The organism is Moorena sp. SIO3I6 (assembly GCF_010672095.1).
In genome coordinates this window covers 1-49,582 of record NZ_JAAHHU010000041.1, presented here as the reverse complement: position 1 = coordinate 49,582, position 49,582 = coordinate 1, and the positions used below count along the sequence as shown (strand labels likewise).

The 49,582-nt window shown below is 42.9% G+C and carries 50 protein-coding genes and 3 pseudogenes; 20 read left to right on the top strand and 33 right to left on the bottom strand.

Annotation, left to right across the window (positions count from 1 at the left end; genetic code table 11):
• Positions 1 to 246: 246 nt before the first annotated feature.
• The 10 genes from F6K49_RS14585 (at position 247) to F6K49_RS14540 (ending at position 9,497) form a co-directional block, all read left to right on the top strand.
• Positions 247 to 3,480, top strand: a complete 3,234-nt coding sequence (locus F6K49_RS14585; RefSeq protein ID WP_293097701.1) for a DUF3987 domain-containing protein — start codon at positions 247 to 249, stop codon at positions 3,478 to 3,480.
• A gap of 1,673 nt (positions 3,481 to 5,153) precedes the next feature.
• On the top strand, positions 5,154 to 5,501 hold the full coding sequence (locus F6K49_RS14580; RefSeq protein ID WP_293097699.1) for a MerR family DNA-binding transcriptional regulator: 348 nt from the start codon (positions 5,154 to 5,156) through the stop codon (positions 5,499 to 5,501).
• Between the two features lie 208 nt (positions 5,502 to 5,709).
• A complete protein-coding gene (locus F6K49_RS14575) occupies positions 5,710 to 6,165 on the top strand; it encodes a hypothetical protein (RefSeq protein ID WP_293097697.1) in 456 nt (151 codons plus the stop codon).
• On the top strand, positions 6,165 to 6,458 hold the full coding sequence (locus tag F6K49_RS14570; protein WP_293097695.1) for a hypothetical protein: 294 nt from the start codon (positions 6,165 to 6,167) through the stop codon (positions 6,456 to 6,458). Before F6K49_RS14575 ends, F6K49_RS14570 begins: the two co-directional genes overlap by 1 nt.
• 9 nt (positions 6,459 to 6,467) lie before the next feature.
• Entirely contained in the window at positions 6,468 to 6,644 is a 177-nt protein-coding gene (locus F6K49_RS14565; protein WP_293097693.1) for a hypothetical protein, read from the top strand.
• A gap of 92 nt (positions 6,645 to 6,736) precedes the next feature.
• Entirely contained in the window at positions 6,737 to 7,321 is a 585-nt protein-coding gene (locus F6K49_RS14560; RefSeq protein WP_293097691.1) for a hypothetical protein, read from the top strand.
• Positions 7,322 to 7,325: 4 nt separating this feature from the next.
• Positions 7,326 to 7,508: a hypothetical protein gene (locus F6K49_RS14555; RefSeq protein ID WP_293097688.1), complete on the top strand. Its 183-nt coding sequence runs from the start codon at positions 7,326 to 7,328 to the stop codon at positions 7,506 to 7,508.
• Positions 7,509 to 7,552: 44 nt separating this feature from the next.
• Entirely contained in the window at positions 7,553 to 8,419 is an 867-nt protein-coding gene (locus F6K49_RS14550) for an exonuclease domain-containing protein (protein ID WP_293097686.1), read from the top strand.
• A 71-nt stretch (positions 8,420 to 8,490) separates the two neighbouring features.
• A complete protein-coding gene (locus F6K49_RS14545; protein ID WP_293097684.1) occupies positions 8,491 to 9,102 on the top strand; it encodes a hypothetical protein in 612 nt (203 codons plus the stop codon).
• Positions 9,103 to 9,182: 80 nt separating this feature from the next.
• Positions 9,183 to 9,497 (top strand): hypothetical protein, encoded by a 315-nt coding sequence (locus F6K49_RS14540; protein WP_293097682.1) that lies wholly within the window; start codon positions 9,183 to 9,185, stop codon positions 9,495 to 9,497.
• Here the strand turns inward: F6K49_RS14540 and F6K49_RS14535 are convergent, their stop codons facing one another.
• The 22 genes and pseudogenes from F6K49_RS14535 to F6K49_RS14430 form a co-directional block, all read right to left on the bottom strand.
• Complete coding sequence (locus tag F6K49_RS14535; protein ID WP_293097666.1) at positions 9,498 to 10,289, bottom strand: IS5 family transposase; 792 nt, start codon at positions 10,287 to 10,289, stop codon at positions 9,498 to 9,500.
• Positions 10,290 to 11,030: 741 nt separating this feature from the next.
• Positions 11,031 to 12,060 (bottom strand): annotated as a pseudogene (locus tag F6K49_RS14530) (IS630 family transposase).
• A 288-nt stretch (positions 12,061 to 12,348) separates the two neighbouring features.
• Positions 12,349 to 12,513 carry a hypothetical protein gene (locus F6K49_RS14525; RefSeq protein ID WP_293097663.1) on the bottom strand — a complete coding sequence of 55 codons (165 nt, stop codon included), beginning with the start codon at positions 12,511 to 12,513 and terminating at the stop codon, positions 12,349 to 12,351.
• A 52-nt stretch (positions 12,514 to 12,565) separates the two neighbouring features.
• Positions 12,566 to 13,594 (bottom strand): sulfite exporter TauE/SafE family protein, encoded by a 1,029-nt coding sequence (locus F6K49_RS14520; protein ID WP_293097660.1) that lies wholly within the window; start codon positions 13,592 to 13,594, stop codon positions 12,566 to 12,568.
• Between the two features lie 364 nt (positions 13,595 to 13,958).
• Positions 13,959 to 14,195, bottom strand: coding sequence for a hypothetical protein (locus F6K49_RS14515; protein ID WP_293097657.1), 237 nt, complete (start codon positions 14,193 to 14,195; stop codon positions 13,959 to 13,961).
• Positions 14,196 to 14,250: 55 nt separating this feature from the next.
• Positions 14,251 to 15,117: a DNA alkylation repair protein gene (locus F6K49_RS14510; protein ID WP_293097654.1), complete on the bottom strand. Its 867-nt coding sequence runs from the start codon at positions 15,115 to 15,117 to the stop codon at positions 14,251 to 14,253.
• Between the two features lie 177 nt (positions 15,118 to 15,294).
• Positions 15,295 to 16,320, bottom strand: a complete 1,026-nt coding sequence (locus F6K49_RS14505) for a hypothetical protein (protein ID WP_293097651.1) — start codon at positions 16,318 to 16,320, stop codon at positions 15,295 to 15,297.
• The gene (locus F6K49_RS14500) at positions 16,307 to 17,317 is read right to left on the bottom strand and encodes a methyltransferase (protein ID WP_293097648.1); all 1,011 of its coding nucleotides are present in this window, start codon (positions 17,315 to 17,317) and stop codon (positions 16,307 to 16,309) included. The genes F6K49_RS14505 and F6K49_RS14500 overlap by 14 nt, the downstream gene beginning before the upstream one ends.
• Positions 17,318 to 17,337: 20 nt before the next feature.
• Positions 17,338 to 18,807 (bottom strand): aminotransferase class V-fold PLP-dependent enzyme, encoded by a 1,470-nt coding sequence (locus F6K49_RS14495; protein WP_293097645.1) that lies wholly within the window; start codon positions 18,805 to 18,807, stop codon positions 17,338 to 17,340.
• 1 nt (position 18,808) lies between these two features.
• Positions 18,809 to 20,113, bottom strand: coding sequence for an ATP-grasp domain-containing protein (locus F6K49_RS14490; RefSeq protein ID WP_293097642.1), 1,305 nt, complete (start codon positions 20,111 to 20,113; stop codon positions 18,809 to 18,811).
• A 24-nt stretch (positions 20,114 to 20,137) separates the two neighbouring features.
• A complete protein-coding gene (locus tag F6K49_RS14485) occupies positions 20,138 to 21,481 on the bottom strand; it encodes a radical SAM protein (protein WP_293097639.1) in 1,344 nt (447 codons plus the stop codon).
• A gap of 86 nt (positions 21,482 to 21,567) precedes the next feature.
• On the bottom strand, positions 21,568 to 22,437 hold the full coding sequence (locus F6K49_RS14480; protein WP_293097636.1) for an amidohydrolase family protein: 870 nt from the start codon (positions 22,435 to 22,437) through the stop codon (positions 21,568 to 21,570).
• 40 nt (positions 22,438 to 22,477) lie between these two features.
• The gene (locus F6K49_RS14475; RefSeq protein ID WP_293097633.1) at positions 22,478 to 24,091 is read right to left on the bottom strand and encodes an NAD(P)-binding domain-containing protein; all 1,614 of its coding nucleotides are present in this window, start codon (positions 24,089 to 24,091) and stop codon (positions 22,478 to 22,480) included.
• A 2,033-nt stretch (positions 24,092 to 26,124) separates the two neighbouring features.
• Positions 26,125 to 26,376, bottom strand: a complete 252-nt coding sequence (locus F6K49_RS14470) for a hypothetical protein (protein ID WP_293025654.1) — start codon at positions 26,374 to 26,376, stop codon at positions 26,125 to 26,127.
• Between the two features lie 58 nt (positions 26,377 to 26,434).
• Positions 26,435 to 26,575, bottom strand: a complete 141-nt coding sequence (locus tag F6K49_RS14465) for a hypothetical protein (RefSeq protein ID WP_293097630.1) — start codon at positions 26,573 to 26,575, stop codon at positions 26,435 to 26,437.
• Positions 26,576 to 26,580: 5 nt separating this feature from the next.
• On the bottom strand, positions 26,581 to 26,946 hold the full coding sequence (locus F6K49_RS14460; protein ID WP_293025658.1) for a hypothetical protein: 366 nt from the start codon (positions 26,944 to 26,946) through the stop codon (positions 26,581 to 26,583).
• Positions 26,947 to 27,082: 136 nt separating this feature from the next.
• Entirely contained in the window at positions 27,083 to 27,313 is a 231-nt protein-coding gene (locus F6K49_RS14455; protein ID WP_293025660.1) for a hypothetical protein, read from the bottom strand.
• A gap of 482 nt (positions 27,314 to 27,795) precedes the next feature.
• Positions 27,796 to 30,012 (bottom strand): hypothetical protein, encoded by a 2,217-nt coding sequence (locus F6K49_RS14450; RefSeq protein WP_293097627.1) that lies wholly within the window; start codon positions 30,010 to 30,012, stop codon positions 27,796 to 27,798.
• Between the two features lie 41 nt (positions 30,013 to 30,053).
• Positions 30,054 to 30,689: a hypothetical protein gene (locus F6K49_RS14445; RefSeq protein WP_293097624.1), complete on the bottom strand. Its 636-nt coding sequence runs from the start codon at positions 30,687 to 30,689 to the stop codon at positions 30,054 to 30,056.
• The gene (locus tag F6K49_RS14440) at positions 30,670 to 31,044 is read right to left on the bottom strand and encodes a hypothetical protein (protein WP_293025665.1); all 375 of its coding nucleotides are present in this window, start codon (positions 31,042 to 31,044) and stop codon (positions 30,670 to 30,672) included. Before F6K49_RS14440 ends, F6K49_RS14445 begins: the two co-directional genes overlap by 20 nt.
• A gap of 147 nt (positions 31,045 to 31,191) precedes the next feature.
• Positions 31,192 to 31,914: a hypothetical protein gene (locus F6K49_RS14435; protein ID WP_293097621.1), complete on the bottom strand. Its 723-nt coding sequence runs from the start codon at positions 31,912 to 31,914 to the stop codon at positions 31,192 to 31,194.
• Positions 31,893 to 32,384, bottom strand: coding sequence for a hypothetical protein (locus F6K49_RS14430; RefSeq protein WP_293097618.1), 492 nt, complete (start codon positions 32,382 to 32,384; stop codon positions 31,893 to 31,895). Before F6K49_RS14430 ends, F6K49_RS14435 begins: the two co-directional genes overlap by 22 nt.
• A gap of 815 nt (positions 32,385 to 33,199) precedes the next feature.
• Between F6K49_RS14430 and F6K49_RS14425 the strand changes: the two genes are divergently transcribed.
• Together F6K49_RS14425 and F6K49_RS14420 are read left to right on the top strand one after the other, a co-directional pair.
• Positions 33,200 to 33,526, top strand: coding sequence for a helix-turn-helix transcriptional regulator (locus tag F6K49_RS14425; protein WP_293083323.1), 327 nt, complete (start codon positions 33,200 to 33,202; stop codon positions 33,524 to 33,526).
• Positions 33,527 to 33,883: 357 nt separating this feature from the next.
• A complete protein-coding gene (locus tag F6K49_RS14420; protein WP_293083326.1) occupies positions 33,884 to 35,050 on the top strand; it encodes a hypothetical protein in 1,167 nt (388 codons plus the stop codon).
• 404 nt (positions 35,051 to 35,454) lie between these two features.
• Here F6K49_RS14420 and F6K49_RS14415 read toward each other — a convergent pair whose 3' ends face one another.
• A complete protein-coding gene (locus F6K49_RS14415; protein WP_293083329.1) occupies positions 35,455 to 35,628 on the bottom strand; it encodes a hypothetical protein in 174 nt (57 codons plus the stop codon).
• Here F6K49_RS14415 and F6K49_RS53370 point away from each other — a divergent pair.
• Both F6K49_RS53370 and F6K49_RS53365 read left to right on the top strand, forming a co-directional pair.
• Entirely contained in the window at positions 35,551 to 36,264 is a 714-nt protein-coding gene (locus F6K49_RS53370) for a DNA cytosine methyltransferase (RefSeq protein ID WP_366511377.1), read from the top strand. The genes F6K49_RS14415 and F6K49_RS53370 overlap by 78 nt on opposite strands.
• Positions 36,265 to 36,400: 136 nt before the next feature.
• The gene (locus tag F6K49_RS53365) at positions 36,401 to 36,859 is read left to right on the top strand and encodes a hypothetical protein (protein WP_365940212.1); all 459 of its coding nucleotides are present in this window, start codon (positions 36,401 to 36,403) and stop codon (positions 36,857 to 36,859) included.
• Positions 36,860 to 36,897: 38 nt separating this feature from the next.
• Here F6K49_RS53365 and F6K49_RS14405 read toward each other — a convergent pair whose 3' ends face one another.
• From F6K49_RS14405 to F6K49_RS14400, 3 genes and pseudogenes are all read right to left on the bottom strand, one after another.
• The gene (locus tag F6K49_RS14405) at positions 36,898 to 37,149 is read right to left on the bottom strand and encodes a hypothetical protein (RefSeq protein WP_293083332.1); all 252 of its coding nucleotides are present in this window, start codon (positions 37,147 to 37,149) and stop codon (positions 36,898 to 36,900) included.
• Between the two features lie 267 nt (positions 37,150 to 37,416).
• A pseudogene (locus F6K49_RS53360) lies at positions 37,417 to 37,539 on the bottom strand (pentapeptide repeat-containing protein); the annotation flags it as partial.
• Positions 37,521 to 38,492: pseudogene (locus F6K49_RS14400) on the bottom strand (pentapeptide repeat-containing protein); the annotation flags it as partial. The pseudogenes F6K49_RS14400 and F6K49_RS53360, both read right to left, overlap by 19 nt.
• Positions 38,493 to 38,637: 145 nt before the next feature.
• Between F6K49_RS14400 and F6K49_RS14395 the strand changes: the two are divergent.
• From F6K49_RS14395 to F6K49_RS14385, 3 genes are all read left to right on the top strand, one after another.
• Positions 38,638 to 38,829 carry a hypothetical protein gene (locus tag F6K49_RS14395; protein WP_293025681.1) on the top strand — a complete coding sequence of 64 codons (192 nt, stop codon included), beginning with the start codon at positions 38,638 to 38,640 and terminating at the stop codon, positions 38,827 to 38,829.
• Positions 38,814 to 39,437 carry a hypothetical protein gene (locus F6K49_RS14390; protein ID WP_293083338.1) on the top strand — a complete coding sequence of 208 codons (624 nt, stop codon included), beginning with the start codon at positions 38,814 to 38,816 and terminating at the stop codon, positions 39,435 to 39,437. The genes F6K49_RS14395 and F6K49_RS14390 overlap by 16 nt, the downstream gene beginning before the upstream one ends.
• A gap of 243 nt (positions 39,438 to 39,680) precedes the next feature.
• Entirely contained in the window at positions 39,681 to 39,863 is a 183-nt protein-coding gene (locus tag F6K49_RS14385) for a hypothetical protein (protein WP_293097605.1), read from the top strand.
• Between the two features lie 450 nt (positions 39,864 to 40,313).
• Here the strand turns inward: F6K49_RS14385 and F6K49_RS14380 are convergent, their stop codons facing one another.
• The 4 genes from F6K49_RS14380 to F6K49_RS14365 form a co-directional block, all read right to left on the bottom strand.
• On the bottom strand, positions 40,314 to 40,535 hold the full coding sequence (locus F6K49_RS14380) for a hypothetical protein (protein WP_293083344.1): 222 nt from the start codon (positions 40,533 to 40,535) through the stop codon (positions 40,314 to 40,316).
• Positions 40,536 to 40,773: 238 nt separating this feature from the next.
• A complete protein-coding gene (locus tag F6K49_RS14375; protein ID WP_293097601.1) occupies positions 40,774 to 41,019 on the bottom strand; it encodes a hypothetical protein in 246 nt (81 codons plus the stop codon).
• A gap of 140 nt (positions 41,020 to 41,159) precedes the next feature.
• Positions 41,160 to 41,732: a hypothetical protein gene (locus tag F6K49_RS14370; protein ID WP_293083350.1), complete on the bottom strand. Its 573-nt coding sequence runs from the start codon at positions 41,730 to 41,732 to the stop codon at positions 41,160 to 41,162.
• Between the two features lie 4 nt (positions 41,733 to 41,736).
• The gene (locus F6K49_RS14365; protein ID WP_293097598.1) at positions 41,737 to 42,027 is read right to left on the bottom strand and encodes a hypothetical protein; all 291 of its coding nucleotides are present in this window, start codon (positions 42,025 to 42,027) and stop codon (positions 41,737 to 41,739) included.
• 293 nt (positions 42,028 to 42,320) lie between these two features.
• Between F6K49_RS14365 and F6K49_RS14360 the strand changes: the two genes are divergently transcribed.
• Together F6K49_RS14360 and F6K49_RS14355 are read left to right on the top strand one after the other, a co-directional pair.
• Complete coding sequence (locus F6K49_RS14360; RefSeq protein ID WP_293025695.1) at positions 42,321 to 42,635, top strand: hypothetical protein; 315 nt, start codon at positions 42,321 to 42,323, stop codon at positions 42,633 to 42,635.
• 18 nt (positions 42,636 to 42,653) lie between these two features.
• Positions 42,654 to 42,842 (top strand): hypothetical protein, encoded by a 189-nt coding sequence (locus tag F6K49_RS14355; RefSeq protein WP_293097595.1) that lies wholly within the window; start codon positions 42,654 to 42,656, stop codon positions 42,840 to 42,842.
• A gap of 54 nt (positions 42,843 to 42,896) precedes the next feature.
• Here the strand turns inward: F6K49_RS14355 and F6K49_RS14350 are convergent, their stop codons facing one another.
• The gene (locus tag F6K49_RS14350) at positions 42,897 to 43,421 is read right to left on the bottom strand and encodes a hypothetical protein (protein ID WP_293097593.1); all 525 of its coding nucleotides are present in this window, start codon (positions 43,419 to 43,421) and stop codon (positions 42,897 to 42,899) included.
• A gap of 602 nt (positions 43,422 to 44,023) precedes the next feature.
• On the opposite strand from F6K49_RS14350, the gene F6K49_RS14345 reads away from it, so the two are divergent.
• The gene (locus F6K49_RS14345; protein WP_366514182.1) at positions 44,024 to 44,185 is read left to right on the top strand and encodes a hypothetical protein; all 162 of its coding nucleotides are present in this window, start codon (positions 44,024 to 44,026) and stop codon (positions 44,183 to 44,185) included.
• Between the two features lie 18 nt (positions 44,186 to 44,203).
• On the opposite strand, the gene fxsT is transcribed toward F6K49_RS14345, so the two are convergent.
• Positions 44,204 to 46,927, bottom strand: coding sequence for an FxSxx-COOH system tetratricopeptide repeat protein (gene fxsT / locus F6K49_RS14340; protein WP_293097703.1), 2,724 nt, complete (start codon positions 46,925 to 46,927; stop codon positions 44,204 to 44,206).
• Positions 46,928 to 47,343: 416 nt separating this feature from the next.
• On the bottom strand, positions 47,344 to 48,534 hold the full coding sequence (locus F6K49_RS14335) for an ISAs1 family transposase (protein ID WP_293097590.1): 1,191 nt from the start codon (positions 48,532 to 48,534) through the stop codon (positions 47,344 to 47,346).
• Positions 48,535 to 49,582 lie beyond the last annotated feature (1,048 nt).

Genomic DNA, 49,582 nt, shown 5'->3' with positions numbered 1-49,582 from the left:
AGCAGATAATTTGCGCTCGCTGTTGTGTTTTACTCAAGCAGTGCGACTTCATTCGTGGTCTGACCCATTTTCATTGGTGGCAGGCAGCCAAGGCTTAACGATAACTATTTAACCGGATTTGATATAAAACCCTACAAACAACAGTGGCAAAGGTCTGAATCTCTTCCCAAATGGGATGTTATGATTGAGCCTATCTAATGGTACCTTATTTATTTGCAAGCCCCTTAGCTCTGAGGAGGTGGCGTAATGACTACTAATAACGGTTGGATTGGCGTAAAAAAACTAAAAACCACTTGCCCGATCTGCGGCAAGCCTGATTGGTGCAGCATTTCAACCGACGGAAGCGCTGTCAGGTGTGAGCGAGTAGATACCGAGGGCGTAGGGGATTGGCGGAAGATCACCCCTAATCACTCACCCAAAAATTCCAATTCAACCTTTTATACCCTTGAGCCAAAGAACGAAAAGAAACAGAGGAAAGCTCAAAAACGGGAATGGACATATGAGAACAAGAAGGGAAAACCTGCAGCCAAAGTGACCCGCATAGACTCAGCCGATGACAAGCAGGTTTTTCAATCGCACTGGGATCCCGAAAGACATAAGTGGGTCAGAGGGCTAGGTGATTTAGAGCCAAAAGATTTAAGACTACTTAACTATTCCAAGGTCCTTGCAGCAATGCGCAGGGAAGAGTGGATCTTTGCCTGTGAAGGGGAGCCATGTGTAGACGAATTTACAAACACAAGCCTTGTTGCCACCACAAACAAAGGTGGAACCAGTGGATTTTGCAAGGAGCAATGGGAAATCCTCAAAGGCTACCCAAAACTAGTATTAGTTCCTGACCGAGACAAGCCTGGAATCGACCACATGAAAAAGATCCAGGCAGTCACTGGCGCAACTCACTGGTGTTTCCCTTACCCAGGCTCGTACTTATGGAAACGACTACCGGCAAGTGGCGGCTTAGATGTTGTGGATTGGACCGCAGATGGAGCTACTAAGGAAGACATTCTGAATGGAATCACAGAAGAGGAGATCGAACAGATTGAATTTCCGAAGCAGTCAGAGGACAACCAGATTGAGTCATCCAAGAAGAGAGAGAGTCAAGCAGCTCAAGTTGATGTGAAGGAGCTAGTTCTAGATCTTTTCATTGATGAAAACGGGGAAATGCTAGAGGGCGTAGACCTGGAAGCGAAAATTCTTCAAGCAGCTGCCGAACACAAGCTTAATTCAAGAGACCTCAGGAAACTTTACCAGGATTGCAAAGCAGAAATAGAGAAAGGAATAGAATTAAATGAGATTAACTCTAGGATATCCGATCATCTGGGAACTAAGGACACTCAGTTAGACGTCAACAAGTTCTTACCTCCCATATTAGCTAAGGCCATATCGGGTGTAGCTGGAAAAAGCTTAGACCCAGCCTTACTTGTTCAGCCATTACTCGCTGCCTGTGCTTCCCTATTACAGGATCGCAGTGTAACGCTAAAGAAAACATGGAAAGAGTATCCGATACTGTGGCTGCTTACCTGCGTTGATTCATCCATGGGGAAAACTACGGGATTCAATATCGTTCTCAACCCCTTACTAGAAATCCAGAAAGGACTTGATCTGGATTATGAAAACAAGAAAGAGCAGTATGAGGTGATCAAGGCTCATTATGATGCCATGGATAAAAAGGCGAAGTTAGAGGCACTTGAAGATCCAGAACGGAACCCTCGACTATTTGCCAAGGAAGAGTTAAAAGAGCGCTTACTGCTTGTAGATGATGTAACTCCAGAGTCTCTAGCAGCAACACTGGCAGAACAACCACCGGGAGCTGGGTGTCTATGGGCTAAGGATGAGTTTGCTTCTGTTTTTGACACTGACAGATTCCATTCCAACAAAAATAGCTCCTTCAGGAAAGATCTGTTAACTTACTGGTCTGGACCAAGCTACAAATCGGTTATTCGCAGAGATAAGTCCAGAGGTTACAGGCAAAACGGAAACCACTTTTCTATGACTGGAGGTATCCAGCCAGAAATAGTGGAAAAGGTTTTCAAAAATATAGACACCGACCCTGATGGGTTGATATCCCGCTTCCTGATCGTAAACCCAAGTCGTCCCGAATTTGAAGATTTTATCACCTGGAGTCAAAGTGATACGGATATTAGTAATGTCCTAGACCATCTTTATCAGTCTTTGCTGAAACAAGCGCCAGGAATCAATTGCAGACTAGCCCCTGAAGCCAAAAAGCTGTATGTGCAAAACTGGACAAAGTTTCGGACTATTCAGTATAGGAATGCAGGGTCGCGCAAAGGACTGGCAAAATGGATGGGCAAGATGTGTTCCCACTTAGCCCGATTGGCATTGTTACTGCACTCCATCGAATGCTGCTACGAGCCAGACAAGGATTTGAGTGTAATCACAGCAGACACTATGCAAAGGGCTATCTACTTAGCTAACTACTACATCGATCAGTTTAAAATTTTCCTCTCATTGAACGAAGATAAGGGTGGGGATGAGCCTGAGAAGACCTTTGTTGGCACAGCGCAAGAGGTTTACGATTTTGTACGAGAAAAAGGTGAGACTACAATCAGCCAACTTCGCCGAAGGTTTCAGAGCAGGGGCAAAAAGAAGGGTTTAGGCAAAAAACAATTAGTTTCAATTATTGGCGAATTAGTTAAAGTAACCTCACAAAACCCCAAGATCAGGGGAGTAATAAGCCTATTGTCTGACGGAGAAACGGTTACTTACAGAACAAAAGGAAACAACCCAGGAGGTGGAGGCGGTGGGAGTAAACCTCCAGAACCAACACCACCTAATGGCGATCGATTAGTGAAGGAAATCAAGAAACAGATTGAACAGTTCAGGAGGAATGATTCTGTCCCCGACCCTGTCCCACTTATGTCAGCGGAAGTTTCATCCCCAGAGCCTGCTATGACATCAATAGAGCCACAGGTAATAGAACCACAGGTAATAGAACCACAGGTGCAGACAGTAGAGCCGCAGGTACAGGCAATAGAACCACAAGAGAATGCATCGGAGGTTGCGGACATACCAGCGATCGCACCAGTGGAACATGAACCACCATCTGATAACAAAAACTCTTCTCGTTTCGACAGCTTCGACAAAAACCAAGGCCACTTCTGGATTCACCAGGAAATACCAGAGGAGTTTAAGGACACCCAGGCAGCGGCAGATGGGACATTAGTTACTCGTCTTTACTGCGATCGCTATCAAGAGTTGACAGTAGGGAACGATACAATAGAGAACGCTACAATCACCCACGTTGAAGGTCTGGTTAATGGAAAGTTGTCGAGGTTAGTTGTCGAAATTCTGGATAATGAATCTTACCCTGGCCGCTTGTTAGCTCAGGTGAAGGACACACAGACCCACGAGGTATTCAATATTGACCTGACCCAGTGCAATCGGTTCATCTATAGTGATTTCGTGACCACTACCCAGCTCCAGATGCTTTCCAGTTCCCCTACATTGGTTGCAACTTGTTGATCTAGCTTTGGGGTGAACTCCAACCTCCTTCGCTCCAATTCCATCCACTTCCGGTTGTTCTAGAGCAGTCGGGACAAACCCATGTCCGATATCCCTGGATTTTATCCAGGGGCTTGCGACCTCAGGGTCTTCGGTTACAGGTTTGTCATGGGTTTGTCATGGGTTTGTCACAGGCTATGAGCTATACATGACAAAAGCTACAGCTATTTTGTCACACCGTCACAGAAATCACTGGGGTTAAAAGACATTGGGGATTTGAGCTAATGGACGGCAGCCTCCTGTTCTACCCGATAGAGTGAGCGTCGGGAAGGATAGCCCAATAATTTGTCACAGGTTGTCACAGCTTTATCACAGCTTTGTCACAGCCTACAAACCTTGATACATGAGGGTTGTCACGTTTTTGTCACACCGTCACAGAAATCACCAGGGTCAAAAGATATTGGGAATTTGAGCTGATGGGCGGCAGCCTTGTGGTTTACCCGATAGAGTGAGCGTCGGGAAGGATAGCCCAATAATTTGTCACAGGTTGTCACAGCTTTATCACAGCTTTGTCACAGCCTACAAACCTTGATACATGAGGGTTGTCACGTTTTTGTCACACCGTCACAGAAATCACCAGGGTCAAAAGATATTGGGAATTTGAGCTGATGGGCGGCAGCCTTGTGGTTTACCCGATAGAGTGAGCGTCGGGAAGGATATCATTTTTCATTTTTGATGCGATCGCCTTTGGCGCGGCGAAGCCGATCGCAACCTCTAATGGCTTTTCCAGGACGCGAGCATGCGCACCTAGAGTCTTGGTTGACCAAAAAGGGTAACAACCTCTAGCGATAATCGCAGAGTATTGCCAAAAATCTTGGGTTTAAAACCCCTGTCCTTCTAGTTAGCGATCGCATCAAAAATGAAAGCTAAGGAGGGAGTTAACTGTTGCGTAATAAAAAATATCATAACAATAACGACTCTCATACTCATTTAAATTTCCCACATGAACACATAAGATTCAAAAAACCTGTGACAGTGTGACAAAAAACGTGACAATCTTTATGTATCAATGTTTATAGGCTGTGATAAAAGTGTGACAATACTGTGACAACCTGTGATAAAAGTGTGACAATCTTATTTTTTTTAATACGATCACTATTCTCAATACAATCATTCTCATAAAGAAGAGATAGGTTATCATTGTCATTAGTAACCTGATCAAATCCCATATACATTAAGTTGACTTAGTTTTTCCCTGAGCAAGTTAAAAGTGTCAAGAGTTTGCATTCACAGAGTAAGCATCTCATTAACCCCCAAACAAGAAAGCCGCCCAGTCGGTGCTGATGGCGGCCAGGAAGCCTGTCGGATTCCTTCAAATGTCTTTGGTCGATTGTGCCATCTGTGAAGCTTCTGAAGCAAAAATGGAGTTAGGTATTTTTGGTGTAGAAATTAGTAGACATGTAAAACTATTAACTTAACCGCAACGAACCGCAGCAAAATAACCAATAGAGGGGTTTATAACATAGTCATTCTTATCCAAATATGTACAGAAAGCGAGGGATGGTTCAAAGTATTGGACTGTTGGGGACCAGTAAGATCCCTCTGTCCACTCCTGGGTACATGTGTCATTTGATTACCTCCCAAACGGTCGAACGTTTGCTACGGTGGGGGTAAACGCAAAGGACGCAAAACCAATGAGATTAAGGACTCCCAAGGCAACTTGCAAGGAACTAGGGATTACTATCAAGACCCTAGAGTACTGGCATGAGCAAGGAATGATAGAAGCTGTCATTACCTCCAACGGTGTCAGACGTTTTGACCTAGACTCGATCGCAAGTAAAAAGAACAAAAAGAGGCTCGACCGCTTGCCAGTAGCCCTTGACCCCTATAGACCTAACTGGGTTACCCCTAAGGATGCCAGGGAGATTCTGGGGGTGAGTAAGAATACTCTGATTAATTGGGAGGAGGAAGGCAAAATTCTGACCAAGCGGGATAGCCGGAATCACCGCTGGTACGACGTTAACAGTCTGTATTTTGATTGATGCCAAAGCCTAAGTATAGCGCTACCTACCAAACGTTATGCTTTATGATTGATAATAAAAGCTGAAAACTATTGATAAATAAACAACTAAAATACTTGACAGCACCATACCAAACGCGCTAAATTAAAAGTGCATCAAAAAGGTGGCCGTAGAGTCGCAAAACAAACGGCCACCTTAATGAAGTCCAACGTGCAATTGGAACCAATCTATGATAGTCAATCATCGACCAGACCCACAGTCTGAGCTGTCGGTCTTTATCAAGACCCCAGAAGGTCGAGTATACGCTTCTGCCAAAGCTTGTTCTAGTCTCATTAATGCCGATTCTGTAGCAGTGAACAATTTTGCTGTTGAGACTGGCAATGAACCTGAAGTAACCCTGAATATTCACTTAGCTGATCAGGTCATCACCGTCGGTCTTTTTGATGAGCGGTTTGTGCTGGATTTAATCCGTCATAACAAGCCAAAGGCTACTCCAGACTTGAGCGATTTTAGCTTGCGAACTTACCTTTGGGTGTGTGCGGGTTTTGATGCCGATTCAGTAATCAAGTCTGTAGTTGATCAGGTGTTTAACGAGGCCGAAAAAGATGCCGCTGTTGATTGTGATAACGGTGGCGGTATTACTCCCACTGGCATTAAAGCTATTTACCAACAGGAAGCGGAGTAATGGGACGGAATCAAAAGCCTCAGGTTATCGCAAAGTCTAAGCGAGCCAACCACTACACGGGAACCCTTGCCAAACGCTCTGGTGACCCAATTCAGTCCAGTGGCAAAACTGGAGAGTACACAGTTAATGGCCAACCGTATGGTGACATCTTACCCACCTCCTCTGGTCTACGAGAGATTGTCCGAACCAAAACCCAAGAGGAGGGACACAATGCCCTTGCCCCTGAACGGCAATCCAAAAATGAAGCAAAAGTCAAGCTCTACGGCTTTTTTTGCCGACGAGTCAACAAGTAGAAAAGGAAGATGGAAGATTTATCCAAATCTATCGACGAAGCCCTTAACGATCGCCTTTGGCGCGTCAGTCACGGACGATCGCGAGGAAGCCATAAAAATGGAGGCACCCACGGAACTAACGGTAGTATCCTCCGCCGTCGGGTCAAGCCGAAGCCTCAGGAAAAGAACACTAGGGAGGCTGAGTAATAATTTTCACTCTACACGAAAGTTCTAAAAGCGATCGCTATAGTTTAGAACATTCACCTGGTTTCGTCGGCTGGCTTGATCAGCCTACTGATATGCTCAACATTGACAAAGAGGACTTGGCTGCAATCCCGTTGCTTTCGGTTAGTGATGACTGGCGAAGGGTCACTAGCAGTTGTGGCTACTTGACTGAATCAGGTGGAGTCAAGTATTTCACGGCCAAATACATTGCACCTATTTACAAGAAGGACAACGCTCAAGTCGATGAAATCTTCCAAAATCTGAAAATAAGTGAGGGAAAGTTTTCCATTATTTTCGCGATCGCGCCAAAAGTGAATTACCGCAGTCCCATCTTCCGCAGGGTCAAAGATGACATCTGGGATCGTTATCGGTCACCGGGGGATTTCTTCTATGACCGTTGGCAGACTGACCTGGCTCAAAAGCTTCGGGATTTCCCGTCAGATTACATGAGCGTGATTGGTCTAGACACACTAAACGAAAAGCAAATTCAGACCGAGCTGCAACAACTGAACCTCTCCCGTGATGCCATTGTGTCCCGTGGAACAACTCTTATCTATTGGCTGCGGTCATCCGAGTCACTGGAGTATTTCCGCCGGTATTGCCCCGATATGTGGGACTTGAGGAGTTTAGTTATCAACTTTGATTCAACGGAGGTTTAAGCCAATGTCCACTATCGACGAAAAACGCCAAGAACGCTTACTCGCTGCTGTAGAGCAGTTAGTTGAACAACAAAAATTTACAAATGAAGCGATTACTCGCCTCCAGGAAGAACTTGTGACTACTAATGAGAATCTGGTAGCGATTGCTGAACGACTGGATACGATCAACAGCCAAATACCGTTCTGACCATCGCATCAACCACGAAAAACACACACTAACAGATACCACTCATGACGACCTTAATCGAAAATAAAAACTCTGCCATTCTCACAGCACAGCAAATCTTCTCCAACCTCGACGAATACGTGATTTTTGACTTGGAAACCACTGGCCTAGGGGACACTGCTCAAATAACAGAAATCGGCATTTTGTCCCTCAAGAACGAGGTACTAGCCCACTACTACATTGCGCCAGAAGGCAATGACCCGGTTCTGCGGGCAAACGGAGCTTGCACCTTTCCCGAAGCCTATGAGCACTTAGCTGAGACTCTTAAAGGAAAAACCGTAATCGTATATAACATCGGATTCGATCGCTCAGTCCTTAACAACACAACCAAACAGCACCATCTTTCCCCGTTGGTTAACGACAAGGCGATTTGTGCAATGATGCTCAAAAAGAAGTGGTTGATGGCTGAAACTGTCGGACCACTGAACGGACTACACGATGCTGTCGGAGATTGCCGTGCAACTCTCACCCTACTGAAGGAAATAGCTAGTACCGGCATGGAGGTGGATGATGATAATCTTCCGATTGTGACTGAAGATGATTTCAAGGCTTTGGTTGCACGCTTTCAGGATATAGCTGCTCAACGTCTTGCTCTAGATAAAATAGAGAAACGCCTGAAGGTTAAAGCCGTTGAGTATATGGTGCAACAGGACAGTGAGGAAATTCCGCTGAACCTAACCCACAAAGTTAAGCGTGTAACTGGGATTTCAGTTAAGAAAATCAGTTCTCTGACCTACGAAGATATTCCGGACAAATACCTTTCTTTCCGTCTTAACAACAAAGCAATAGAGACCGATCTCTCTGCCAGTACTCTCCCTGAGGGGTTATTCGAGATAACTCCAACTAGCAACATTCGAGTCGTCAAGCTCTGATTGCCAAAACGATGGGCAGTGATCAACAGTTGCCCATCGTTTCAACTACGGAAAACTCAACAAATACAACAATGAACGACCCTATTTTTGTCTGGAAGCAAGACTTTATCCTAGAGACCCGGAAGGCTGTCAATCTCGAACAAGCTCGAAAGGAACCAGGAGACAGTGAATCGGAGGAGTGGGATGATATTCCACTCGAAATTATCAAAGAAAATATCACACTGTCTTGTTATACCAGGAATGAGATAGAAGTTTTCAAACCAGATTTCTTTCCACCTGAGCGTGAAGGCTGGAAAAGGTTCGTCTACTACCTCAATGTTGATCAACTTCTGTCAACAACTCACGGCAACGATCGCTCTTCAGAGCGCGCCAAAGGCGATCGCGATATCGATGAAAAACTTACGCCAACATATGGGTACTATGAGGGTTCACAAGGTATCCCGGTTTTAGTGCGAATGTGGACAATAGATCAAACTATAGATTTCATCTTTGAGGACTGGGAAAACAAAGAGCGACTTAAACTCATGTCCCACGACGTAGGACTAAAAGGGCTTCACGGGGTGTGCGATGAAGCGTTTGAGAGTTTCCACGAGGAACAGATTCGACAGATAAAAGCCAGGACTGAACAACTCCAGGACGAAAGCGACAGACTAAGGAAGTCTATTCGTTCTCAGTTCAACTAAAACCAGTTTCGACAAACGGGGACAAAAGAGATTTATCTGTCCCCGTAAGATAAACCAAGTAATGTACCCAAGAGCATATCATGTTTGTCACCAAAGAGCAGTTAGCCGCAGTCACAATTAACCCATCCGTGCGCCTCTGGCAGGTCAATGGCGGGGAGTATCAAACCTTGCTAATGGACAAAAATCTGTCATTCATAGAGGAAGAACACGGATTTGATGAAGACTATTTTTGGAAAGAAGTACGCGAAGAACTTAAGACAGCCACTGGTGCCTTAGAGTTAATCAATGGCTTCTTATTTTGCAATTTTGCCAAGAATGAATATGTCTATGTTACTGGCGACAAGTGGGATGAACAAGTTCAAAAACACTTAAGAGGATGTCTGAAAAGTGATTGACTACGCTAAACGTCTAAGCATAATCCGAATCATGGCAACTCGAATCATGGTTTCAGAAGTTGCTGGTAGAACTTCATAATTTTTGCTGAGACGACGACACCAGTTGAACCATCCGAAAGTCCGTTCCACAACCCAACGTCTTGGTAAGACCTCAAAACCTTTGACAGTATCTGAGCGCATAACAGTTTCTAAAATCCAACCATAGACATCCATAACCCACCTCATCAAGCCTTCACCTCGATAACCACCATCAACCCAAATTTTAATTAAACGGTGAAATCGCTCTGGTGCTGCATTGAGTTGGTCGAACAATAATTTGGCTCCTTCTCGCTCTGGTAAAGAAGCTGCGGTGACGGCTACAACCATTAATAGCCCCAGGGTATCCACCACAATATGACGCTTACGACCTTTAACCTGTTTAGCGCCATCATAGCCTACTTCCAGATGAATCATCGTTGCTGTTTCTACTGATTGGCTATCTAAAACTGCTGCACTCGGACTCGGATGGTGGTCTTCGATCACCCGTACCCATTTTCGCAACTGTTCGTGAATTCGTTCCCAATCACCATTGATACGCCATTGCCGAAAGTAATGATAAACTGTCTTCCATTTGGGAAAATCGTGAGGTAACAATGACCAAGCACATCCTGCTACCAAGACATAAAAGATGGCATTCACTACCGAGCGCATATCTACGCTTCTTGGACGACCTCCTGGTTTCGCTGCTGGAATTAGTTTTTCGAGCAATTGCCATTGTTCATCGGTTAAATCAGTACGATATGATTGATTCATTAACTTTACTCTCGTTATCTGTCGAAAATCGCTATTGACAGCTTATCTTGACGAGAGTTTTTTCTTTTAGCAGTCTGTGAAGCCTCAAACTTTGCCGATATAGCTTTGCCCGTTCCAGGAGGCGATCGCTATTATTTTGACTTTTCAGACATCCTCTCAGCTTGCTCCTATACATTTGCTTTCATATTCTAATATGAAGATAGGATCACCTGATATCTACCCCTATCAAAACACCCGAGGGTACCCTGAGCCTCAAAATTATCTCCTGATCAATGTCAACTAAATTAACATGATTCCCCCAAAATCCCCTCGTGCCTATCACGATTTTTCGCTCCTTTTTGGCAAAAGGCTTTTCCTATACAAACTGAGCGAGAACGTGGGACGTCAAGTTTTTTGATCACACTAATCATATCAAGTTACTTTTGTCAAGTTTTTTGTAAAGAAATATGTTTATAAAGCATAGCTCCTTGAGGGGGGAAATGAGCCCTGAAAAGCTTACTATATAAGGCTTTGAAGCCAGTTTTCTTAGCAAAGATAAACTCGCAAATTGACCCTCCTTTGATTTTATAGAAGCTCAAACCCTGATAAAACCCATTCAATGTCAGTCCAAAACACCATGTATCTTTTTGTAACATATCGGCTGAACGTATTATATGAAATCCGGCTAAATAGTTACTGTTAAGCCTTTGCATCCTGCCAAAGCGTGAAAATGGGTGAGTCCCCGGATCAACTCAGGCTGTTTTAGTAGTACCCAACACCGATTTGGGCAAAGCCCGACGCTTCGCGAACACATAGAAGTTGCTCTAACTCAAAGATGTTCTCAAAGGTTCGGTTAGCAATCGGCTCATCCAAGATTGACCAAAGACGTTCTGCAGGTTGCAACTCAGGGGAGTAAGGGGGAAGAAACTCGCTTATGTAATCCAACTGGAACGCACGACATCCTGACCAGTGTGCCAACCGGCGTGGGTCTTCAGTTAAGATAACCTGTTTATTTTGGCCTAAGCTGAAATGTTGGGCAAAGTCAGCCAGGACTTGATTGAACAGTTGAATGTTGACTCTCGGTAACAACCACCAATAGGTTTGACCCGAAGCTGGATGGACAAAACCCCATACCCAAACCCACTCATAGTGCCAGTTCACTTTGGCAATAGGGGTTTCCCACCAGGGAACCCAGAGGCGACGCACCATAGGTTTGAGTCCAACTCGATGTTCGTCCATCGCCCACAACTCAATCTCTGCCTCCGGGTGCTGCTGCTGTAACTGCTCTACTCGCTCAGGCAGTTTTTTTTCCAGGCTTCTTGCTTGATGGGATCTTGCTGTTGATGCTCCGGACGGGGCAGCCGTAGCCGAAACTCCATTTGCTTGAGATATTCCCAACCTCGTTGAGGCGCAACCCGACGGTCGAGCACTCGACTCATCCAATCAGCTACCTTACGACCATTCCACAACCCGCTCTCATCCACAGGGGCTTCTATAGCTTGTAGGAGTTGGGCTTGTTGAACCTCGTTTAGTATTGGTTCGGCTCCACGATTATGATGCCGACCATCACCTACCCCGGCTTCCCCCTGTTGGTTGTAGCGCGTGGGCTACACCCGTATCCAGCGCTGCGGAATACCCCGTTGCCTCTCGCACCTCTTGCGTCTGCTTACCTTTTGCCAGCAACCACAGGATTTGGTATTGGCTGCGTTCTACAGCATCACGCTTCTTGACGATACCGTTCCTCCAATTCCTCACAACTCAGATGAGGTAATAGGCTCAGCCGTTTGGGCATAGATCGTTCCCGACTCACTTTATACAATAAGTCTACACCCGGATTTGATATTACTCAGTAAGGATTTCAGCTTGCATATCACTCTCTCAGCTATTTGGTGGAGATAGGGGTTTTGATCTTCTCCACTGAGTCTTTTTCCACAACATGAGCACTTGGTTGGATGATGGTCAATGATCTGGTTACACCGCTCGATTGGATACAAGTAAAGATTATGGCCATCATGACCTGATTGACCTCCTTGTTTTCTCTTACTTTTCTTTTTCTGTGTTTTTTTTTAGCTCTGGTCGGTCACAGGAAGGAGGCGATGATGAGTTCTTTGATGTGCGTTGGTTTTTTTTCTAATAGCTGTTGCTGAACTGCCGATATATCCCTGAGTTGTTTTTCTAAATTATCAATTTGTTGCGCCATTCCCTCTACCAGTTTTTTTTGACACTGGCTGGAGTTTTTTCCCAATCTGACCAGGGAAATTGCTCTATATAGTTTGGACGCTGCTGTTCCATGTTTCTTACCTTAGCATATTCTCGCTGCCATTTTTTTTGAAAGATCTTCTACCCCCTGAACGCTTACTTTTTTCAGCCAATACAGCCAAACTAAGGAATACTATTAACCCACTAATCAAAATACTCAGAGTAAACCAAGCCAACCCACCAGTTGGTTGGATAACTAATAAGGCTGCAAAAAATTGAGTTAACAAAATAAAGTACAGAAAATTAGTAATAAATTTTCTAGAACAATTGCTAATAAAATATGCTCCTAAAGGAGCACCTAAAATCACCACAGGAATGCAAACCAACCAGTATTTAAATTCCTGAATTCCAAAATCATGAAGAAAGAAAAGATGCAAAAATAATCCGACAATGGTATTTCCCGCCATCAGGCAGACGCTTGTAGGAGTAGCCACTTTTTCTGACAGGCGATATCGAATTGTTACCACTGAAAAAGTTAAAATGTCAATTCCACTTCCCACAATTGAAACTACTATTCCCCCTAGGAAACCCAAAAAAATAAAAAGTTTTCTTTCTCCTGATGAAAGAGGCGGAAGTGTCTCGAAAACTGAACGATATTTATTCATATTTAAATAAAAAAGAGCTATGCCAAAACTTAACCATAGAGAGACAAAGAACATTTTGGCATAGGGAGGAGAAATCAGAGGAGCAATATAGTAACTTCCTACAATAACTCCCCCAATTCCTCCCCAACTACATAATAATAAATAGTTTTTTTCAATGGGTATTTTTCTCGTCAAAATTAGATAGGCTGCTGAGGTCATGCCAATACTTTGAATCGCCAAACTGAAATTACGCGCTACTTCTGGTTCAATCTGAAAAATTATAGTCATAATGGGGAAAGCAACAGCCCCACCTCCTTCCGCTGTAGCTCCAGCGATAAAAGAGGCAAACATCATGGTCACCGACATGAACCAATTGTGAATAAATAAATCCCATTGATTAGTATTTACCATATAGGTTAGCCAGACAGTTAAAATTGCTGCCATTGGAGCTATTTGATGAGATTTGAAATTTATATTTTTCATAAAATTGTGATGATTTTATTATCGATATAGCAGTTGTAAATTGGGTGAGTTACAGATTTTTGAGGTGCGACCCGTGGCCAATTTAATTCTTAATGCGGAAAGCGCACCCTAGGTTTTAGGGAACAGCAAATCTCGGAGCAGGAAAAACAGAAGAGAAACTCACCCCTACCTCTCCCAGGAGGGGAAGAGGGAGCAGGGGAAAAATCTGTGTACCTCAGGTGCGACCGATGGCGAATTTAATTATTAATGGGTCAAGCGCACCTAATAGTTATGAAAAATACTGCAAATCAAATTTACAGATTTACAGACAAAAAAATGATTTTAAACGTCGATTTTAAAAATCATTGCATCAATAATTTAACAATTACCATCCTACTTTTTGATTCAAAAGATTTTTGATTTTTTGATTGATCACATCTTCTATTGATTCAGTTAAGGTCTTGATAATTAGTGTAGACTCTTTTTCAGCAATATTTGCAACTAATTCAGTTTCAATTTCTGGTAGCTCTTTTTTTAATGATTCTTGAATAATCTGATTCAAGCGAGAGCTAAATATGTCTCTTACTTCTGAATGAGAAATGTATTTTGGTAATAAACTCATCACCTATTCCTACTTGACACTAAGGGGTTGACAACTGGCTACTTAGGTTTACAAATTACTTAATTGCTATTCCTTGAACGTCTTGGGATAAAAGATTCTGCTTTTTGAGAGTCCTAAGAGCGTGTTTAATAATCCAATTTGTTTCCTTTGTTGGAGATTCTTTTCGCCACCGCAAACAGGTATTTATTACCCAATCTGGAGTAGACTTGCTCGCATCATTCAACCAGTTAGCAACCGAACGCTGCACATAATTACTGGGGTCTGAACGAACAAATTCTAATATGGTCAAACCTGGATCGGGGTTTTTCTTCAAAGTTGGAATATGTTTACACCAAACGCCACGAGGACGAGTAGCTTCTACCGCACAGCGTCGAATATTGGGGTCTTCATCTTTAACCCACTCCATTAGTAAATCGAAGCTATAAGCTAAATCCTCCACAAGATAGGATCGAAGGGCATCCCAAGCACATTCTCTGACAGATATACTGCAATCAGCGGCGAACCTACGCATTATTTCTAACCTCTGGGGTAAGGATATAGTCTGGTCAGCAGCTATACTAAAAGCAGCCCAAGCTCTAACCATGTCAGAAGTATGACTAGCCAAAGTTTCAAAAATGTCCGTTCGGTTTTCCTCTTCTTCTAGAACTTGAAAGAGTATTTTGCCAATGCCTTTGAGTCCCTTGGTAATGCCTTGGTCTTGAAGTTTCAAGCTCTGATCATACAAATTATCAATTTGCTTTTCCCAACCTATTTCTGTAAGACTATTCCGAAGCAAAAAAGGCATATCAATGGCTAACCATTCGACGAGATTTACGGTCTCGATTTTTCCGTGGTTGAGTGCCCATAAAACTTCATTAGGAATTTCAGAACGCTTCCTTGCTCCTTTTCTAGCTTTTAGCCTTTTAAGTTGAACTGTGTTCATAATAAACAGTTGTTTTTTTTACATCTGGAACCACAATATTCTTGAAAAGATTATAGTTTGAACACCATTATGTTTTATAGTAGGGTTGGCAGTGCCCACCCAGCCCTTGTTGAGAACGTGCCAGATATATGTTCTAGGAATATTGTGGCTTGTTGCAGCCAGATGTTGTTACCTTAGTTAATTATTTTTTGATTCTCGTTTCAACAGGGTATAGCCACTAATGACTCCTAAAATTATTAAAGTTGTATTAGAAGAGGATTCAGGAACATTTTGTGTGGCTAAAATTCCCTCAATTCTTGCTACTCTCCCATCAACAATATCAGTAAAGAGAAGATCGTCTCCATCAATAGCCAATCCTGATGGGTTCCCAATATCACTTAATAATGTTTCTACTTGCCCTGTTTTGGATACTCTTAAAATTCTTCCCTTTCCTGGAGTCTCGAACCCATTAGCAAAGTCAGTAATTAAGAAATATTGACCATCAAATTCAATATCTAAAGGTTGTCCCAAGTCTGTTGCAATTTCTTTAACATCACCATTGGCAGTCACAAATAGCAAACGTCCAAACGTAAAATCTGTGACCCAGAAATTTTCACCATCTACAAAAACTTCTGCTGCACCACCAAGATTTGATGAGGCAATTACTGACACGTTTTTCGTTTGGTTAGAATATCGAAGTAAACGACCATCACCAATAAAAGGATCGTTATTTACACGATTAAAATCAGCAATAATTAAATCTTGATTTTGGATAGCTAAACCAATGGGATCGCCAAATCCGATTGGATCCCTGGCAATTTCCCTGATTTCGCTAACATCTCCAGTCGGTGTAACTCGTAATATAGAAGTAGGTGCAGGAGGCTCGGCTGGTTCTATAACAACATAATCGGAACCAAAGACAATGGCATCAGAGGGGACACCGGGGGCTAAAGATGTTAGTGTCGAAATATTTCCAGACTGATCAATTTTAATCAATGCACCATCAACTGTCACAATTAGATCATCATTATCTATAGCGACAGCATAGGGAGTAGCAAGTCCAGTAGTGATTGTTTCAATATTAAATGAATTCGATGAAAAACTAGCTGCTTTAGCTTTTTCAGTATTAATTAGTGGGGAAACAACGCCAATTAATAATGCCGTTAATGATGATATTGTTTTGAGTTTTAACATTTTTTTATTTTTTAAATTATTTAATCCCAATTACCATATGTTTTTCGCCATATGAGCGAATTATTTGACAGTCATGAAAGCCTATTTTTTGTAGCCATTGGATATACTCATAACCAGAATAATGTTGACCAAAAGTTTCTAATAGCATAGCAAGATTCATCATAGCCGTTTCTAGTGGTCCATTTTTATCGTCACTAAAAAGCTTTTCTAAAATGATCAATAACCCCCCTTTAGGCAAGCTATTATAAATTTTATTTAATATTTTATTTCCATCTTGTTGATTCCAATCAGAAAGAATATAACCTAATACATAAAGATCACCTTTCGGTAATTCATTTTGAAAAAAGTCACCAGAAATAAACTGTATTCTTTCTGATACTCCATGTTGTTTTGCCTTGTTTTCCAAATATTGGCGCACCTTGGGTAAATCAAAAACAATGCCTTTAAGATTAGGGTAACTTTCCAGGGCTGCAATGGCAAATGAACCACTTCCTCCTCCAACATCTACTAGAACATTATGTTGATTTAAAGGATACTTTTGGACTAGCTCTTGAGCTGGAGCATAACCTAAGCCCCACATACTATCCAAAAAATTTTCAAGACGTTTTGGATCATTATATAATTCCGTAAAAGGCGATCCCCCTTGAGTATCATCAAAAATTGATTGCCACTGTGGTCTATTTTCTTTGAGTGCTTCTTTTAAATTGAGAAAAGTACGAACTGATACTTCTCTAAAATGTGAGAAAGAATCCCCGCAGTATTGAGAAGAGTTTTGGGCTAAAAATGGTTGCAAATGATCGGGAATATTATACTCTCCATCTTTAAATTCAAGCAAACCAATTGAAACTGCAGCTAAGACTAAACGTTTGAGAGCATCAGGATGGACATCTGCCAATTGTGCTAGTTCAGAAATATTCTTAGCTTTTCCTTGAGCAATATAATCAAATATACCTAGTTCATCTCCCACAAAAAGTGTCTGACTCATCATGAAGCCATACATGGCTCGTTTAATTTCAATTGGTATCATCAGTGTTACACCTTTTAATTTTATTGATAATTATCTAAGTCATTAACTTGTTCCAATATAGCGAATATTAAGCTATCAACGTGATGCTTATTACTGGTAAAGTTATTAAGAGAAACCCTAAAAAAGGTTTGCTCTTGCCAATCTAGAATTGTGAAATAATGCTGTCCTTTTTCTACTACTAATTTTTGCACAAGATGATTAACTGTATCCAGTGGCAATGATTGAGTTGATTTACCGATGCGAAAACAGCAGACCGGTAAAGTTGGTTCCTGTAAGAGTTCTAAACTACTGTGTTCTTTAACAGCTTGGGCGAGATGGCAAGCAACAGAAAGCAGATTTCTCAGCAACTTGCTATAACCGTTATAACCGAGATGTTTAAACGCCATCCAAAGCCCTAGAGATCGCCACTGGCGAGTTCCTGGCAATCCCATTTGGAACAAATCTGGCTCAGAAAGGTCTTCCCAATAGTGGCTAGTTGCTTGAAAGCTTTTTAGTAACTCTGAACCATTTTTGGTGAATAAACAACCAATACCAAAAGGAACAAATAACCACTTACAAGGGTCGAGGGTTACTGAGTCAGCTAGGTTCATCCCTTGGAAGTGTTGGCGGGTTTCTGGAATATTCGCAAATACTCCCCCAGCGGCAGCATCAACATGAAACCACATGTCATAATCTTTAGCTACCTGAGCCAGAGAATCAAGAGGATCGACTGAACCGGTTGCACTGGTTCCAGCGGTGCCAACTAAACAAATCGGTTTATAGCCCTTTTGACGATCTTTTTGGATTTGTTCTTCTAACTTATTGAGATCGATCCGTGCGTCTTTTCCAACTTCGATGCGACGCAAACAAGTTCTCCCCAGTCCTAAAAAATCTAGAGCTTTCCAAATGGAAAAGTGACCCTCTTGTGACATATAAACAGTGGGTTTCAACTTACTGTCTACTAGACCATCATCCTGTACCTCCCGACCTAGAATAGTATCGCGGGCAAGTTTTAGTGCGCTAGCATTAGCCATTGACCCACCACTGGTAAATATTCCATTAGGAATTTTACCGACATCTTGCTCATAGCCGATAAACTGACTGAGCCAATATAAAGTTTCTGCCTCAATCACAGTTGCAGCAGGGCCAGCACGCCACGCTCCTGGTGTTTGGTTTAATCCCTCTGCTAAAAGATCTCCCAGCACACTGATAGGCAAAGGTTTGGGAGAGATGTACCCATAGTATTGAGGATGACTAACATTACAGTAGCCACTAAAAATTGTTTTAATGGCTTCGTCTACAATATCTGATAGGTCACAACCATCTTCGGGAAGGTTTTGAGGGTTAGGCCATCTCTGCTTTAATTTCAGGGGACTTGATAAAACTGGATGATTTTCTGGATTAGTATAGGCTGTTTCAAGGGATGTGATAATTTTCAGCCCATTCTCAAGAAAATCTGACTGAACTTCCTCCCGACCATTGATAGTGAATTCTGTGCTATCAGTTTTCATTTTACAACGCCATCTCCATGGTTTTATTTTCTCCCAGGAACTCATAAATTTCAAGACGAATACTTTCCTGAATCAGACGATGCTTGTCTAAAACCTCCTCTCTAGAGGCTCCCCCAATCAGGTAATAAGCAAAATGGGGTTGAGCTGATTCTGGCAGACAATAAACTCGTTCACCTGGTTGATTCAAGATTTGAACATCCAATAGCTCTGATATGCTCTCGAATATCTCTAACCCTTGAACACTTGTCATAACTCCACTTTTAGGAATGACTATTCCGCCGTATAAAATCGCTTTTTCGTTAGAGCGAACAACACTGAGGTCGTTACCTAGCAAAACGTTTAAAAGTTCTACATAGGGATTGATTCCTGTCAGGTATTCAACTGCCGCAACGGTGTAAGCCCCACCCGGACGGAGACCCGCTTCTAATACTTTTGGTCCTGCGCTCGTAAACCGAATTTCGACATGACCAGCACTACTTTGATCAGCAGTTAAAGCCAAAACAGCATCAGCTGCAATTTGACTAACTTGTTCCACCTCTTCTTTGCTCAGAGACGTGGGAGAAATTGACATCTTTTCGGCAAAGTAGGGACCTGTAGCTGGGGCTTTTTCAAAAATTCCCAAAATCTGAGATTTGCCCTTCGTGACGATACAATCAACTGCTACTTCAGTTCCTGGACAGTATTCTTGGGCAATAATTTTGATTTGGGAGGTTCCATAGGCTAATCGATTGCGGTCAGTTTGTAAATCCAAATCTACCGGTCTTTCTAACATCCTTAAAAGATGTTGTATCCCATCTAGATAGTCGTCTTTAGAGGTTACTTTAATAACACCTTGACTATTCATAGAGTCAGCCAATTTAATCATGGCAGGATAACCAATATGGGTTTCTATGTCCTGCCATCCCTGATCAGGATCCCGAATAGGAACAGTAATGGGAACAGGAATTTCCTGTTGAGACCACCTTTGATAAGCGAGGTATTTATTACGGCTGGCTTGAGCGCCACTGAATTGAACCCCTGGCAATCCCAATACTTCAGCTGCTTTCGCTGTAATTGCTGTCGCTCCTTCATACACTGGTAGGAGTACATCGAGTGGTTTTTGCTGATGGTAATTTGCCACTTTTTCCACTACCACAGACGGTTCATGGAGAGGAACTTCGATCACTGCCTCTAGATTGCTACAGTCAAAAGCAGGTCGCTGGGGGACAAATAAAACAAGCTGACAACAAACTTTTTCTAGACTATTAATTAGATAAGTATTGGGATAGGCATGAATAATACCAACTCGCACCTGACTTTTTTCCATCTTAAACTTCCTTTAAATTCTGGTTTAGAAACTACCAGTCCGAACCCCTGGTCTGTCTTCGACAAAGCCCAAGGAAGTCATGGCAGCTTCCCGTTGATGAACTTCAAAGGTATCGAGCATCATGTTAGTTGTCCATAGCTTGCCTACTTCACTTAGTTTCCAGCTTTCGGCAGTTTCGTAAATTAACCCATTTTGCCGCCAAAAATTCCAGACATTTTGGGGAATCGACTGAATCGCCTTTTCATGAGTTTTATCAATTTCAAAGAACTTGACGAAGAAAGCAGCCCCTCGATTTTCTGGTGTAGGTAAGGATAAGGATAGTTTTTCTAAGGGAAGTTGTCCTGCTTCAACGGTTTTAAGGTACTGCTCAGTATTACCAAGATTCATGTAGCAATAACCATTGACGTAGCCTCTTGCTGATGAACCCAAGGCAATCATCTCGGCGGAATGATCCCCTTTACCACCGCCCCAAATCAATCGGAAATAGTCACAGACTTGAGGTTTTTTCGCAAAGATGGGGTCAGCAACATCATAATAGCCCATCTCTTTGAGAGTAGTTCGCAGTTGTTGCTGCAAAGCGAAGTGCATTTGTTGGCTAGGTTTAGACGGAATTGTTCCATCTTTCATGGCCATTTTAAATTTTTTAGGAAAAGCGAAGTAGTGAAGGTTATAGTAATCTAGACTATCGAAGTCGTGGTCTTTGAGATGAGCTAAATCATAGTTGAGAGCAGTGATGTCTTGCCCAGGCAAGTCATACATCATATCGACATTGATGTCTTCAAACCCTCGTTCACGAGCATTTTTGGTACAATTATCTACATCTTTTAGCGTTGCTGCGATATTAAATAATTCTCGAATTTTTTCGTTATAGGTTTGGAGACCAAAGCTAATTCTTTTAACGTTGTATTCTTTTAGTAAATCGAGTCGGGCTGGATCTGAAAGCGTTTTTGGTTCCCCTTCAAAAGAAATTTCAGCATTTGGCTCTATCTGAAAGCACTTGGAGAGATGAGCAAAGATTTTGCGTAAGTTATTGACGGAAAAAATAGAAGGAGATCCACCTCCAAAATAAACCGCTTTGAAGGACATATCTGAAACATAAGGAAGCTTGGCTACTAGTTCCATTTCCTTACAAAGAGCTTCCGTATAGCGGTCATAAATTTCGCTTCCCTTATCAACTCGAACATGAAAGGGGCAGAACCGACACATATCGTGACAGTAGGGAATATGGAGATAAAGTAAATTTTCGGTTGCTGCTTGTTTAGGACTGTTCAAAATTTGCCGAAAAGTATCCCGATGAGAGCTATCAGTAAATTTATCTTCTAACAAGGGATAGAAGTAATAGGTCATTGGGTATAATGTTGTATACATTAAATCTCCTAGTTCATCCTTATGGTTACGATAGTAATTGCTGAGCTATCAGCTTCAATCAATAGCAAATTGTTAGTTTTTTTTTATTAGACCGACACAGCTAGAAGTGCTTCAGAGACAGCATCTTCCTGTTTTTTGAACGCATCATTCAATATTTTTTCTGCATTTTTATACAAGATAGCAGACATAATCGACTCAGGAATATTGGCTTGTTTGTATTTGTCTATCAAGGCTGAGTAACTACCAGCTACCGGCCAGTCTGACCCAAAAATAATTTTTTGAGATAATTTTTCTAGGTCAGGAAAGACTTGGTCTAAAGACAAAGGGTCTACCAAAGCAGTATCTATGTAGACGTTAGGAAAACTCAAAGCCATAGTCATAGCTTCTTCATACCAGTAGGGTTTTCCACCATGAGCTAAGATTAATACTAAATCGGGATATTTTTTTGCTAAGGGCTCAAAATCCCGGGGTTTAATAAATTTTTGTTCTGTGTCTTTTTGGGCTGTTAAACCCGTATGAAACATTACAGGTAACCCCAAGGATTCACACATTTTATAGACGAATTGCATATCGTCTCTCAGAGCATTGAAGCTGTGGTCTGCTGGATAAAACTTAAATCCTTTTATCCCTAACTTGAGACTTTTCCAAAATTCATCTTCCGTGTTATGATAATTAGGATTGATGCTGCCAAAGGTAATAAACATATCATTATTTTTGGCAAATTCCGCAATCATTTGACTGTCAATTGTGTAATTGGTTCCAGGACCACATTCCGCTAGTAATACAGCACGGTTAATACCATTAGTAGTTAGATAATTTTCTAGGATTTCTGGTTTAGAAAATACTTCGGCTACGTTGACATTAGATTCCATCGGTCTGCGGGTCAACAGTTCTTGAATGTCATCTCGCAAAAGCTCAAATTTTCCAACGTGGACATGAAAGTCAATAATCTTCATTTGTTTTTTTCTCTTTTATTTCAGATTTACTTAGGTTTATTTAAACAACAATCGCTTTTGGATATAACTGTGTTTCAAGATAGTTTTCTAGGGGTATATCGTGTTCTTCCTGGTGATACTTTGTCATGTTTCGGCCTGAACGTCTGACAACAGAACCCCTTTCTCCAGAAGAAGAATATATGCCAAATAAGTCTTCCAGAATGTGATGTTCGTTGATTAATTTCCCATAACTGTATCTACGCAGTATTGGGTGTAAGAATACGTTTGTATAAGCTTGAGACGATTTAGGGTGCCGCTCAATAGCCATAACATCTCCGTTCCATTCTCCCCATTCAAAGGTTAAGGAATAATAGTGATCTTCTCGATAAAATTGACCTTCCTGCAAAGCTTGTATTGGTAACTCTTCATACCAAGTAACTTCATGGTTAGGGTGAACAACAAAAACATCACAAAGATATCCAAACTGAGTCCACAATCCAGACGTTCGGCAGGCTCTTTCTAAAATAGCCTTTCTCATAGTCACTGGTGTTGCTTGTAGTTTTCTTTCTCCTCTTTTGATTCCTTTATATCGTTCCTTAAGATATCGATATAAAGAGCGAATATTATATCGAAAACCATCAATGAATGCTGATGAAGAACGCTTAAAATCCCTTCCTTGCATGAGAGTTCCGGCAAAGAACAGATCGGAAACATTTGTTGACTCCCAATAGGGCGTTATGGCAGGAAGCCTGCCATTTAAGAGGGTATTAGGTCGGCATTCTGGGGCGTAGAGACTATTGTCAAACCTAAAGCCAGTACAGCGGATTACGCGGTCATAGACTAACTCTTCAACTTCTCCATCGGCATGGACATAAGATACTGTGACGACAAAAGTCCCATCAGCATTCTGGGTAATATTGTTGACATGACAGTCAAGAGTACCGTTTAGAAGCTTGAGTTGGTAGGTATCTAGCAATCTGGTGTGATTGGCTCTTACATGTCCAGGGTGGCGAGACTTCCAAGCCAGTGTCAGTGAATTGGGACTAGCAATATGGACTTGTGCTGCCGTCTCCATAGCGATGTCAGCTATCTCGAAAGCAGAGTTTCCTTTTCCTAGAATCAGGACACGCTGCCCTGTAAAGGTATTACAATCAAGTGACACTGTTTCGTAGTTCTCAGTCAGTTCAATGCCGGGAATATCAGGAATGTAAGGCTTACTAAATCCTGTTGCTACAATTAATACCCGACATTGGTATATTGTTCCCTGAGCGTCACAAATTTCAAAAAATCGATCGTTATCTCGCCGGATTTCTCTGATATTTGTGTTGTAGCGGATGTTGAGATTGTAGGTCTGAGCAAATGACTCTAAGTAATTGACTAGTTCGTCAGCTAGCGGATAAAGACGCTTGCTAAAATTCCGAAAAGGAAAACTGTAGTCATCAGTCAGGAGTGAATTCCAGTCCCACCGCAGTAAGATTTCCGGGTCATCAAATATGGAGTGAACTTTATTAAATGAAATCAATTCTCGGCGACGAGGCAAGACTCTAAAAAATGAAGCGGCACTTTCGGCTTTATCAAGAACAATATATTGGCTTTTACTTTGCTGAAGAAAATATGCCATTTGTAAGCCAGCAGGTCCAGCTCCAATGATTAAATAGTCATACCAATTTTTCATGTCTAACAATATTCCTATACTAAACTAGTAAAGAGATTTTATGGACTGACAATACCTAACTAGTTTTCCTTCACAAACAATCTAAATTGTAAAAACATTATCTTAAATATTTCAATGCTTTTTTGTATTTGTTACAGTCTTTGAGAGCTGATTTTAAAGCTCGCTACAATTCTTGTACAATAAGGCTTGCACTACTATACTACATGTGAAATTTTAAGATCTATAAGACAATCATAAGCAGGTGCACAAAATTATTTTTCCATTCTACAAAACTAAAAGTTTTACTTGGTAGCAGGTAATTAATTTTGTTTAGGTGCTTAATTTAGCGGGTGCATCTCATATTTGTAAAAAAGTGGCGTAAAGTGGCGTAAGGTGTGTTAGGGACAGGCTCGCCAAGACGCAAGGCAAGCCATAGCAAGTGTTGGGACAGTCCGTCCCGGATGCTGCTGACGAAATATAAGTTAACATCCAAAACACTGATTCTGCCGTTGATTACGTTACAAAACTATAAAAAGTTTTTCGACTATTACAAGGAATATCAAGGCTTTCAGCGTGTCAAGAAATATTTCGCCAGCAGTATCCGTCCCGTAACGCACCACCGCGTCAAATACCAAAAGTGAGATGCACCCAATTTAGCGGAATTTATTAACTCCAAATAAACTAACATATACGTCATCTTAATTTTTGATATTTTTAGATTTTATTTAGAAAATAAATCTCGATAAAACGGGGAAAATATTATAACAAAAAATCAAGAATACTATGTTAATTTTTGTAAAAAAACTAAGCGATAGGTCTAACTGCACGCTCCGGGAAAATAAAGGCGCTTAAGTCCTCTCGAAGTTCATTTGTCGCTCCCCAGAGCAATAGTTAAGCCAACCTCGTTTCCAATCGCTGAACCACCTCATTTTCCAATATCTGAAGGACTTCCTGTGCCGTCTCCGATGACGTACCCGGGAACAAAGACAGGTTAATTCCTCCCAGATTGACCACAGATTGATTCCCTCCCCTGGTGCCAAGAAAAGATGATAGCTGTTCAGTTGACGGTGAGGTAGCGGGGGATAAGTCCTGTTATTACTTGGAAAAGGTAATCTCCTGATTTTTTATCCCCTCCAAGTCCCATCGCTTTTGCTTTTATCTAAAAATCTCAGGTATGCTGGCAGAGCAGTGGAACGGACATCTTTCCTTTTTTCTGTCTGAGCGAGGCAGGATGCCAACCCTACTCCTATTCAAATACTGTTCTTCAAGTTATTCACTGAATGTGAGCATGACACACGATCTAGTTCTAATCCCAGGACTCGACTCTGTTCCGTTGACAAAATTCCGACAACGGAACTAGTTCCCATTGCAGTTGTTCTAAACTGGTCAAAATTGACATGTTTCATTCCTGATTTCAATCGATACGTTTGTAGATTATCAGATAAGTCTCTGGCTTCGCAGTACCCTTAAGGGTACCTTTTATGTGAAAATTAATTAACGTTTAGTTCTGAATAAATATCAGATAAGTCTCTACTATTGCTTAAAACTATTGCGCCTAGAGGCGAACTGAAGTACTGCTGGGGGGAGTGACATGCAAGCTGAAATCCTTACTGGGTAATAAGTTAAGCCCAGCTGTTACAAAAAGATACATTCGGTTTTGGGCTGGCATTGGACGTATTTATAAGGGTTTGAACTTCCAGAAAATGAATCGAGAGTTAATTTGGGACTGTATCTTACCTGAGTTCATTGGCCTCAAAGGCTTATATAGCAAGCTTTTCAGCCTTGTTGTCACCCCCTCAGGAAGTACTGATAATCCTGGTTGCTGCCATTTCCACTAATAGAACTACTTCCCACCAGAGTCACAACTAGTGCGCAACAATATTACCGGAAGTCCCAATAAGTCCGATTTTGGGAACTAAGATAGTTTTTCATTATCTTTTTAGTTCCTGTTAAGAAATAACGGAAAAAGCGCAGAATATATTCCAAGCAAGGCAACTTAATACCGTGGGTTGGTGTAAAAGTTTACCCCCAAAGTTAACTTAACCTCAGGCAACTTAATGCCAAAAGTAGTGAAGCATGTAAGCATTGCGGTGCTTGAAACAGCCTAGGTCGCTGTACTGGGATGGCTCTATTCCTGGCATCACTCGCTTCAATGCCCACTCGGCAACAAAGTAATCTTGGGTGTCCTTAGGGATTGTGCGATCGCAGTAGTCTTTGATGAGGTATTGGCAAAGGGTCATCAACTCAGTCTTGGTATAGGTGACTGATTCGTATGGAGTAGCTAAGGTGATCTGTTGTTTAACCATTTTTTTGTAGGTAAGTGTTGAAAAAGGAAAATACCCCGCTAAGTGCGGGGAATATTGATTAATCAGGGTTCTTTGCCTTAGGTCTGGGCTTCACTCGACGGCGAAGTAGGCTGCCGTTAGTTCCATGAGTGCCACCTTGTTTGATTAGCTCGTTACGTTCTTCAATCGATTCGTCAATAAGCTTTGAAAGGTCTTCCATTTCCCCTACACCTCACCATCAAATTCATCTAAGTTGTCTTCCAGCCTTAAAGTCGAAGCTACTTTGTCGGTCAATGCACGGATCTTGGCAGTGGTCCGTGAAGCTAGCTTGTGATATTTCACCCGAACACCAGCCAACTTGAATTTGGAGAGAGCGATCGCGTACTCCCAATCAGTGGGTGCAAACTTCCGCAGCAGACTGGGGCTAAAACGGTAGATTCCATGCCAGCACCAATCCCGATAATGACTAATAAAGCAGTCTTCGGCTAATAACGCTGAACCAGTAGCAATCAGAGTAACAGGGCTGCCGCATTCGGAAGAAAAGAAGTATCGAGCGTCCTCCAGTCGTTCCTCAGTGCAGGATCGAAACATCAGGCTTTTGCCGTTGGTGAAAAGGTAGGTCTTTACTTGGGTATAAGCGTTGGTCATCGTTGAATCCTCAGTTAATGAAAAAAGGTTCCCTCGCTCGGCAAGGAAGGAGGTGGCTAGTCTTCCCACCCCTAGCTAATTAACCTTTGGCGTTAGGGTCTATTGCTTTCGGATCATGGTCGTAAGTTGCCACGAACACTTTCCGTTGCCCGTTTTCGCGGTGGTAATGGACTGTCGCAGCCGAACCGTCGTACACAGCAGCAATCTCGTTAGTACAATCGGAAACCTGATCTTTAGGTTTTGAGCCTTCCCAGCTGTCAATGGACTTTGCAGCACGCTTGGAAGATTGGTTGAGCTTAAAGATGGCCATATTGTTAAGATTGGTAGGTTTGCTTGAGTAGTGAACAATCAAAGGCGGTCGAAGATTTAACTGCGAATCGATCGCCTTTTGATTGATTTAGATAAAAAAATAAAGATAATTTGTAAGGTTGTTGATTAATTTTTGTATCTTCAAAACCCATCTTTATTTCTAGGTATTCCAGGCAAAATAAAACAATTTTCAAGTCTAACAGGAGGCATGTTTACCGCAAAAAGCGACGTAAAAAGCACACGTAATTATCATTTTTGGATACCGTAAAGCCATATCATAGTGGGCATTAAAGCACCCAAATGCTACTATGCTACTTGAATTTAATAAGATATTAAAAGCGCGCAATTGATAAATAATTTAAAATCCATTTTTTGCCTCCTTTTCGATTTGATCATAAACTCCGATGTTCACATTTTTAATATTTGGAATAAATTTTGACTTTCTGTTTACTTACTTTAATCATCACCATTCACCCCAAAAAATCACACCATTTCTAACGCAGCTCTGGTGATGTACTGGGAAAAAGCTTCAGTTGCATGGGCATCCCAGATATTCTTACCGCCAGGTTCCCAGTTTTGCTTGCTGTAACAGATATCTTCTTGACAGTCATAACAAACTGGAAATGAATTATGCCCGGCGCGATCGCGTGGTCCATCATAATTAGTTTGGTAGACCTTAGTCGCTTCAGATTCCTGACACAAACAACAAGTACCATCGGTTAACGCGATTGTTTCGGAGCGCACTTTTTTCCGACTTTTGTACGATAGCCGGGCAAGTTCAGGGCGATAGACGTCTCCTACTACAAATTTCTTGCCAAGCTTAGGATCGGTCTGTCCAAGGTAATGGGCTATGAGGTTAACCATCTCAAGGATCTGGTCGTGGTTTTCGTAACCAAGGTCATTCACCACAAACTCCCAAAGCCAGCGCTGTGATGTTTTTTCAAGAAGTTTGTGTAGTTCTAATGGGTCTAGTGATCGCACTTTCTTCCCTAAGTTTTTGGCTGTCTTGCCACCTTTTGGGGTGGAGCTTTCTTTAGTCTTGGGAGCAGAAGTAGTCTTAGATTCAATTTTAGGGAGATTGCTTGCATCGCCTAAAGTCATCCAGTCCCCATTTATCAAGACCACTCGATCGCCTTCCAACCCTGGGGGCATTTCGACAAATTGGGTATCAAAGTTATTTTTTGCTGTTTTTAAAACCGCTTTGTTACATCCAATCTTTTTGCCGTTACATTCGATAAAGTGACCGTCATTAACTGAGACCAAAACCAGTCTCAAATCCTTCGGACAAACCCCATAAGTTTTAACCAGTGAACTCGCTCTAAAGTTGGGAGCAAGTACGTGGATTGCGGCATTATCTTTGATTCCAGATGAAGCCATTTCACTGATAGCGGATGAAACACTTTTGAGAAAAGGAAGAAGTAAGTCAGCGTATTTATGAACCTGACCCGCTGTAATCATCCACTCGTCTAAGATATACAGTCTATCTTCCCCTTCAAGCAACAAAAACTCTTCTAACATTTCATTGGCTTCACTGATAACCTTGGCAGCTTCAGTTCTGGAGAGTCTACTCAGATTCACCTCTATCTTTCTGTAAGCATGATTCCAGCGACCATCCATGTCAGGAGTTTTAGCCGCCATGCTAGTATAGAAAATCTTCGCTCCTTTTTGTGCCTCCAATTTAGAAGTTTCTGCCAACATTAAGGTCTTTCCACCCCTTTGCCATCCCAAGACACAGGAAGGGTCATAAATAGTATTTGAGAATACTTGATAGCCAATGGGCTTTTGTTTCTTTCTGCCTTTAGAAAAACCAGAAAATATCGAGGTGACTGGATTACTAGGTTTTGGATTCTGTGGTTCGTTTTCAATTTCAATCCCTTCGACTAACCCTTTGTAACTACTAGGCACATCAATAGTTTCCCCAAGACTACCTTGAAATTCATATCCATAAGTACCAGCAGCCACATCTCTATCTACGGCAGGCTCTAATTCTGGGGTCTGGACAGCCGAAATGACTCTCATACTCTTTGATGGATAAAGCTGGCGTCCTAGAGCGTCTAAATCCTGAATTGAAATCATTTCGATTAGCTCGTGACCATCTTTTAACTCCTTAAGGTGACGGCAATACCGAGAGTTATCTCTATTAGTAAAAGAGTCATTGAGTATAGTTAGGTAAGTGACAAAACGCCTTTTGGTTCCCACCCCTGTTAAAACATGTCCTAAAACCCCTCTATACTCTGCCAAGAAGGCAGCTTCATGTCTTTCTCTTTCTGATAGCCAGTCGATGCACTTTAATTGTTTACCTTGGAACAGATCATTTTGGTTGTCTTCAGTTTTATCATCTTCATGTTTAGTGAACTCATCCCATAGCTTTCTGGCATCTGGAACGAATGGGAGCGGCCTTAGATTGTCAGTAATACTGAAGTCTTTCCCTACTGTCCAGGCATATCCAAGTCCTCCAAAAATCAAAGCTAAAGGAGATAAAGGATTTACGTTAATTGTTGCTAAGGCGGCCACAGAGCACACAACACCCAGGCTTTTGGAGAGGTTACATCCTAGACGTCTCTTTGTCGCGTCGTAGATTAAATAATCATCCCGAATAGCCAACCACATAGGTGGGTCTGTGATTAATAGATTTAGATCTGGATATTTCAGAGTAAAATCAAGAGGAGCTTTTTGAGTTTTCAATACATTTCTTTTCATTGTTGTTTCTCCCGGTATAAAACCGGGAGCTTTACTAAGTTTTACCTATTACCAGAGCTTACGAATTTCTTGAAGTATCCATAGCCAAGTTTGAAGATATTAAGACCAATTCCTGGGGCGAAAGCAGATAGGGGATTGAATAGTAATAGACCTAAGACAGTCCAACCACCAATGCCTTCTCCAAATATTGGCCTAACGCCAAATGCCATAGCTATTTCAACCCCATACAGGAAATAACCAAAGAGGCGCAGAAAACCTCTGATAACTTTCTTCATTCCCGAGGCATCTGGGTTGGAGTTAATACCAGTCAAAACGACTTGGCTAGCATTCATTCCCAACATCAAAATAAAGTGAAAAAAAAGTTCTGAATCATAGAAACTTTTAGTAAAATAAGCTTTGATGCCGACCCAAGTGGTGAATGGGTTAGGGGCTAAGGCTAACCCCGAAGGATGGGTGTAAAAGTTATCTAGAGATATGGCGAGGCAATAAATAAAAGCTACGAAGCTAAATGCCAAAATACCGGGTCCGAGAAGGAAGTTTTTAAGTACGAACCCAAGGGCAGCTATTAAAGCTGACAGGCAGTCAAAAATCCAGTCGATAGCCTCTTGAATCCAGTCAATAATATCAACCAGAATTCGCTTACCACGGCGGTCACTGTTAGAACCTGACTTGCTCATATAAACTCCTCTGTCTATCTATCGCTAATTTGCGGATTCGTTCGTCCTTCTCCCACAGGAATGCCCAAGACACAGAACCGGATTCATTTTTCCAAGCGGTGCCAACGAACCTCTGAGGGGTGGAGATATCGAAGTAATAAACAAATCCTCTAGGAGAGTTTTCCACTTGGTTAGCGATCGCTTCCGATTTGATAGGGAAAGCATTTCTGGTTTCTGGATTGAAAGTGAACTGAAAACTGTGACGCTCGGTCGGGTGAAGTTTTAGATTTCGGGCGTAGACTTCTTTCTCCTTTAGCTGGTTGTCCAGTTTCGCTCTCAAGATCTCTCCATCCTGTTCTATTAGGTCAACTCTCATCTTGGTGTCAGCCTTCCATGCCTGCTGACAAGCGAAAGGTATTACTAGAAGTCCGAATGATAGTAGTGAAGGCAATAGTGGCCTAATGTAGTATTTATCCATTCGCATTTAACAAGCGGGCATCTTTTGACACCCGCTTGTCCCTCCTTATACGTCAATACCTAACTTGACCATCTTCTGCCTGAGGTGAGCGATCGCTTCCTCTTGAGTCACAACTTTGGGTTGAACAATTTTGCTTTCAAGGTAAGCCTGGTCTTCTGCTGCGCACTCAGCGTTGAACTCTTCCACCTCAGCATCCACCTCCTCAGTAGTGATGCCAACACGAGACATTAACCCATTAACAAGTGCCTTCCGTGTCTCAGGGTTGAATAACTGACGGAGGTTTTTCCGTCCTTCGTTATTGGCCTGCCGGTACCGGTTGAGGTTTTCGCTCATCTTTTGATCTTGCTCCAGCACCGCAGTCTCAAAAGCCACCTCATCAATTAGACCCAATGCTTCTCGGTAGGCTTGGAGTCGCTCAGGCATCATGTCGATGATGAGGCCAGCTGGCAACTCAGCCAGTCCACGGGAAACTAGGCTCTGATTTACTGAAGTGACTAGAGACTTTTCTACTTCCTCTTTAGAAGCAATAGGAGCGATCGCAGAAGAAGTACTACCAGTTAGTGCTTTTTGGACAGCTTTGCCAGTGACATCTGCGGCTCCTTCTAATTGGAAGAAGGCTTCATAAGGGATTTGGTCATCATAGGGATTAAATCCTTGAGCCTTTCCTAACTTTTCTAGGGCACTTGTAGCTTCATTCTTTGTCATCCCCTGGTGGTTGATGAGAACTTCTAAAGCTTCTTGAAAGGTTACAAAGTCTTTAGTTTCCATTTTTCAAACTCCTCTACGTTGAATATTTCCAGGATTTTGTCTAAGTAATAAGCTGTCTGTTCGTAGCTAAGCTGCGTCGCTTTCCTCAAATAATGAATCAAAAAGAAGACGAAGACTTGATAGAGGGTTAAGCCTCTAAGAATTGAATTTCGACGACATCCCTGCTTTGAATAAAAGTTGAGATGAATCTCTCTGTAGGGATATTCAGAGTCAATCCTATTGACGTCAATGATAAAAACTTGCCATCTCTTGAGCGTTTTTTCGCTGAATCCCAACGTCTCCTTTACTTGTTTTCTTGTTGCCTTCAAAGGCAAGTTGTAGGCAAAGAAATCGTTGTAAATTAAGGCCATATCCGTATCGGAGACAGTAGCGCCAAACATCCCACACTTCACAAGTGTATTGCCTAAAGACTGTCTATTTACTGTCCCATCACACTGAGATTGGCCTGTAATATTTCTAATCCGTATCACCTCCTTAATGAGTTAGATATGCAATAAGAGGCAAAAGCAAGGTAGAGAGTAGATCAAATAAGTAACAGTGAGATGCGATCGAAGATGCCCTGTTACCCTTCACTACCCACAAAAAACATGTTTATTGGGTTGTTTTCCGTGACAAAAACACAGTGAAAGCTGTTAGACGTCTAACACCTGTCCGCTTTTGTTGAGAATAGAATCAATAAACGGAAAGGTATCTAATAGACATCAAGTAGACAGACTACAAAGATTACACTGTAAAAACTTGAAAGTTGTTAGGCGTCTAAGAACCCATTTATTAGACTGTCTATTTTGTGTCGGTGGCACGAATTAGACACCTGTTAGACAGTAGATGGACTGTCTAAAAAAATTCTTAGACGTCTAGGTGTCGCCAATTTATTAACTACTAACTAAAAGCGTACGCCGTAGTGAGGCCAATTAATCGTTACCCCATCGTTACAGCCCGCTTCCATTGCATAGGTAATAAATCAGTGACCACGTTACCCAAAAACATCCAAGGTCACGAACCAGGAGTAGTAAACAAGTACTACCCGCAGTGTGTCTCGTATTTTTCATGCTCAACACGATCTTTTATTGTCTAGGTGCTGTGGCGACCTAGAAACAGTAATAATGAGTCTAGGCCAGTTGATTCTGGGTCTACTAAAGCGAGTAGTCGGTGTGATTTGTTCTACTCGCTTTTTCATCCATGTGTACATGGTAGCGTGATTTAAACAAAGTGTCAAGGCATTACACAAGATTTTTTGAGAGGTGTTACACTTTAGAAGTTGAAATATTATAAAAACTTCTTGTAAATGAGCTATATTGAGGTTCGTAGCGATAAAAAGGTCAGAATTAAAAACTTCCCAAAAATCCTTCATAGATTATGTAAACAGTCAAAAGGAGGAATCACAAAGGTTTCTAGAGCATCTGGCATACCAAGGGCTAGCATCTATTCGATATTGACCGGGGCAGTGACCTGTATCCCAGAAGACACGTTAAGAAGACTGGAGGCAGCTCTTAGTGTGGATTTTGGAGTGGTGTTTAACTACGATTCAGATCTAACACAGGAAGTTGATGGGTCTTTTACCCGAATTGATCTTGTCCATAGAGAAGTTTCTGACCAATATCAGACAGAGTAAGTATTCGCGATCGTCCCTTCAGGATGCACTAAAGGCGATCGCACCAGATCCACCAGAGCTACCCCGTAGCCCATAAACATCCTATTACCATTAAAGCAAGACAATGACCATTACACCTAACAATGCACTATGTACTTTTGTTGATAAAAAAATAAGTTTACTAAAAAAAATTTCAAACTTGTCTTACTTGTTTGCTTTATGGGATATAATTATCACGTCTAAATTTAAAGGAAAATAAAAACCCCATCCTCAAACTCTTTTGCAGCAAAAAGGACGGGGAACAAGTACAAATAAATAAAACTTATGTTGAATTGTAGCGCAAAAAGTGCGACAAAACTTCTGTCGGACGAAAGACCTTTGATCTTTCTACCAGAACTTGCAGGTGCAGTCGGGAAGGTAGAAGCTTTCATATTGCAGGAAATTCACTACTGGGCTGGGATATTTAACCATGTAGTAGATAAAAAAAGATGGTTCTACAGAACTTATGAGAAGTGGGCAGAGCGGATAAAAGTTTCTGAGAAGACCATTGGCAGGGCTATTAAAAACCTCCGGGAAAAAGGTTTAGTCTACATTAAGCGTTTGTCTTCCGGGACATACTACCAGGTGAACTGGTATTCAGTTAACTACCAGGAGCTGAAGAAGAGAGTCAAGGACATCAAAATCCTTGAGTGTTTTGGTCAAATCGATTCGGCCAAACCGGGTAGTATCGATTCGGACATTTTGCCTGAATCATATAAAAGAGTACCTTTTTTAGAAAACTCTACATGTCACCCACCCACCCACCCGTGTGTTGAAGAAAAAAATGATCAAGACCAAGAAGAAAGTAATCAAGGGGTAGAAGCTGTTTCCATCCCTTGTGATAATGATAATGAGGATATAAAGGAAGAGCTGGAAGTAAGTTCCGCCGCCGCTGAGAAGAAGCGTGCGATCGCAGCAGCAGAGATACAGCTGAGAAGGCTTCAGATTAAGCCAGCTGCTGTGATGAAGTACATGATCAATTTCTATGCAAACCTTACCCATGCCTTAGATCGGGTAAAGGAGGCGGTAAGGGAAGGGTGGGTAAAAAACCCAACCGGGCTATTCATTCAGTCCCTGAAGGACGGGGTTGATGAGCAATACTTTGAGGCTAATGAACAGGTCAAAGAGAATCCAATTCCATCCCCACCCCCTGGTTTTGTTGAGTGGTGTAATAACAACCCAAAAATTAAAACTTATCGTTTTACTTCTGGGTCTACCAAAGAATGGACAGTAATGTACAAGACCGGGCAGATATTGCCCTGGTACATTGCTATGAAGTGCGATAACCCTGATTATCACCCACCCCAGGGTAATTCGGAGTGCCAGCCATCTGAGCCATCGGGTAACCCAGATCAAGTGAGTTGGATTCCAGCAAAGAGTGCTATTGAGATATCCACAGAAAACTTTGCTGAGTACCGCAGACATCATCAACAATCACTACTTAAGGATTTAATACAAAAGTACTTGCCGCCATCGGGCTTTCCTACGAATCCAGAGCAGGAGTAGGGAGGAATAACAATGCAATATCAACTTTTTGATTTGTCCCAATATGGGATAAATCCTAGCTCTGGGGTAAATCCACATCAGACGGATTTGGACGGGGACATAGAGGAATTTGAGGCTCTTAGGTCGCGAACGCAGAAGCCAAAGCAATATCAGCAATGTGAATTTTTCGATTTATCTCAATATGAGACAAGTCCTGATTCTCAAGTAAATCCATATCAGATGGATTTGGATCAGAGATTCAAGAAAGGAAGGTCACGACAATACAAGCGAAAGCGATATAAGCAATGTGAACTTTTTGATCTCAATCAGTATGAGGTCAATCATGATTCTGATCTGAATCCATGTGAAGCCCGCCCTAGCACTGGGGAAGAATTTAAAAGGAGAGGGTCGTGTACGCAATACCATCAAGACCAATGTATGGACTCAGTGAATCCATCAGAATTATCAGAACCATCGGCTTGTTTGAGGGGATTGGGGGATTCCCCTATGCTGCCAAACAGATCGGGGGATTCTTGTGGGAAGGATCCGTGGAAAACGACCCTTCCTGTATCAAAGTCCTTGAGCGGAACTTCTCCCATCCTATTTTTGGGGATATCAGGAGTTTCCACCCCAAGCTGGGTGAGTATGATTTCATGGTTGGGGGATTCCCCTGTTCTGGGACATCATCCGCTGGCGACAAGACTGGACTTGACCATCCCGAGTCCTCTCTATATAAAGAATTCATCAGATGCATTGAAGAAGGACGACCCTCGATGGTCCTTCTTGAGCAACCCGAAGGATTCCTCTATAGGGGATATGAGACATGGGTTGAAAAAGTATCAGAGATTGGATACGAAGTCTTGGATCCAATCATCCTTGGCTGCCACCAGATCGGCGGCAGCTATCGCAGAGTCCGAGTCTTTTCTCTGTCCTACGCTCCTGACAGGACGTGGAAGATCAGGCAGGGGCGCTGGCAATACCAAGTGCGAACGCTGGTGGAAGAGTTCGGGACTTCTGCCCACTGGCTCACAATTGAGCGTGCAGGCGATGTTGCTGTTGCACGGCTTCCCACCGGATTACCTGGAACCGGAGATGTTTGTCTCCACGCCGAAAAAGGACAAAGGGGAAGGAGAGAAGCCAGAAGACTTATCGGCCAGACAGTATCAGTCCCCCAGGCAGCCCTCGCCCTCTCTGCCGCAAAGTGGGTCTGGTACCAAAGAGGGGACTGGGTATAGCGCTATAGCTTTTTCTCTAAAAAATCCTGGGGATGAGTATAGCGCTATAGCTTTTTCTCTAAAAAATCAGCTGTCCATCGAGGAGCATGAACAACTCTCTATTGTTGACTACTGCCATGATAAGGCTATTGGTCAATTGGTTGCTTCCAAGGATGGGCGTATAGGGACAGTAATCCGAGCTGTTCCGGGAGATACCCTTCGTTTAGACGTTGAGTGGTGGTACGGAAACCAGTACAGCAGAATTCCGTTTAAGCAGGTGAAGCTACTTGGACTGACTATAGAAGACCGCTTATGCTGCCGCCTCCCAGATGCTTCCAAGCAGCACGGTACCTTATACAAGTTCACCGCTAATCGCAGGGGGAAAGATGGTGTTATGCGCACATACCCACTGGTGGAAGGCGATCGCACCAAAGACGAAGATTGGTATTGGGGAATCAATATCAAGGTTCTGGTAAACCCCAAGAAAGGCTGGCAAAGTAAGAACTTTGGAATTAAACACTCAAAGCTCCCTTTGGTTCGAGCTGCCCAAAGGGAGGGCAAGGACTATGTCTATATAGTTGAGAAGGTCTTGGGGAAGAGTATCAACCTGTGCTGATTAGTGTTGCGGGTGGTGTAAGACGGAACCGTTCTGTTTTAGAGAAAAAATCGGTGGTCTAAGACGGAACCGTTCTGTTTTAGAGAAAAAACGAGTCTTCCCGGTGGTCTAAGACGGAACCGTTCTGTTTTAGAGAAAAATGTGGGTGGTGTAAGGGCGATCGCATCTGTATGGGGTGCAATCATTTTTCTTTGCTGTCCGTACATCGGGCAACCTCGATTTATTTCGGTATCCCCATGCAACCACCCTCTACTCCCAACAGAAGGAAGGTCTGATTGCGATCGCTGCAAGAACTACCCCATCCTTTCTCTAGTACCAACAGAGGTGGCGGAATCAGTGGGGTGAAAATAGCTCAAAAGCTTTCCCTGCATGAGAACAGAGGTGACGGTAAATAAATTAACAACAAAAGGGAATCCCCAACTCAAGGGAGTCAGGGTATATCTTTAAGTTCTTTTATTAGTTTCATTCCGGCGGTTTTAGGATTAAAGTTTTCAGGAAATATAGTGGGACAAGGATATTTTAGATAAAGTCTTTCGCAAGTAACTTTCAATGTGCTTTTATCTGTATAAATTGCATTTTTTAAAATAGCACCTTGTAAAATAGCACCTTGTAAAATAGCACCTTGTAAATTTGCTTCCTGTAAAATAGCACCTTGTAAATTTGCTTCCTGTAAAATAGCACCTTGTAAAATAGCACCTTGTAAATTTGCTTCCTGTAAATTTGCTTCCTGTAAAATAGTACCTTTCACGTCAACTATTCGTGAGTATTTTCCTGGATTTACAAACACAGAAAAACCTAATCCTAAATTAGCCTCCTGTAAAATAGCACCTTGTAAAATAGCACCTTGTAAATTAGCGTTCACTAAAAAAGCCTCCTGTAAATTAGCGTCCATTAAAAAAGCCTCCTGTAAATTAGTGTGCCCTAAAATAGCACCTTTTAAATTAGCGTCCCCTAAATTAGCCTCCTGTAAATTAGCGTCCCTTAAAAAAGCCTCCTGTAAATTAGCGTCCCTTAAAAAAGCCTCCTGTAAATTAGCACCTTGTAAAATAGCACCTTTTAAATTAGCGTCCCCTAAATCAGCATTAGAGAGTTGAATTCCTCTCAAATAAGCGTTTGGTGCTTCCAAGCCTCTTAAACTTTCTCTATCCCAAGTCAACCAAAACCAGGGATTACGTCTTGGTCTTGAGTTCAGGAATTCTAGGGCTTGTATTCTACCACCACTACCTTTTTGGCCATATGCTGCTGTAATTACCTGCCATGCTTGATAAATTTCACTATCTCGTCTATCCTTTTCACTAGCGACAAAAACTATTACAGCTATGAGTATTGTTATATTACTAGTAAGATTTAAAATTTCTATTACTGCCAGCCTATTCAAGTAACCTAAAAAAGGTTCTAGAAATTTTTTTTCTGTCTTTATAAGTGGTTGATTAAACTTAAACAGTATTAATCTTAAGGGATTGTTGGCAATTTGTTCAGCTTTAACCCAGTCTTGTTCCGCATCACCTTTTTCTTCTGTTATTTGACGATTTTGATAAAGTTTAAAAGCTATTTTTTTTATATTTTTATGGGGTGTTTTTTGTGACCAGGATATTGAAACTTTGACTTGATGAAGTACCTGTTTGAGTTTCATAGTTACCAATTAGGGGTAAATGCAACATAGAGGTTGTCAGTGACTTTATATGCTCATCGAATGTGCTTATATAAGTCCTGTTATTACTTGGGGAAGGCGATCCCCTAATTTATTACCCCTTCTAAGTCCAGTCATCAGGTTTTTTTTGCCCCTATGCAAAAAAATCTCAGGTGTGCAAGCAGGGCAGTTAAACAGGTATCTTGGTGGTCTTGCCCGTTATTCCCGATTCCCGATTCCCTATTTCCTCTACATAGATATAAAATGTTCAGTGAACATCCGGCGAACACCCGGTGAACATTCACCGAACATCCAGCAAAGGTTATGGCTCAAGAAATAGACAAAATCCCCGTTAAGGATTTACAGACCCGATACAAGATAGGTCGCACCGCCCTTTACGATCGAATCAAACATGCCAATATTGAAACAAACAAAGAGGGGACTCGCTCCTTTATATCTGGTAGACAACTGGAGGAATTGGATCGTTTAAACAACCATTTGGAAAGGGGTGGAACCTTTGAAGACTTTGAGGCATTATTGACCGAAGAATTTACCGAAGATAGTCAGGAAACTATCTCCCTGGACAGTTCACCGAACAGTTCACCGAACAGTTCACCGAACGTTCACCGGACAGGTTCTTGGGAGGCAGAACGGGAAGCATTGGAGGTGTTGATTGATGCGATCGCGTCTGGTATTGAGAGAGCCAATATCAACAGAATGAAGCCTTTGAGCCCCATAGAATACATGCAGCAGTTGAAGATGGCTGCCCAAGAACAGTGGTTATTAACCACTTCGGAGGTTAGAGAATTGATAAAAGTAAAACCTCACACCAGGAAGGGTGAGGATACTTATAGGAGGGGTTCGTGGTTGTTTGTTAAATCGGGGAAGATTGGGAGGGAAACTGCTTGGCGTGTCGAACAGGAACAGGGAACAGGGAACAGGGAGTAGGGAGTAGAGAACAAAAATTCCTATAATTCATTGCTTTTCGATGTAAACTACAGTCGATGAATCAGGATTTCGGAAATACTTATGTGGGAATAAATTTGCTTGTGTTCTTTATTCCTATGGTGTTTAACTTGATCAGGACAAGGTTCACTACTGTTATGTGCGATGCCCTAAATAACCAACTATATAGTGGTCACATACGCTCCCCTCACAACCTTGCCGCTGTCCTGCCTTTGCAATACTTCTTTGGAACCGCTAAAAGCGATCACAGGTATTCAGTTAGACTCATCTGAACTAGAACACCGTTACCAGCAATGCGATTGCCCTATGGCCACGCTACGCGATCGCCCCAGTAAAACCAACATCCCAATCAAACGCGATCGCACCAGCAGCAAGACCAACATCCCAATCAAACGCGATTGCACATAGACCATCGAACACGCGCTGCGCTGTGGAAACCAAATAAATACCTTGGCTTCGCATAAATACCTAGCCGATCGGTGTTGCAGTTCCCGGCTGGGTCGGCGCTCGGCATAAATTTTTTCTCTAAAACACTCAGATCCAATGGCCTCGCGCGACCACAGCCTAGTCGGCCAGGCGGAGTGTGGAGATTGAAAAGTTCGCTCGACCTCCGTTAGGAAAATTTATACTAAATTTTCCTAACTCCGCCCGAGCTACACTTTTCAACTCCAGGGGGGGTGTCCATTAAAAAAAATGGAGGGAGAAGGAGAGGGAGAGGAAGAGGTAGCGAAGGTGGGTTGGCTTCGGTTGCGTCGTGGGTTGCGTCGTGGCTGGGCACGGGGCTGGTTTCTGGTTTTTGACCGGGGCGGCTGGTTTTGGCTGGCCGCCCCGGCCAGCCCCTAGTTGTCGGCAAAGTTGTTAAAAAAGCGAGAGCTGTTCGTAGGTTGGCTTACTCAGCCATTCGGGCAGCGGATTTTTCTCTAAAAAAGTTATGTCGATGTCAAAACCATAATAAAAAGCAAGAGCTATGGTTCCCCAGGTTCCTGATCCGGAACCGTGGAAGGTTGGTTTTGGTTGTACCCCTTGCGGGCAGGGTTTGTTTGGGAAAGCTAGCAATTTGTAGCTTCCTGGGTTTTTCATGCAGTTTTTTATCATCCGTGTACTTCGCTCTGCGAAGTGCCACCGTTCTTTCCCCGTCACGTGGTAGGTCGTTACAGTGTGTTTTTTCTCTAAAAAATGTAGGGCTATTGTATCTACCCCAGGGGCGTCCCCGATGTGCCAGGTTTCTGGGGATATGCTGTTTAGCTTTTCCTGGATTACTCGGATATGCTCTGGTCTTATGGTGCGTGGTCCTGTGATGCAACAGTTAATCATGGCTTTATTTTCTCTTTGGTCTTAACCTCAGTATACCATAAAATACGGTGAAAATCAACGAAAATACATTCTTTTTGGGATTTACAGAAGGTTGCAAAGACTCCGCTCCGGGGGATGCACGGGGCTGGTTACTGGTGATGCCAAGTAGTTGATCGGTTTCCCAGCGCCCCGGCACCCCCGGAGCGGAGTGCGGGAGTAGGGAGTAGGGAGTAGGGAGTAGGGAGTAATGCGATCGCACACCATTATTCATGCGATCGCGCTACTTTAGTTAGAACTTAAGCAGGTGCACAAAATTAATTACACATTTGCCAAAACTCAAAACCTTACGATGTAACGGGTACAGAGATTGGTAGTAAGAAATTAATTTTGTTTAGGTGCTTTAGTTCATCATCAAAACGCCTCCTTGTTTAATTCATCAAGTGGAGGAAGTCCGAACTTTTTCTGATAACTAGCAACAGTTGCTCGTGCCGTTTCAGAGTCCCAATAACACCGTCCCAATCCAAATAAAGCCACTGCTCTGCGCATCGCTTGGGCTGCTGCTTTTGGTATTGGACCACCCCATTTAGTTGATGATGTTGATTCAGAGCCTACACCTTCCCGTTCAAAAAGCCCTTGAGCGCACAAGATTTGAATTTTTGTCTTGACAATAACCATGTCGGATGAAATAGTTATGTCATCAAGTTTGCTCCAGCCGGGAGTGATGTAATCTAATATCAACGATATGGTCGATGATCGTAGATAAGGGGCACGTCCGATCAGCTTTTGAGTTCCGTCCGGGGACTTCTTATAAAGTGGTTTGAAACTAACAAGTTTCAACGGGATTGGAGCCGACAGGTCAGACATGATTTCTGGAAGTTCTCGCATCCAGCCGCGAGTAGTCTGCTCATATATGGACTTTCGGAGAGACGATAGGTCTGGAGGTAAAATTGGGCTTGCCCCATTTTGAGAATTAGTTTCATTCATTTTCTCAAAACTCCGTAGTTGAATTAGGGTTCAAACTTGCCCAGTATTTGTCGAATTTCGCGTCATGTTTCCCAGAGGAAAAACCTGACATATACCGGCAGTTTTTTCGACATACTTTTGATGAATGGCAAACTTGCTTGGATTGGTTGAAGTAATCGCAGCGGCCTTTCCAAACCCCCAGATAACCATCCTCATAGCCCCTTTCCTGGAAAGAGAGCATGGTTTCTGTAGCAAAACCATCTGTCTGATGAATCTTCGATTCTTGCTCGAAGTCCAACCATTGGTCATATAGCATAATATTGAGTTAAGTCTCTAATTTGACTGACAACGGAAGGAATCTCTTTGGTCTTTACTTCCTTCCGTTTCTATCCTCAGTATACTAAGGATTAAAGCTAATGTCAAGTCATTTTATCGAAAAATATTTCCTAGCATTTTAGTTTTAACCGTGGTATACTTAGGATAAGACTAATGCGTGCCAGTGCCATGTCCAGACTGATTCCGTTTTAGAGAAAAATAGTGGTGATTTTCTCTAAAACAGGGACAAGCCTGGTGCAGCCTACCAGCAACACCAAGTGAAGCAAGATAAGTATGAATACTCAGAGCAAAGGATTCAAAATCAATAATCCATTGGGAAAAAACGGTTATGACACCGGAACTCAAGTTAAGTCCCGGGGCAAGAACATGACGTTCAAATTACTGTTAAGTGATCAGGATGAGATCCTCCAACACCTTAAGGATGAGGGGATAACCGTTCAGGAGTTCTGCGATCGCATGGTCATCCTCTACCAGATGTTTGTGATGGGGGAAGAGATAACACCTGAGAAGCTCAAAAAAGCTGGCATATCCAGTGAGCAATGGGAAAGAGTAGTGAAGTATATACTGTCACGACTGAAGTTTTCCTAATGAGCGTTTTTCATAACTATGAGGTTCACAGGATTGTTTCCCTGCTCCCTGCTCCCTAAAACCTATAACGAAAGTACTTCACTATCTGATCATTCTCAACTTATTGGACAAAGACAGCACTACCACAAACATGCCCTTGCCCTAAAATCAACCACCATCCCTAACATCAAGAGTAATCTCAGCAGTTATCACACGGTCCGTCTGTGAAACAATCTTCACCCGTCTCACCCGACCAGCATAGGGCGTTCGCGTAGCGTCTCCCTAGGAGAATCGCACAATACTCAACTCTGCCAGCTCCTTCTCCACTTCTTGGGATTGCTTCACCAAAGATGCCAGCTGGTACTGCTGCCGCTGTAGATTAGTTTGATACGTCATCATCTCCAGAGAATGCCGGTAAATCTGCTGTTGGTAACGAGTTTTTGCAGCATTTAACCGAGCAATAGCAGAATCGATCGCAATCTGTGTTTTAATTCGCTTTTCCTGTAACCGTTGTCGTTTCTGGATTTTATCCTGGTCATGGATGACATTGAGATAATCCATCTTGAAGCGGAGGGGTGGAGCTGCTTCAATCTCCATTTCGACCAATGCTAAATCATTCCGAGCTTTTGCGATCGCAGCCTCCTCCTCACTAAACGAAGGTGTTGGTGGTTGTTGGATTGGGGGTAGTGGTAAACTCATCTGATTGATCGCGATTTGCAGCTGGTTCCGTCTTGCTTCCAGTGTTTTTCGTTGAGCAGTGCGGTCCGAGAGCGTTTCACTTACCTTTACTCTGTCCCCCTGCTTCACCTTGATGTCTTCCGGTGCTGTTACTGTTACGTTTATTCTGTGGCGCTTTGGTGCAGTAGGTTGAGTTTGTGTAACCGGTGTAACCGGGGTAATACCATCAGGTACTGGTTCAATGGTGTAGTTGTTGTTAAGTCTGGGGGAGATAGAGCAGCGAAATAATTGGTTGAGTTGAGCACCGGGAGATTTTTATTCCAATGTTTCCCCAGTTGTTGAAGCTCGACGGCTGGAGTTTCTGTTCTCAGTTTCTGCTAATGAGGTTGCTTTTCGGGTACACGGTATTTTTGTTTTCTGGTATGTGCTGGGGGTTTTGTGGATAGGTGGTGTCGGTTGTGTGCTGAGGGTTGAGGTGTAGGTAGTTGTTTGCTCGGACTCTATCTTGATAGCGATCGCATCGCACCACCCATTTACCTCATTTTCATTGATGCATTAACTCAGCTTCCATCGATGAGAATTTGGAAAAATCTTTAAGTACTGATAATCCCCCTACAGGGAACTTCACCTGTCTGTAGAAAAGAATGCCCGGAATAGGGTTGGATTAGGGCATCATCAATCCCTTGTTTTTCAACTAAGTGAGCAGAAAGTGACGCAACTGATGGGGTGAAATGGGCTTACTGAGTCCCGCCTCTTCTGTATATCTTCTTGCTGGGATTGACATCGTGACGGTACAAAAGCTATCTGGCCATGCTTCCCCTGTGACTACGGCTAAGTATGACCGGCGGGGTGAGGAGGTTAAGCGTAGGGCGGTTCAGAAGTTGGGGTTTTAAGAAGAGGAGGGGTGAGACTCAACTTTGATCTAATAGTGTGCTTAAATTATCGGAAATAGTTTGGGTTAAGGGATGATTCTCTCCTAACTGCTGCACAGCTATTTCTAGTGCCTGACGATAGAGGAGTTCGGCTTCTGAGTACCGACCCTGGTTTAAGTACAGTGCTGCCAGGTTGTTGAGGCTGTCTGCTACATCCGGGTGGTGTTCACCCAGCAGCTGTTTCCTTAGGTCCAAGGCTTGTTTTAAGAGGGGTTCGGCTTCTGAATACCGACCCTGGTTTAAGTATAGTAAAGCCAGGTTGTTGAGGCTGGTAGCGACATCCGGGTGGTGTTCACCCAGCAGCTTTTTCTTTAGGTCTAAGGCTTGCTGGTAGAGGGGTTCCGCTTCTGAGTACCGCCCCTGGTTTTTGTACAGTACTGCCAGGTTGTTGAGGCTGGTAGCGACATCCGGGTGGTGTTCACCCAGCAGCTTTTTCCTTAGGTCTAAGGCTTGTTTTAAGAGGGGTTCCGCTTCTGAATACCGACCCTGGTTATGGTACAGTAAAGCCAGGTTGTTGAGGCTGGCTGCTACATCTGGGTGGTTTTGACCCAGCAGCTGTTTCATTAGGTCTATAGCTTGTAAGTAGAGGGGTTCCGCTTCTGAGTACCGACCCTGGTTTAAGTATAGTAAAGCCAGGTTGTTGAGGCTGATAGCGACATCCGGGTGGTTTTGACCCAGCAGCTTTTTCCTTAGGTCTAAGGCTTGTTTTAAGAGGGGTTCCGCTTCTGAGTACCGACCCTGGTTTTTGTACAGTTCTGCCAGGTTGTTGAGGCTGGTAGCGACATCCGGGTGGTGTTCACCCAGCAGCTTTTTCGTAAGCTCTAAAGCTTGTAGGTAGAGGGGTTCGGCATCTGAGTACCGACCCTGGTAATAGTATAGTAAAGCCAGGTTGTTGAGGCTGGTAGCGACATCCGGGTGGTGTTCACCCAGCAGTTTTTTCCTTAGGTCTAAAGCTTGTAGGTAGCGGGGTTCGGCTTCTGAGTACCGCCCCTGGTTTAAGTACAGTGCTGCCAGGTTGTTGAGGCTGGTAGCGACATCCGGGTGGTTTTCACCCAGCAGCTTTTTCCTTAGGTCTAAGGCTTGTTGGTAGAGGGGTTCCGCTTCTGAGTACCGACCCTGGTTTAAGTACAGTTCTGCCAGGTTGTTGAGGCTGAATGCTACATGTGGGTGGTGTTCACCCAGCAGCTTTTTCATTAGATCTAAGGCTTGTTGGTAGCGGGGTTCCGCTTCTGAGTACCGACCCTGGTTATGGTACAGTGCTGCCAGGTTGTTGAGGCTGGTAGCGACATCCGGGTGGTGTTCACCCAGCAGCTGTTTCAAAAGGTCTAGTGCTTGTTGGTAGAGGGGTTCGGCCTCTGAGTACCGACCCTGGTTATGGTACAGTGCTGCCAGGTTGTTGAGGCTGGTAGCGACATCCGGGTGGTTTTCTCCCAGACGGTGTTGGCTAACCTCTAGACATTGCTTTAACCAAGGTTCTGCCAGTTTGTAGAATCCCTGACTCTGATAGAACCGACCGAGCCCAATAAATGCCTGAATTAAATCCTCATCCTCTAACCATTGTTGTAGTTCTGTTGCTGCTTCTACTACGTGAGGTATGAATGGTGATATTCCGTCTACTTGCTCTTTTGTGAGACTTTGAGGGAGAGACTGTGCTTCTTGTACCATTACCTTACAGAAACTTTGTTTGAGCTTCTCTGCTTCTGACCTCTGTTCGAGTTTACTGCGGAAGTATTGCCGTAGTAACTGATGAAGTTGGTAAGTTCCTTCGCCTTTGTGTTGTAACAAACTCAGCTTGACTAAAATGGTGTCTCTAATATCCTCTAAGTCTTCTTTATCTTCTTCTAGTAGACACTGCTCTACTAATAACCAGGAAATAGGTGCGGAGGCAAAAAGACTAAGCAGGCACGCTAGTTGTTGGGATTGATTACTTAATTCCTCCCAACTTAATTCAAAGGCGGCTTTGACTCCCCTCTGTGCAGTTACTTTTGTTATGGGTTCTTTTAGTGATTTCTGTTCCAGTCCTTTGCTTTTTAAGCGTTGCATCATTTGAAGCAGGGATAAGTCTGGTTTTTCGGCAAGATACTGGCCTACTAATTCCAAACCTAGGGGTAGATAGCCTAGTTGTTGGCAAAGAGCTTTGGCTTCTTTTAGTTGTCTTTGCACACGGGATTTACTAATAAGGGATTCAAGTAACTCCAGGGCTGCTGGTTCTGAGAGTACTTCTAAGTTAATTGGTACAAATTTCCCAGCTAATTTTTTCCGCCTTGTGGTAACAATGATTTTAAAGCGTGGTTGGTTGGGAGGAAGGTACGGTTCAATGCTTTCGTAACTGGTTACATCGTCGAAAACGATTAAGATATCTCCAGAAAACGGCCATTCACGCCAACAATAGGGGATTTTGTCTTCTTCTACTATATCTTCATGGAACTTAAGTTTAAGCTGTATCCGTGCGTATTTAAGGAACTCAGTAACCATTAAATCTATGTCTCTTGCCTGTAGCCAGCAAATTCCACCGGGATAGTGGTTTTCCCTGAATTTCAAGGCGTATTGCAATGCTAGTTCAGTCTTGCCAATGCCCCCCATTCCAGTAACACTTGCAACAGTAGAGGATATGGCCACCCGTTCAGCTTTTTGGAGTTCCTGGTGTAAATTGTCTAATTCATTGGAACGACCAACAAATTTGACAACATGGCTATGAGGAATATTGTCTGGTTTGCTAATTTGGATTTGGTTAACCTGCTCCCCAGGCGACTTCAGCTAATGTTGAGAAGGATTATTGTAGGTAATGTTGACGGTAGCATTACCACTAGTTCCTTCAATGACTGGACTTTGATTTTCAGTGTTGTAAGTTACATTACCAGATACTTTGTTGTAATTTACCTCACCACCAGATACAGGGTAATCGCATCTTAGTAGAGTTCTAAAAGTACAGTAACCTGACCTAAAATTTGACTGTAGAATTGCTGATTATACCCTCAGAAAAGTTAATGGTACTCGTTTGTGTGTACCAGTCCTGTTAGTCAACACTCCTGGAGCCTAACCGGCTTCGGTTAATAGATTCAGTCCATCACCTCCAATGATTGCTCCTCAACAATCTTGCATCACCCTCAAAAAATGCCTCACTTCGCCGCACTGGCGGCCAGGATTTTGATTAGGAAGTCATTATCCATCCCCGCCCTATAACGCTTCATCTTGAGACTCTGGCGGGAGGGTTCGCGCTTGAGCAGGTTAACACTCAGGCGGCGCAACAGCCCTAGATTTTCAGCAGCATAGCCCTGGCGAACCCGACTGGCATCTTCATTAAAAGTGACATCAAGGACCCAATGTAGACCATTTTCAACACCCCAATGGGAGCGAATTACCTGGTTGTGTTGCTGGCCATCGGGTTCGAGGGCACTGAGGTAAAACTGAGTTTGTGTCGTGGTTTTGTTCCATAACTGCCGCCTTCGCTTCACCATCACCACGCTGGTTAAACCTTGCCATTGTGTTTGCCGATGCAACGGGGGTAGTTGACTCACAGGCACCGCCCACACCTGACGGGTTTCTAAGCGGTGATGCCCGGCCTCCACCGTTTGGTGGTAACTCAATTCAATCCCTTGCCAGTTCTGGTCTTCGGCCATAGCAAACCACTGTTCCACCTGCTGACTAAGCTTGCCCTGGTTGCCCTTGAGCGCCAGGACATAGTCCCCACCAGCTTCCTTAATTTGTCGGGCAATGTTGGTTTGGGTGCCCATGGCATCGAGAGTCACCACCGCTCCTTTGAGGTTCAGCAACTTGAGCAGCAGTGGCACTGCTGTGATTTCATTTGATTTACTCTCGACTTTTTGTTGGGCCAACACCAGTCCATATTCGCTGCTCCAGGCACTGACGCTGTGAAGCGCTTTGAGGTCGTTGTTACGGTCATAGGAGCCTTTGGCCGTCTTACCATCAATATGAATCAGTTCAATATTCAAGCTCTCGGTGATGCTGCCCACCCAACTCAGGAAGCTGGCTTCGAGTTGCTGGGGATCGAGAAGGCCAAACACCCGACCAAATGTATCGTGAGATGGTATTCCATGAGGTAAGTCTAAAAATGTTTCCAGCCACTGTAGCTTGGCTTTACCGTAGGTTTCGATGGCCACAAACCCATCGGCACCCGCAATCACAGCCAAAATGGCTATGGTAACAATCCCGACAAGATTATGGTCGATTCTGCTACCCACACGGGGATCCTCGAGATGCTCAAAATGATTGAGTACACTCTTTTTCAGGATCTGAGCCTCATGCTCATTGTGAGTGTTAAGAACGGGTCTGCCAAAACCTTTTGCCATGATGAGTGACGAGAAAATACAACCCTTTACACATCCTAGGTTACCCTTGATGAGAGATGAAGGACTTGTTCATGCAACCGTTTTTTTTGTCAAGTACAATTTATACCAAATTAGATGCGATTACCCTGGTTGAATTATCTTTCCAAGCAATCGCAACAAAAAAAAATGATCAGTTTAGATGATACCCCGGGTATAAGAAGATGTCATCCTCGCCAACCCCCAAACAATGATCAGAAGATTGGCAAATTAATGAGCATTCCCTGTTGGAGGCTATCAAAACCTTTATAATATCTTTAACGAAAATTCATAAATACTTAGAGCCGCCTCGGTGCAACGATTCTAAGTGTCAATATCAGAACTATTGTACTAACGGGTGCTTGCGAACGAGCTTATTGGCGGTATTATTATTCATAGCACTAAAACACACTAAAGCACCCAAAGTACAACCCTGGCTGCATTAGTGAACTAGATCCCAAAAGCTTGGCGATCGCTTTTAGCAGCTTCTGCGGAGCATCGCGCCACGTATGGGGTTTAACTGAAGTTCGATAGTGAAAAATAAAAGGTTCTTTAAGGGCGTACTGCCTTGAAAAATTAGGGCACAGTGCCTAACATCAATGCACCTGCGCCCTTAAAGAACTACAATTCTCACAGTGTGAGAAAAACAAAAACATTTTCATACAACCATGATAACTAATAACAGCCACTGGATTACAGTAAAAAAACTAAAAACCACTTGCCCAGTTTGCGGCAAACCGAACTGGTGCAGTATTTCAGCAGATAAAAGTACTGTCAAATTTGAAAAAATAAATAGTGATCACATCGGACAGTGGAGTGCGCTGACTCCACTGTCCGATGTGATCACTAAACTGAATACCCAAGCTGTCCACCTTAGGGACTTGCAAATAAATAGACTACCAGTTAATATCAAATCCGGGTGTATACTTACTGTTAAGACAGAGCATGGTAAGTTTTATGCCCAAAAGGTTGACCCTGAAGCCCCACCTGAGTTGTGACGCCTTGGAACAGCGATATCGTGAAGAAAAAGACC

Bases quoted from the DNA above. Each gene is read 5' to 3' on its own strand.
- F6K49_RS14495 (WP_293097645.1), bottom strand. From the start codon at position 18,807: ATGAAAACTGATAGCACAGAATTCACTATCAATGGTCGGGAGGAAGTT.
- F6K49_RS14345 (WP_366514182.1), top strand. From the start codon at position 44,024: ATGGGCTTACTGAGTCCCGCCTCTTCTGTATATCTTCTTGCTGGGATT.
- F6K49_RS14580 (WP_293097699.1), top strand. From the start codon at position 5,154: ATGAGATTAAGGACTCCCAAGGCAACTTGCAAGGAACTAGGGATTACT.
- F6K49_RS14445 (WP_293097624.1), bottom strand. From the start codon at position 30,689: ATGAGCAAGTCAGGTTCTAACAGTGACCGCCGTGGTAAGCGAATTCTG.
- F6K49_RS14555 (WP_293097688.1), top strand. From the start codon at position 7,326: ATGTCCACTATCGACGAAAAACGCCAAGAACGCTTACTCGCTGCTGTA.
- F6K49_RS14355 (WP_293097595.1), top strand. From the start codon at position 42,654: ATGAGGTTCACAGGATTGTTTCCCTGCTCCCTGCTCCCTAAAACCTAT.
- F6K49_RS14515 (WP_293097657.1), bottom strand. From the start codon at position 14,195: ATGAGTTTATTACCAAAATACATTTCTCATTCAGAAGTAAGAGACATA.
- F6K49_RS14425 (WP_293083323.1), top strand. From the start codon at position 33,200: ATGAGCTATATTGAGGTTCGTAGCGATAAAAAGGTCAGAATTAAAAAC.
- F6K49_RS14565 (WP_293097693.1), top strand. From the start codon at position 6,468: ATGGAAGATTTATCCAAATCTATCGACGAAGCCCTTAACGATCGCCTT.
- F6K49_RS14570 (WP_293097695.1), top strand. From the start codon at position 6,165: ATGGGACGGAATCAAAAGCCTCAGGTTATCGCAAAGTCTAAGCGAGCC.
- F6K49_RS14380 (WP_293083344.1), bottom strand. From the start codon at position 40,535: ATGAAAAACCCAGGAAGCTACAAATTGCTAGCTTTCCCAAACAAACCC.
- F6K49_RS14550 (WP_293097686.1), top strand. From the start codon at position 7,553: ATGACGACCTTAATCGAAAATAAAAACTCTGCCATTCTCACAGCACAG.
- F6K49_RS14540 (WP_293097682.1), top strand. From the start codon at position 9,183: ATGTTTGTCACCAAAGAGCAGTTAGCCGCAGTCACAATTAACCCATCC.
- F6K49_RS14585 (WP_293097701.1), top strand. From the start codon at position 247: ATGACTACTAATAACGGTTGGATTGGCGTAAAAAAACTAAAAACCACT.
- F6K49_RS14465 (WP_293097630.1), bottom strand. From the start codon at position 26,575: ATGGAAGACCTTTCAAAGCTTATTGACGAATCGATTGAAGAACGTAAC.
- F6K49_RS14435 (WP_293097621.1), bottom strand. From the start codon at position 31,914: ATGGAAACTAAAGACTTTGTAACCTTTCAAGAAGCTTTAGAAGTTCTC.
- F6K49_RS14575 (WP_293097697.1), top strand. From the start codon at position 5,710: ATGATAGTCAATCATCGACCAGACCCACAGTCTGAGCTGTCGGTCTTT.
- F6K49_RS14470 (WP_293025654.1), bottom strand. From the start codon at position 26,376: ATGGTTAAACAACAGATCACCTTAGCTACTCCATACGAATCAGTCACC.
- F6K49_RS14460 (WP_293025658.1), bottom strand. From the start codon at position 26,946: ATGTTTCGATCCTGCACTGAGGAACGACTGGAGGACGCTCGATACTTC.
- F6K49_RS14440 (WP_293025665.1), bottom strand. From the start codon at position 31,044: ATGAGAGTTGACCTAATAGAACAGGATGGAGAGATCTTGAGAGCGAAA.
- F6K49_RS14365 (WP_293097598.1), bottom strand. From the start codon at position 42,027: ATGCTATATGACCAATGGTTGGACTTCGAGCAAGAATCGAAGATTCAT.
- F6K49_RS14415 (WP_293083329.1), bottom strand. From the start codon at position 35,628: ATGGGAGAAGTTCCGCTCAAGGACTTTGATACAGGAAGGGTCGTTTTC.
- F6K49_RS14480 (WP_293097636.1), bottom strand. From the start codon at position 22,437: ATGAAGATTATTGACTTTCATGTCCACGTTGGAAAATTTGAGCTTTTG.
- F6K49_RS14375 (WP_293097601.1), bottom strand. From the start codon at position 41,019: ATGAATAATGGTGTGCGATCGCATTACTCCCTACTCCCTACTCCCTAC.
- F6K49_RS14510 (WP_293097654.1), bottom strand. From the start codon at position 15,117: ATGAACACAGTTCAACTTAAAAGGCTAAAAGCTAGAAAAGGAGCAAGG.
- F6K49_RS14475 (WP_293097633.1), bottom strand. From the start codon at position 24,091: ATGAAAAATTGGTATGACTATTTAATCATTGGAGCTGGACCTGCTGGC.
- F6K49_RS14560 (WP_293097691.1), top strand. From the start codon at position 6,737: ATGCTCAACATTGACAAAGAGGACTTGGCTGCAATCCCGTTGCTTTCG.
- F6K49_RS14520 (WP_293097660.1), bottom strand. From the start codon at position 13,594: ATGAAAAATATAAATTTCAAATCTCATCAAATAGCTCCAATGGCAGCA.
- F6K49_RS14335 (WP_293097590.1), bottom strand. From the start codon at position 48,534: ATGGCAAAAGGTTTTGGCAGACCCGTTCTTAACACTCACAATGAGCAT.
- F6K49_RS14500 (WP_293097648.1), bottom strand. From the start codon at position 17,317: ATGATACCAATTGAAATTAAACGAGCCATGTATGGCTTCATGATGAGT.
- F6K49_RS14370 (WP_293083350.1), bottom strand. From the start codon at position 41,732: ATGAATGAAACTAATTCTCAAAATGGGGCAAGCCCAATTTTACCTCCA.
- F6K49_RS14535 (WP_293097666.1), bottom strand. From the start codon at position 10,289: ATGAATCAATCATATCGTACTGATTTAACCGATGAACAATGGCAATTG.
- F6K49_RS14545 (WP_293097684.1), top strand. From the start codon at position 8,491: ATGAACGACCCTATTTTTGTCTGGAAGCAAGACTTTATCCTAGAGACC.
- F6K49_RS14485 (WP_293097639.1), bottom strand. From the start codon at position 21,481: ATGTATACAACATTATACCCAATGACCTATTACTTCTATCCCTTGTTA.
- F6K49_RS14490 (WP_293097642.1), bottom strand. From the start codon at position 20,113: ATGGAAAAAAGTCAGGTGCGAGTTGGTATTATTCATGCCTATCCCAAT.
- F6K49_RS14390 (WP_293083338.1), top strand. From the start codon at position 38,814: ATGGCTCAAGAAATAGACAAAATCCCCGTTAAGGATTTACAGACCCGA.
- F6K49_RS14360 (WP_293025695.1), top strand. From the start codon at position 42,321: ATGAATACTCAGAGCAAAGGATTCAAAATCAATAATCCATTGGGAAAA.
- F6K49_RS14455 (WP_293025660.1), bottom strand. From the start codon at position 27,313: ATGGCCATCTTTAAGCTCAACCAATCTTCCAAGCGTGCTGCAAAGTCC.
- F6K49_RS14450 (WP_293097627.1), bottom strand. From the start codon at position 30,012: ATGAAAAGAAATGTATTGAAAACTCAAAAAGCTCCTCTTGATTTTACT.